The organism is Chelativorans salis (assembly GCF_025336525.1).
Classification (GTDB): Bacteria; Pseudomonadota; Alphaproteobacteria; order Rhizobiales; family Rhizobiaceae; genus Chelativorans; species Chelativorans salis.
Window position 1 is genome coordinate 1 of record NZ_JAOCZP010000013.1, and the last position, 56,408, is coordinate 56,408.

Annotated in this window: 55 protein-coding genes and 3 pseudogenes (1 of these 58 running past the window's edge); 35 read left to right on the forward strand and 23 right to left on the reverse strand. The window is 60.8% G+C overall.

Annotated elements, in window-relative coordinates:
- The 3 genes and pseudogenes from trpA to trpB form a co-directional block, all read right to left on the reverse strand.
- Window positions 1-88: pseudogene (gene trpA / locus N5A92_RS25200) on the reverse strand (tryptophan synthase subunit alpha); the annotation flags it as partial.
- The gene (cutA, locus tag N5A92_RS25205) at window positions 85-414 is read right to left on the reverse strand and encodes a divalent-cation tolerance protein CutA (RefSeq protein ID WP_260907214.1); all 330 of its coding nucleotides are present in this window, start codon (window positions 412-414) and stop codon (window positions 85-87) included. The pseudogene trpA and the gene cutA, both read right to left, overlap by 4 nt.
- 3 nt (window positions 415-417) lie before the next feature.
- Entirely contained in the window at window positions 418-1,638 is a 1,221-nt protein-coding gene (gene trpB / locus N5A92_RS25210; protein WP_260907351.1) for a tryptophan synthase subunit beta, read from the reverse strand.
- Window positions 1,639-1,899: 261 nt separating this feature from the next.
- Between trpB and N5A92_RS25215 the strand changes: the two genes are divergently transcribed.
- The 7 genes from N5A92_RS25215 to N5A92_RS27595 all read left to right on the forward strand — a co-directional run bounded on the left by N5A92_RS25215 (window position 1,900) and on the right by N5A92_RS27595 (window position 9,567).
- Window positions 1,900-2,850, forward strand: a complete 951-nt coding sequence (locus tag N5A92_RS25215; RefSeq protein WP_260907352.1) for an AraC family transcriptional regulator — start codon at window positions 1,900-1,902, stop codon at window positions 2,848-2,850.
- A gap of 227 nt (window positions 2,851-3,077) precedes the next feature.
- A complete protein-coding gene (locus N5A92_RS25220) occupies window positions 3,078-4,523 on the forward strand; it encodes a xylulokinase (RefSeq protein ID WP_260907215.1) in 1,446 nt (481 codons plus the stop codon).
- Window positions 4,524-4,559: 36 nt separating this feature from the next.
- Window positions 4,560-5,474: a sugar ABC transporter substrate-binding protein gene (locus N5A92_RS25225; RefSeq protein WP_260907217.1), complete on the forward strand. Its 915-nt coding sequence runs from the start codon at window positions 4,560-4,562 to the stop codon at window positions 5,472-5,474.
- Window positions 5,475-5,485: 11 nt separating this feature from the next.
- The gene (locus N5A92_RS25230) at window positions 5,486-6,997 is read left to right on the forward strand and encodes a sugar ABC transporter ATP-binding protein (RefSeq protein ID WP_260907219.1); all 1,512 of its coding nucleotides are present in this window, start codon (window positions 5,486-5,488) and stop codon (window positions 6,995-6,997) included.
- Window positions 6,998-7,011: 14 nt separating this feature from the next.
- The gene (locus N5A92_RS25235; RefSeq protein WP_260907221.1) at window positions 7,012-7,941 is read left to right on the forward strand and encodes an ABC transporter permease; all 930 of its coding nucleotides are present in this window, start codon (window positions 7,012-7,014) and stop codon (window positions 7,939-7,941) included.
- On the forward strand, window positions 7,938-8,648 hold the full coding sequence (locus tag N5A92_RS25240) for a GntR family transcriptional regulator (protein WP_260907223.1): 711 nt from the start codon (window positions 7,938-7,940) through the stop codon (window positions 8,646-8,648). Before N5A92_RS25235 ends, N5A92_RS25240 begins: the two co-directional genes overlap by 4 nt.
- 640 nt (window positions 8,649-9,288) lie before the next feature.
- Complete coding sequence (locus N5A92_RS27595) at window positions 9,289-9,567, forward strand: DUF2380 domain-containing protein (protein WP_425248644.1); 279 nt, start codon at window positions 9,289-9,291, stop codon at window positions 9,565-9,567.
- Window positions 9,568-9,766: 199 nt separating this feature from the next.
- Here the strand turns inward: N5A92_RS27595 and N5A92_RS25245 are convergent, their stop codons facing one another.
- The 3 genes from N5A92_RS25245 to N5A92_RS25255 form a co-directional block, all read right to left on the reverse strand.
- Window positions 9,767-10,372, reverse strand: a complete 606-nt coding sequence (locus N5A92_RS25245) for a L,D-transpeptidase (RefSeq protein ID WP_260907225.1) — start codon at window positions 10,370-10,372, stop codon at window positions 9,767-9,769.
- Between the two features lie 49 nt (window positions 10,373-10,421).
- Complete coding sequence (locus N5A92_RS25250; protein WP_260907227.1) at window positions 10,422-10,565, reverse strand: hypothetical protein; 144 nt, start codon at window positions 10,563-10,565, stop codon at window positions 10,422-10,424.
- A 122-nt stretch (window positions 10,566-10,687) separates the two neighbouring features.
- Complete coding sequence (locus tag N5A92_RS25255; protein ID WP_260907229.1) at window positions 10,688-11,803, reverse strand: Gfo/Idh/MocA family protein; 1,116 nt, start codon at window positions 11,801-11,803, stop codon at window positions 10,688-10,690.
- 456 nt (window positions 11,804-12,259) lie between these two features.
- On the opposite strand from N5A92_RS25255, the gene N5A92_RS25260 reads away from it, so the two are divergent.
- From N5A92_RS25260 to N5A92_RS25290, 7 genes and pseudogenes are all read left to right on the forward strand, one after another.
- Complete coding sequence (locus N5A92_RS25260; RefSeq protein ID WP_260907231.1) at window positions 12,260-12,781, forward strand: putative pterin-binding protein; 522 nt, start codon at window positions 12,260-12,262, stop codon at window positions 12,779-12,781.
- Window positions 12,778-15,009, forward strand: coding sequence for an ATP-binding protein (locus tag N5A92_RS25265; protein ID WP_260907232.1), 2,232 nt, complete (start codon window positions 12,778-12,780; stop codon window positions 15,007-15,009). Before N5A92_RS25260 ends, N5A92_RS25265 begins: the two co-directional genes overlap by 4 nt.
- 319 nt (window positions 15,010-15,328) lie before the next feature.
- On the forward strand, window positions 15,329-16,024 hold the full coding sequence (locus N5A92_RS25270) for a response regulator transcription factor (protein WP_260907233.1): 696 nt from the start codon (window positions 15,329-15,331) through the stop codon (window positions 16,022-16,024).
- Window positions 16,025-17,438: 1,414 nt separating this feature from the next.
- A pseudogene (locus N5A92_RS25275) lies at window positions 17,439-17,804 on the forward strand (PH domain-containing protein).
- A gap of 86 nt (window positions 17,805-17,890) precedes the next feature.
- Window positions 17,891-18,178: a thermonuclease family protein gene (locus N5A92_RS25280; protein ID WP_260907234.1), complete on the forward strand. Its 288-nt coding sequence runs from the start codon at window positions 17,891-17,893 to the stop codon at window positions 18,176-18,178.
- Window positions 18,175-18,432 (forward strand): hypothetical protein, encoded by a 258-nt coding sequence (locus N5A92_RS25285; protein ID WP_260907235.1) that lies wholly within the window; start codon window positions 18,175-18,177, stop codon window positions 18,430-18,432. Before N5A92_RS25280 ends, N5A92_RS25285 begins: the two co-directional genes overlap by 4 nt.
- 121 nt (window positions 18,433-18,553) lie before the next feature.
- Entirely contained in the window at window positions 18,554-18,748 is a 195-nt protein-coding gene (locus N5A92_RS25290; protein ID WP_260907236.1) for a hypothetical protein, read from the forward strand.
- Window positions 18,749-19,031: 283 nt separating this feature from the next.
- Here the strand turns inward: N5A92_RS25290 and N5A92_RS25295 are convergent, their stop codons facing one another.
- Complete coding sequence (locus N5A92_RS25295; RefSeq protein ID WP_260907237.1) at window positions 19,032-19,970, reverse strand: MBL fold metallo-hydrolase; 939 nt, start codon at window positions 19,968-19,970, stop codon at window positions 19,032-19,034.
- A 506-nt stretch (window positions 19,971-20,476) separates the two neighbouring features.
- On the opposite strand from N5A92_RS25295, the pseudogene N5A92_RS25300 reads away from it, so the two are divergent.
- The 3 genes and pseudogenes from N5A92_RS25300 (at window position 20,477) to N5A92_RS25310 (ending at window position 22,424) form a co-directional block, all read left to right on the forward strand.
- Window positions 20,477-21,198 (forward strand): annotated as a pseudogene (locus N5A92_RS25300) (SOS response-associated peptidase).
- Between the two features lie 542 nt (window positions 21,199-21,740).
- Window positions 21,741-21,932 (forward strand): hypothetical protein, encoded by a 192-nt coding sequence (locus tag N5A92_RS25305; RefSeq protein ID WP_260907239.1) that lies wholly within the window; start codon window positions 21,741-21,743, stop codon window positions 21,930-21,932.
- Window positions 21,933-22,157: 225 nt separating this feature from the next.
- Window positions 22,158-22,424 carry a DUF982 domain-containing protein gene (locus tag N5A92_RS25310; protein ID WP_260907241.1) on the forward strand — a complete coding sequence of 89 codons (267 nt, stop codon included), beginning with the start codon at window positions 22,158-22,160 and terminating at the stop codon, window positions 22,422-22,424.
- 415 nt (window positions 22,425-22,839) lie between these two features.
- On the opposite strand, the gene N5A92_RS25315 is transcribed toward N5A92_RS25310, so the two are convergent.
- On the reverse strand, window positions 22,840-24,171 hold the full coding sequence (locus tag N5A92_RS25315) for a GGDEF domain-containing protein (RefSeq protein ID WP_260907242.1): 1,332 nt from the start codon (window positions 24,169-24,171) through the stop codon (window positions 22,840-22,842).
- An 811-nt stretch (window positions 24,172-24,982) separates the two neighbouring features.
- On the opposite strand from N5A92_RS25315, the gene N5A92_RS25320 reads away from it, so the two are divergent.
- The 5 genes from N5A92_RS25320 to N5A92_RS25345 all read left to right on the forward strand — a co-directional run bounded on the left by N5A92_RS25320 (window position 24,983) and on the right by N5A92_RS25345 (window position 28,108).
- The gene (locus N5A92_RS25320) at window positions 24,983-25,225 is read left to right on the forward strand and encodes a glycine zipper family protein (protein WP_260907244.1); all 243 of its coding nucleotides are present in this window, start codon (window positions 24,983-24,985) and stop codon (window positions 25,223-25,225) included.
- Between the two features lie 757 nt (window positions 25,226-25,982).
- Entirely contained in the window at window positions 25,983-26,735 is a 753-nt protein-coding gene (gene minC, locus N5A92_RS25330; RefSeq protein ID WP_260907353.1) for a septum site-determining protein MinC, read from the forward strand.
- 32 nt (window positions 26,736-26,767) lie between these two features.
- The gene (gene minD, locus N5A92_RS25335) at window positions 26,768-27,583 is read left to right on the forward strand and encodes a septum site-determining protein MinD (RefSeq protein ID WP_260907246.1); all 816 of its coding nucleotides are present in this window, start codon (window positions 26,768-26,770) and stop codon (window positions 27,581-27,583) included.
- The gene (minE, locus tag N5A92_RS25340; protein ID WP_260907248.1) at window positions 27,580-27,843 is read left to right on the forward strand and encodes a cell division topological specificity factor MinE; all 264 of its coding nucleotides are present in this window, start codon (window positions 27,580-27,582) and stop codon (window positions 27,841-27,843) included. The genes minD and minE overlap by 4 nt, the downstream gene beginning before the upstream one ends.
- A gap of 61 nt (window positions 27,844-27,904) precedes the next feature.
- Complete coding sequence (locus N5A92_RS25345; protein ID WP_260907250.1) at window positions 27,905-28,108, forward strand: hypothetical protein; 204 nt, start codon at window positions 27,905-27,907, stop codon at window positions 28,106-28,108.
- On the opposite strand, the gene N5A92_RS27600 is transcribed toward N5A92_RS25345, so the two are convergent.
- A complete protein-coding gene (locus N5A92_RS27600) occupies window positions 28,044-28,532 on the reverse strand; it encodes a putative quinol monooxygenase (protein ID WP_425248643.1) in 489 nt (162 codons plus the stop codon). The two genes, N5A92_RS25345 and N5A92_RS27600, sit on opposite strands and share 65 nt — an antisense overlap.
- A gap of 1 nt (window position 28,533) precedes the next feature.
- Window positions 28,534-28,791 carry a hypothetical protein gene (locus N5A92_RS25350; protein WP_260907251.1) on the reverse strand — a complete coding sequence of 86 codons (258 nt, stop codon included), beginning with the start codon at window positions 28,789-28,791 and terminating at the stop codon, window positions 28,534-28,536.
- A 1,570-nt stretch (window positions 28,792-30,361) separates the two neighbouring features.
- On the opposite strand from N5A92_RS25350, the gene N5A92_RS25355 reads away from it, so the two are divergent.
- Window positions 30,362-30,820 carry a nuclear transport factor 2 family protein gene (locus N5A92_RS25355; protein ID WP_260907253.1) on the forward strand — a complete coding sequence of 153 codons (459 nt, stop codon included), beginning with the start codon at window positions 30,362-30,364 and terminating at the stop codon, window positions 30,818-30,820.
- Window positions 30,821-31,066: 246 nt separating this feature from the next.
- Here the strand turns inward: N5A92_RS25355 and N5A92_RS25360 are convergent, their stop codons facing one another.
- The 3 genes from N5A92_RS25360 to N5A92_RS25370 form a co-directional block, all read right to left on the reverse strand.
- Window positions 31,067-31,984 (reverse strand): HlyD family secretion protein, encoded by a 918-nt coding sequence (locus N5A92_RS25360; protein ID WP_260907255.1) that lies wholly within the window; start codon window positions 31,982-31,984, stop codon window positions 31,067-31,069.
- Between the two features lie 104 nt (window positions 31,985-32,088).
- Window positions 32,089-33,369, reverse strand: coding sequence for a glycosyltransferase family 2 protein (locus N5A92_RS25365; protein ID WP_260907257.1), 1,281 nt, complete (start codon window positions 33,367-33,369; stop codon window positions 32,089-32,091).
- Window positions 33,362-34,822, reverse strand: coding sequence for a TackOD1 domain-containing metal-binding protein (locus N5A92_RS25370; protein ID WP_260907259.1), 1,461 nt, complete (start codon window positions 34,820-34,822; stop codon window positions 33,362-33,364). The genes N5A92_RS25365 and N5A92_RS25370 overlap by 8 nt, the downstream gene beginning before the upstream one ends.
- Before the next feature lie 446 nt (window positions 34,823-35,268).
- Between N5A92_RS25370 and ytfQ the strand changes: the two genes are divergently transcribed.
- The 5 genes from ytfQ to N5A92_RS25395 all read left to right on the forward strand — a co-directional run bounded on the left by ytfQ (window position 35,269) and on the right by N5A92_RS25395 (window position 40,655).
- Window positions 35,269-36,231, forward strand: a complete 963-nt coding sequence (ytfQ, locus tag N5A92_RS25375; RefSeq protein WP_260907355.1) for a galactofuranose ABC transporter, galactofuranose-binding protein YtfQ — start codon at window positions 35,269-35,271, stop codon at window positions 36,229-36,231.
- 101 nt (window positions 36,232-36,332) lie between these two features.
- Entirely contained in the window at window positions 36,333-37,856 is a 1,524-nt protein-coding gene (gene ytfR / locus N5A92_RS25380) for a galactofuranose ABC transporter, ATP-binding protein YtfR (RefSeq protein ID WP_260907261.1), read from the forward strand.
- Complete coding sequence (locus N5A92_RS25385) at window positions 37,853-38,887, forward strand: ABC transporter permease (protein WP_260907262.1); 1,035 nt, start codon at window positions 37,853-37,855, stop codon at window positions 38,885-38,887. Before ytfR ends, N5A92_RS25385 begins: the two co-directional genes overlap by 4 nt.
- Window positions 38,884-39,870, forward strand: a complete 987-nt coding sequence (gene yjfF / locus N5A92_RS25390; protein WP_260907263.1) for a galactofuranose ABC transporter, permease protein YjfF — start codon at window positions 38,884-38,886, stop codon at window positions 39,868-39,870. Before N5A92_RS25385 ends, yjfF begins: the two co-directional genes overlap by 4 nt.
- Entirely contained in the window at window positions 39,867-40,655 is a 789-nt protein-coding gene (locus N5A92_RS25395; protein ID WP_260907357.1) for a FadR/GntR family transcriptional regulator, read from the forward strand. Before yjfF ends, N5A92_RS25395 begins: the two co-directional genes overlap by 4 nt.
- 498 nt (window positions 40,656-41,153) lie before the next feature.
- Here the strand turns inward: N5A92_RS25395 and N5A92_RS25400 are convergent, their stop codons facing one another.
- The 7 genes from N5A92_RS25400 to N5A92_RS25430 form a co-directional block, all read right to left on the reverse strand.
- Window positions 41,154-41,540, reverse strand: a complete 387-nt coding sequence (locus tag N5A92_RS25400) for a hypothetical protein (RefSeq protein WP_260907265.1) — start codon at window positions 41,538-41,540, stop codon at window positions 41,154-41,156.
- A gap of 144 nt (window positions 41,541-41,684) precedes the next feature.
- Window positions 41,685-42,710 (reverse strand): ABC transporter ATP-binding protein, encoded by a 1,026-nt coding sequence (locus N5A92_RS25405; RefSeq protein WP_260907266.1) that lies wholly within the window; start codon window positions 42,708-42,710, stop codon window positions 41,685-41,687.
- Between the two features lie 31 nt (window positions 42,711-42,741).
- Window positions 42,742-43,584 (reverse strand): carbohydrate ABC transporter permease, encoded by an 843-nt coding sequence (locus tag N5A92_RS25410; protein ID WP_260907267.1) that lies wholly within the window; start codon window positions 43,582-43,584, stop codon window positions 42,742-42,744.
- On the reverse strand, window positions 43,581-44,483 hold the full coding sequence (locus N5A92_RS25415) for a carbohydrate ABC transporter permease (RefSeq protein WP_313958465.1): 903 nt from the start codon (window positions 44,481-44,483) through the stop codon (window positions 43,581-43,583). The genes N5A92_RS25410 and N5A92_RS25415 overlap by 4 nt, the downstream gene beginning before the upstream one ends.
- A gap of 40 nt (window positions 44,484-44,523) precedes the next feature.
- Window positions 44,524-45,771, reverse strand: coding sequence for an ABC transporter substrate-binding protein (locus N5A92_RS25420; RefSeq protein WP_260907269.1), 1,248 nt, complete (start codon window positions 45,769-45,771; stop codon window positions 44,524-44,526).
- Window positions 45,772-45,854: 83 nt separating this feature from the next.
- On the reverse strand, window positions 45,855-46,649 hold the full coding sequence (locus tag N5A92_RS25425; protein ID WP_260907270.1) for an SDR family NAD(P)-dependent oxidoreductase: 795 nt from the start codon (window positions 46,647-46,649) through the stop codon (window positions 45,855-45,857).
- The gene (locus N5A92_RS25430; RefSeq protein ID WP_260907271.1) at window positions 46,646-47,410 is read right to left on the reverse strand and encodes a FadR/GntR family transcriptional regulator; all 765 of its coding nucleotides are present in this window, start codon (window positions 47,408-47,410) and stop codon (window positions 46,646-46,648) included. Before N5A92_RS25430 ends, N5A92_RS25425 begins: the two co-directional genes overlap by 4 nt.
- Before the next feature lie 124 nt (window positions 47,411-47,534).
- Here N5A92_RS25430 and N5A92_RS25435 point away from each other — a divergent pair, with 124 nt between their 5' ends.
- From N5A92_RS25435 to N5A92_RS25445, 3 genes are all read left to right on the forward strand, one after another.
- The gene (locus N5A92_RS25435; RefSeq protein ID WP_260907272.1) at window positions 47,535-48,671 is read left to right on the forward strand and encodes a mandelate racemase/muconate lactonizing enzyme family protein; all 1,137 of its coding nucleotides are present in this window, start codon (window positions 47,535-47,537) and stop codon (window positions 48,669-48,671) included.
- Between the two features lie 62 nt (window positions 48,672-48,733).
- Complete coding sequence (locus N5A92_RS25440; RefSeq protein WP_260907359.1) at window positions 48,734-49,600, forward strand: DUF6772 family protein; 867 nt, start codon at window positions 48,734-48,736, stop codon at window positions 49,598-49,600.
- Entirely contained in the window at window positions 49,600-49,935 is a 336-nt protein-coding gene (locus N5A92_RS25445) for a hypothetical protein (RefSeq protein ID WP_260907273.1), read from the forward strand. Before N5A92_RS25440 ends, N5A92_RS25445 begins: the two co-directional genes overlap by 1 nt.
- A gap of 348 nt (window positions 49,936-50,283) precedes the next feature.
- Here N5A92_RS25445 and N5A92_RS25450 read toward each other — a convergent pair whose 3' ends face one another.
- Together N5A92_RS25450 and N5A92_RS25455 are read right to left on the reverse strand one after the other, a co-directional pair.
- Window positions 50,284-51,621 (reverse strand): MFS transporter, encoded by a 1,338-nt coding sequence (locus tag N5A92_RS25450; protein WP_260907274.1) that lies wholly within the window; start codon window positions 51,619-51,621, stop codon window positions 50,284-50,286.
- A complete protein-coding gene (locus N5A92_RS25455) occupies window positions 51,618-52,349 on the reverse strand; it encodes an MBL fold metallo-hydrolase (protein WP_260907276.1) in 732 nt (243 codons plus the stop codon). Before N5A92_RS25455 ends, N5A92_RS25450 begins: the two co-directional genes overlap by 4 nt.
- A 118-nt stretch (window positions 52,350-52,467) precedes the next feature.
- Here N5A92_RS25455 and N5A92_RS25460 point away from each other — a divergent pair, with 118 nt between their 5' ends.
- The gene (locus N5A92_RS25460; RefSeq protein ID WP_260907278.1) at window positions 52,468-53,133 is read left to right on the forward strand and encodes an ArsR/SmtB family transcription factor; all 666 of its coding nucleotides are present in this window, start codon (window positions 52,468-52,470) and stop codon (window positions 53,131-53,133) included.
- 178 nt (window positions 53,134-53,311) lie between these two features.
- Here N5A92_RS25460 and N5A92_RS25465 read toward each other — a convergent pair whose 3' ends face one another.
- The gene (locus N5A92_RS25465; RefSeq protein ID WP_260907280.1) at window positions 53,312-53,737 is read right to left on the reverse strand and encodes a hypothetical protein; all 426 of its coding nucleotides are present in this window, start codon (window positions 53,735-53,737) and stop codon (window positions 53,312-53,314) included.
- 57 nt (window positions 53,738-53,794) lie between these two features.
- On the opposite strand from N5A92_RS25465, the gene N5A92_RS27325 reads away from it, so the two are divergent.
- From N5A92_RS27325 to N5A92_RS25480, 3 genes are all read left to right on the forward strand, one after another.
- Window positions 53,795-55,120, forward strand: a complete 1,326-nt coding sequence (locus tag N5A92_RS27325; protein WP_313958461.1) for a helix-turn-helix transcriptional regulator — start codon at window positions 53,795-53,797, stop codon at window positions 55,118-55,120.
- Between the two features lie 131 nt (window positions 55,121-55,251).
- Window positions 55,252-56,394 carry a class I SAM-dependent methyltransferase gene (locus tag N5A92_RS25475; protein WP_260907281.1) on the forward strand — a complete coding sequence of 381 codons (1,143 nt, stop codon included), beginning with the start codon at window positions 55,252-55,254 and terminating at the stop codon, window positions 56,392-56,394.
- A 10-nt stretch (window positions 56,395-56,404) separates the two neighbouring features.
- A protein-coding gene (locus N5A92_RS25480) for a hypothetical protein (protein ID WP_260907282.1) crosses the window boundary here: on the forward strand, window positions 56,405-56,408 show its 5' portion. 128 nt of this gene lie beyond the right edge of the window; the window shows 4 of its 132 coding nt (coding positions 1-4); its start codon is at window positions 56,405-56,407; its stop codon lies off the right edge, out of view.

Below are 56,408 nucleotides of genomic sequence, written 5' to 3' on the forward strand. Positions count from 1 at the left end.
GATCACCGCCCATGAAATAGGTCACCAATGCCGGCCGGTTCTCCTGCCTGAGCCTGACAAAAAGCGTATCGATGCGCGTGGCGGTCATGCCGGTTCCCTTGTTTCCTTGCGCAGCCAGTCGGCATACTGCTGGTCGATGTCGCTGATCGCCGTCGCCACGATGGAGGGCGTATCGAAGGGGTGCAGCGGTCGCACGATGTCGCAGACGGCGTCGAAATGCTCCGCACGCGTCTTGAGCAACAATGGCACTTCTTCCGCCGTCTCCACCGCCCCCTGCCAGCGATAGCGGCTGGCGATGGGTGCGAAGATATTGGCGCAGGCGGCGAGCCGCTCGGCGATGCAGGCGTCGGCGATCTTCTCCGCCGTCTCCCGGTCGGGACAATTGACCCATATGTCGACGAAATGCAGCGTCATGGCTCAGATGTTCATGTCGAGATGCTTGGCGACGGAAAAGACGTCTTTGTCGCCGCGCCCGCACAGGTTCATGACGATGATCCGGTCTCCTGCCATCTTCGGCGCGCGCTTGATGACCTCCGCCAGCGCGTGGCTGGGTTCGAGCGCGGGGATGATGCCCTCGAGCCTCGTCAGAAGCTGGAATGCTTCCAGCGCTTCCGTGTCCATGATCGGCACATATTCGACGCGGCCGGACTCCTTCAGCCACGAGTGCTCCGGTCCGATGCCGGGATAATCCAGCCCGGCGGAGATAGAGTGCCCGTCCTTGATCTGCCCGTCCTCGTTCTGCAGGAGATAAGTGCGGTTACCGTGCAGCACGCCCGGCTGGCCCGCCGTCAGCGAGGCGCAGTGCTCCTCGCCCTCAAGCCCCTTGCCGCCCGCCTCCACGCCGACGATGGCCACGCTGCGGTCGTCGAGGAAGGGGTGGAACAGGCCGATGGCGTTCGACCCACCGCCGACGGCGGCCACCAGCATATCCGGCAGCCGGCCTTCGGCCTTCATGAGCTGCTCTTTCACTTCCGTGCCGATCACCGACTGGAAGTCGCGCACCATCTCCGGATAGGGATGCGGGCCGGCGGCGGTGCCGATCAGGTAGTAGGTGTCCTCGACGTTGGTCACCCAGTCGCGCAGCGCCTCGTTCATGGCGTCCTTCAGCGTGCCGTGGCCGGCGCTGACGGGCTTCACCTCCGCACCCAGCAGCTTCATGCGGAAGACATTGGGCGCCTGCCGCTCCACGTCCGTGGCGCCCATATAGACGACGCAGGGCAGGCCGAAGCGAGCGGCTACGGTGGCGGTGGCAACGCCGTGCTGGCCCGCCCCCGTCTCGGCGATGATGCGCGTCTTGCCCATCCGTTTGGCCAGCAGGATCTGGCCCAGGCAGTTGTTGATCTTGTGGCTGCCGGTGTGGTTCAGCTCGTCGCGCTTGAAGTAGATCTTGGCACCGCCGAGATGCTCTGTCAGCCGCTCAGCGAAATAGAGCGGCGAGGGACGGCCAGTATAGTGCGTGCCGAGATGTTCCAGCTCAGCCTTGAAGGCCGGATCCTTCTTCGCCGCCTCCCAGTGTGCCTCCAGGTCGAGGATCAGCGGCATCAGCGTTTCGGCAACGAAACGACCGCCAAAAATGCCGAACATGCCCTGTTCGTCAGGTCCGGTGCGGAAGGAGTTTGGTCGGGTCTGCATGATCATCATTGCCGCCTCCCTCGCGGCGCTTTTCAATCGTGCGCATGTGCGAAGGTGACAAGTCAAACGGGCAGTGGCGTGAGACTAAAAGCTCGAAGGGCCTGAATTGTAGGGATGGGACGTTTCGGGAGTTTGCAATCACCGGGCCAACTTGTTCCAATCCTCTTTTCGTGCCCGATTAGCGCAGTGGACAGAATTTCGGTACCTGCCTAATCTGCCGCAATGATGGTACCTGATCTCACCGAAGCGTCGAACCGGCTCAGTCAGGTGCCGGGATTGCGTACGCTTCATGTCGCCGAGGCCGTAGCCGCGATTTCGGCGCGCTACCGTCCGCACAGCCTGATGATGCCAAAGGGCGAGACGGCACTTGATTTCCGCCACCACGCCATCGTCTGCGAAGGCGCTTCTCTCAACCTTCTGCGCTACGGACCGGATGTGGTGGTGGAAGCCGGCATGTTCGACAGCTTCTACATGCTCGAATTCCCTTTAAGCGGCGGCGCCGATGTCCATTATGGCAATCGGCGTGTCTCCTCACGCAAAGGAAGCGGGCTTATCCTGTCACCTGGCTCCTATGTACGCTCTAATTGGCACGCCGACACAACACAGATTATGCTGCGGCTGGAGCGCAGTTACGTGGAACGCGCCTACCAACGGTTCGTTGGCAGGCCGCTTCGTTCGACGCCGGTCTTTGCGCCGGAGATCGATCTCGCTATGCTTGCTGGACGCCGGATTGCCAGGCTCATCGGCCTGATGGTCGCCGAGCAGTTGGAGATTTCCTCGTCTTCATTTGCCGCCCCCTCACCCGCGCCGCTGGTAAACGCCGTGCTTGAAACGGTGTTCGAGCACATCCCGTGCACCGCCGTCGAAACAGCCAGTGCAATCGCTGGGGGCCCGCTACCGTATTATGTGCATCGGTTCAAAGCGATACTCGACGATACCTCCATGCTTGGAATGAGCATCGGTGCGCTAGCGGCACGGATCGGCGTGTCGCAGCGTACGCTTACCAACGGCATGCGCCGCTTCGTCGGCGTGTCTCCGCATGAGTACCTGACGATGCGCCGCATGGAGCACGCGTGTATGCTTCTGGAGCACAGCGACCTGTCGGTAGGCGATATTGCTCGTCACGTCGGCTACGCCAATGCCGGGCGCTTTGCCGCCACCTTCAGGCGCTATTCCGGCGCCAACCCTGTGCAGTTTGGCAAGTTCTTCCGCGCGTAGCTTGTCGCAACCAGTTGGCGGGTCAGATTGGGAAGATATTGTCCCATTTGGGAAACGTGCGGACTAGCATCACCGGATTGTCGTTGACAAGCGATCGCCGGCCGCATGCTCTCCAGGTTCGAGGCGCTACGTGGTGGTTCCCAAGCATCCAGCATCACCAGAACGTAGGCCGAACGCGAGGAGGGGGTGATAGCGTTCGAATGGGAGCGGGGCTGAATCGGAATCTCTTGGTCGTTGACGTTGGCTCGTCAGCTTTGAAAGCTGTCGTCTTCGGCGAGGACGGGACAATCCGCGCAGTTGCATCGCATCAGATCAAGACGCGATCAGGTGCCGACCGATCGCAGGAGCAGCATCCCGAAGACTGGTGGTCTGCACTGAAGGCAGCGCTTGCGGAGATAGCAGACAGAAAATTCGTCGCGGCTATCGCCTTTACCGGTTCAATGCAGAACCTTATTCCACTTGCCAGCGATGGTCTGCCGCTTGGGCCAGCTGCTCTCTACTCGGACCGGCGGCTCGATGAAGCGGATGTTAGTGCGCTTTGTGAGCAGCTCCCCGAGGACTACGCGCAGCGTACCGGTAACCATTTCGATCCTGCGCACACTATCCTTAAGCTGATGCGGGTCGAACGTTTCCTGCCAGATGCCGCCCGAGGAAAGGACGTGCGTTGGGCCTTCGGAGCCAAAGATGCGGTCACCTTCCGACTGACAGCGCAGAGCGTTACCGACCCGACGACGGCCTCCACGACCGGTCTGATGAACATGGCCACGTGCGGCTGGGACGGCGCGCTTTTGAAATGTGCCGGTCAGGATACCAGGGCCCTGCCGAAGATATTGCCAGCCAACGCAGTCGTCGGGCCACTCTTGCCTGCGCCGGCGAATGAACTTGGGCTGCCTGCAGGAATACCGATTTATAATGGTGCCGGTGATGCCGCGGCTGCCACCTGGGGCGCCTTTGCCGACAGGCCTGGCGCAGCCTATGCCTATCTTGGCACGACCGGATGGGTGGCGGCCACCCTGCCGATGCGCGAAGCGGCCCCGCCGAGGACGATCTACACGCTCGCGGATCCTGTCCGGTCGGATCACGCCATCATCATCTCGCCGTTTCTTACGGCGGGGGCTGCCATGGACTGGCTGGCCGAGCTGGTGGGAAAACCGGTCGATGCGTTGCTTGGCGAGGTGCAGCCGGCGGATCGGACGCCGCCGGCTCCCCTTTTTCTCCCCTATCTGTCGGGCGAGCGTGCGCCGTTCGAGGATCAGCGCGTGCGCGGCGCCTTTCTCGGTCTCGATCGTGTTCACGACGGCGGCGCGCTGGCCTATGCCGTGATGGAAGGTATCGCCTTTGCCGTCCGCCACAATCTGGAACATGCGGGCCTGCCGCCGTCGCCGCTGACGATCATCGGCGGTGCCGCGCGCCACATCTTGCAGCAGCAGATGTTGGCCGATGCGTTGAAGCGTGAGATTTCTATCCCCGACGACAGCCTGGAGATGACGGCGCTGGGTGTATTGCGGATGGTGGCGTCCAAAGCTGGCATCACCGTTGATGACGATGCGCTCAAACATGCCAGCAAATCCATTGCCCCGCACCGCGAGCGGATAGACCGCGCCGACCGACGGTACCAGGCCTATATGGCCGCATCAGATTTCGCGCGCGAGCAGGCCGCACGGCTGGGCTAGGATCGAAAGACAGGGAAACGGACAGTGGAGGAGATGATGAAACGGACACTTTCGATGCTGACCACATTGGCGGGCGTGAGCGCGGCAACCGGGGCGTGGGCTGAGGACGTGGCGGTGCTTACGCCCTACCTCAGCTCTGTTGCCACCAACGAGATGGTGGAGACGTTCACCACCGAATCCGAGGCCAAGGGCTGGACCGTCAACGTGCTCGACACACGTGGCGACTTCCAGCAGCTTGCCAGCCGCATCGAAGACGTGACCAATGCCGGCGTCGATGCCATTGTTCTGGTCAGCGTCGATCCCAATCAGGTGGGCGACCAGGTTGCCGGCGCGGCCGAAAAGGGCATTCCAGTTTTCGCGCTCGACGGGGCACTGGCCGACGGGGTGAGCGCCAACATCACCACCGACAATTTCGCTCTCGGCACGATCCTGTCGGACTACCTGTTCGAGTCGCTCGGCGGCGAGGGCGATATCGTCAAGTTCTTCCATTCGGCGCATCCGGGCGTACGACAGCGCGAGCTCGCGTTAGACAAGGCGCTTGAGGAGAACCCGAACATCAAGGTGATCGCCGAGCACTACGTGCAGGTCCCGGGCCCGATCGACAATGCACGCCAGGCGATGGAGACCTTCATTCGCCAGCACGGCGAGGCGATCGACGGCGTGTGGGCTGCATGGGACGAGCCGGCCATCGGCGCGCTTCTGGCGCTGCAGAGCGACATGCCGGATTCCGACATCGTGATCGCCGGCATCGACGGCAATCCGCAGGCCGTCGACCTGATCGGCCAGTGCACCAACTTGGTCGCCACAGTACGTCAGGACTTCCCCGGCATTGCGCGGGCGGCGGTCGAGGAGATTGAAACTGTGTTGGACGGCGGCGAACCCAGCAGCAAGGAGATTTTCGTCGACGCTATGGTCGTCGACCGCGAAAGCCTCGGTGCTGATTGCAAATAGTCGCCACCGCGATGCTCGAGATCGAGGAGCTCAGGAAACGGTTCGGCGGTGTCACGGCCCTCGACAGTGCACGGATGCGCGTGGCCGCCGGGCGTGTTCATGCGCTTCTCGGCGAAAACGGCGCCGGCAAGTCGACATTGCTGAAGTGCCTGTCGGGTGTTGACCGTCCCGACGGCGGCACGATGCGCATCGGCGGGTACGCCTACGCGCCCGCCGACCCGCATGCGGCGGAGGATGCGGGTCTGCGTTTCGTCCACCAGGAACTCAACCTCGTACCCAGCTTCACCGCATACGAGAACGCTTTCGTCGGCCGCCGCTATCCACGCAGGCTCGGGCTCGTCGGGTGGCGCGAAATGCGCGCGCGCTTCGCAGAGGTGCGCGACCGGCACGGGATGGAGCTCGACATCGACGTGCCAGTGGGACGGCTTTCCACGGCCAAATGCCAGATCGTCGGGATACTGCGCGCGCTCATGGACGAAGCACGGGTCCTGGTGCTCGACGAGCCGACCGCCTCCCTTAGCGAAGGCGAGGCAAAGACCCTGCGCAAGATCGTCCGTGGGCTTGCCGACCACGGCTGCGCGGTCATCTTCGTCTCGCACCGGCTCGACGAGGTCTTTGCCGTCGCCGACGACTACACAGTCTTGCGCAACGGGCGCACGGTGGGCGAAGGCAGCCTGAGCGACGAAACGCGCGACCAGATCATCGCCCTCATGGCGGGCGAGGAGTTCAAGCACGAGCGCGCGGCGCTAACAAGGACCGGTGCACCGCTGCTCAAGCTTTCGGGTTTCACGCCTGCATACTTCCGTCCGCCGCTCGATCTCACGGTAAATGCGGGCGAGATCGTCGGCCTTTATGGCGTGATCGGCAGCGGCCGGTCGAGCCTTCTTGCCTCCATATGGGGCGCCAATTCGCTGGCGCGTGGTGAAATCAGGATCAAGGAAAGGGCACTGCCTGCAGCCGGGATTGCCGAACGCATCGCGGCGGGCGTGGCCTATGTTCCCGAAGATCGGCGCAACCGCGGGCTCGTCATGCACCATTCGGTGCTGGACAACGCAGTGCTCCCGCGCCTGTCGCTCTATCGCGCGGCATCGAAGCTGCCGGTCCCTTCCTGGCGTGCCGCGCGCCGCGGCATCCGCAGGCTTCTTGCAGACGGCAACGTGAAATACGGAAAGCTCTCCGACCGCGTCTCCACGCTCTCGGGCGGCAATCAGCAGAAGGTCATGATCGGCCGCTGGTTCACCGATGAAGCATGGCTTTTCCTGCTCGACGAGCCGACGCGTGGCGTCGATGTGCGCTCGAAGGCGGAAATTCATTCGATGTGCCTGCGCCTGGCCGAAGACGGTGGTGCTGTCCTGTTCGTCACGAGCGACATCGAGGAGTTGTTGATGCTTGCCGGCCGCGTACTGGTGATGGCGCACGGCCGCATCACGCTCGACGCGCCGAACCATGCCGTCACGCGGCAATCGATTCTCGACGCAACATTCCACGCACCCGATCGCGACCCAATTCGCAAAACCGGCTAGCCGGGAGGTATACTGTGAGTTTTTCCGCCCGCTACGGAACCCTGATCGGCCTTACGGCTATTGTCGCTCTCTTTTCGGCTCTGTCGCCGGAGGCGTTCGCCAGGACGTCCAATCTCATCAACATCACCCAGCAGATGTCGCTCCTGGCCATCGTGGCGCTGGGAGCGACCTTCGTCATGTCGCTGTCGGAGTTCGACCTCTCGGTGGGGGCCGTGGTGTCGATGGCGGGCATTGTCTCCGTCAGCCTTTTTGGCGCCGGCTGGGGCATGGTTCCCACGATCGTCGTCACGCTTGTGGCGGGCTTCGCCGTCGGCTGCATTAGCGGCTTTTTGGTGGCAACCTGGCGCATGCCGAGCTTCATCATGACGCTGGCCATGGGCACGATCGTCGGCGGCTTGACCTTCTGGATCAGCGACGGCGCCACCCTCTTCGGCAATATTCCCAACGCGTTCAGGGATATGGGCCGGGGCTATCTGGCGGGCGCGCCGGTGCTGACGCTTTGGGCGCTGGCGGCGACAATCTTTGCCGCATTCATCCTCGACTACACCGAGCTCGGACGGAAGATGCTGGCCATTGGCGGCAATCGCGAGGCGGCACGGCTGACCGGCGTGCCTATCGTGCCCACGAGCGTCTACGCCTTCGGCTTGTGCACGCTGCTTGCCGCTGTCGCCGGCCTCCTGCTCACCGCCCGGCTAGGCAGCGCCCACCCCACCGGCGGTAATGGGTTTCTGCTCCAGGCCTATGCCGCCGTCTTCCTGGGCATGACGGCCTTTCGTGACGGCCAGCCCAACGCGCCGGGCACTTTGCTGGGCGCTGCGATCATCGCGGTTGTCGCCAACGGCCTCACCATCCTTGGCGTCCCCAACTATCTCCAGGACATCTTCACCGGCCTCATCATCATCGCCGCGGTTCTGGTGCGCAATGTCGGGCACAAGACCCAATGACAGCTGGAGATACCGGCCTGGCTTATATGCGGGTCGCGCGGGCGATCGCCGCGGAGCTTTCTAATAGCTTCTGGAAAACGGGCGACGCGATTCCCTCCGAATTCGACCTTGCGGCGCATTTCTCGGTCAGCCGCAATACGATCCGCCAGGCTCTGGCCCTGCTTCAGAGCCAGGGGATCGTATCGAAAGGCCAGGGTCGACGGACCGTTGTTGAACGGCGGGCCATCCGGACGGACAAACAGCATTTGACGGACTTTCCTTCCGCCGCACGCGAAGCGGGCTTCCGGCCGGACACCCGGCTTCTTTCGGTCAGAAAAATGCCTGCCGGACTGACGGAAGCACACGTGCTTAGCCTTTCCGTATCGGAACCGGTTTCGGAGATCTGCCGCGTCCGCATTCTGGAGGGCCGGCCGGCCGTGCGGCAGGTTTCGATCATTCCCGGAACGATCGCCGACGGATTGCCCCTGCACGCGTTGCGCACCCGCTCTCTCTACAAGCTGGTGCGGGCACATCACGTTGACACGCTCGTGCTTGCCTCCCAACATGTGTTCGTCGCCGCCGCCAGCGGCCGCGAGGCATCGGACCTGAAGATCGACGAAGGAGCGCCGTTGCTTCGTATCCAGAGGCTCGTCACCGATGGCGAAGGCGGTCCGGTCGAATATTCCGATTCAGTCGTGCGGGACGACGTGTTTCTCTTCTCTACCTAGATGCGAATGCTGGGCGCACATGCACCAATAGTGTTGGCCACCTTCTGAACACGTTCCAGCAGCGGTTTCGCGCTGGAGAAAAGCCAGATCTCAAAGACCGAAAACGCCGAGCTAGTCGCTCATTACATCAATTCTGGTCTTTCGGGCTTCGAAAGTGCCCATCCAAGCAGCTTTCCGGCGGCATGCGCAAGCGCGTGGCGATTGCCCGATCGCTCGTGATCACGCATCGCATCTGGCGACGGCACAGTGTTCCGCTGGACGCGCCAAGACATCATGCCCGCGGCCGCCCCTGATGCGGGTCAACCTCTGTCAGCGTGCCGCCGTGCTCGTGGCCCGTCAAGGGCAAGTTGCTGCGCGATGGCTTTCGCCACCCTTGACCGGCGACTGCGCGCGGCCGGCAGAGGCGAAGCCAGGTTAGCGGCTTCTCGCCTGCAACTAGCAAGCACGACAAAAGAAGCGTTAGCTACCGCCACCTAGCTGGTATCCGTTCAAAAGTTCAGAGGGATTGATGCCGCAAGCGCGAGGAGCCGATGTGAGAGTCCTCTCTGGTCGTTGAGGTCAAGCTGTTCCTGTCGTTGGTCTCGGACCGATCCGCGGCTCACACGCTTCTCTTCGCGGTCGGCGCTTTTGCCGCCGCATGATGGGGTCAGAGGGCGAGGCGCCTCAATCTGTGCCACGACCTTGGACTGGACGCACTTTCAACGCAGGCGAGAAAAGCGATGCCGGATATTTGCTGATTGGAGAGGTCCACAAGATGAGCACCCTGGTCGGCTGGGTGAAGTTCGCAGTGTTGGATTTGAACAGCAATAGACCTGTGTGCGATCGGTTTTTGAGCTACCGGGGCGATAATGACGAGGCGTGGCGGCAAGCAGCAGCGTTCGCTGTGCGTGACATCGAAAGGCACTGCATTCCGAAGTAGCCGCCGGAAATGCGGTCCCAGCCGTCAGGCAGCTCGTCGAGAACACCCGGCTGGCTGCAGATCTTAGCAAGCCATTTGGCTCTTCTTCTGCGCGTTCCAGTAGTTCTCTATTGAGAGCTCAATGCCCGGCCATCGTGGGCCTGCAGGATAATCGCACCGGTTCACTCCCGCAATTCACCGGATAGCCGCGCAATCACGATCAAGCCTGGACGACGACCACTCTGGCGCCAACCGGCACACGTTCGTACAGGTCGATCACATCATGATTGACCATTCGGATACAGCCGCTCGAAACGGCTCCGCCAATCGTCTCGGGTTGGTTCGTGCCATGAATGCGGAACATGGTGTCACGGCCGTTCCGATAAAGGTAGAGGGCGCGGGCACCAAGGGGATTTCTTGGCCCACCAGGCACCCCACTGGCGTACTGAAGATAACGTGAATCGCGCTGCATCATGTTTTGCGTCGGGGCCCAACTCGGCCATTTGGCCTTTCGGCCAACGACTGCATTGCCGCGCAATGTCAGTCCTTCTCGCCCCGCTCCAATTCCGTACCTGATCGCCCGCCCATTGCCGAGAACGTAGTAGAGCCGACGCTCCGGGGTATTCACGACCACCGTTCCAGGAGAGTAGTCTCCACCGAACGCGACTTCCGTGCGCCGAAGTTCAGGCCTGATCTGCGAAAGCGGGATGGCGTTTACAGGGAACGGCTCATCCGTGAGAGCTGCATAATTTGCGAATTCGGCAGAAACGCAGCCACCAACGAAGAGAGGTAGTCCGACGATAAAGGTCCTTCGCGAGAGTGGCATGAGCGTTCCTCCGCAGCTTCGAATGTCCAAGGTGTTTATGTCGTTATGGTTAATGAACAGTTGGCGTGATTCCCTGCCCCGCTGGCAAGGAAATACTCAAGGCCAGCGACGAGACACAGACCGCATCGAGGCCGATGCCTTCGCCCATCTGTCCGACGGTGACTTTAACGAGCTGAGCCGAATTATCAGTCATCTCCTGTCCTGGCTGAGGACGGCCCGCCGTACGTTGGACGAAGGAGAAGCCACTGAATGACGCCAGAGCGCACTCAGATCATGCGCAGCATTAAAGCATAGCTGTTCAGGTAGATCTACGGATCAAGAGACCCTCGTCCAGCCGCCTTCCACCGACCGATAGATCGCCTCCAGCGTGCGTTGCACCTCCAGCCCTTCTCGGAAATCAGCATGGCCGGTCTCCTCGCCGGCGATCGCCCGCACGAGGTCGCACACTTCAATGGTCTTGAGGTCGTTGAAGCCGAGCTGGTGGCCGGGCGCCACGCAGAACGCACCGTAGGGCTCGTTGGCGGGCCCGGCCAGTATCTTGCGGAAACCGTCGCGCCCGGCCTTATCGGAAGTCACATAGAGGTCGAGCTCATTCATGCGCTCGCCGCAATAGGCAATGGAGCCGCGCGAGCCGGTGATCTCGAGATCCTGCCGCATCTTGCGTCCGCCGGCGATCCAGCTTGCCTCCAGAACACCGTTGCAGCCGTTCTCGAAACGCAGGAAAGCGCGGCCGATATCCTCCACCTCGACGGGCTTTCGCTTGGCCGAGCCGGCGCCATCCGGGCGCGTGGCAACCAGCGTCGCCACCTCCCCGCACACCTCGGCCACAGGCCCTACCAGATAGCGCGCGGCGGCGATCAGGTGGCTGCCGAGGTCTGCCAGCGCCCCGCCGCCGCCGGCCGGGTCCAGCCGCCATGTCCACGGCGCCTCGGTGTCCATCATGAAATCCTCTGTGTGGATGCCGCTGAAGGCGCGGATTTCGCCGATCTCGCCGCTGTCGATGATCTCTTTTGCAAGGCGCATCATCGGGTTCTTCAGGTAGTTGAAGCCGACTGCGGTGACGACGCCCTTTGCCTCGGCCGCCCTCGCCATCTCCTCTGCCTCGCTCGCCTTCGGAGCCAGCGGCTTCTCGCAATAGACGTGCTTGCCCGCCGCAATTGCCGCCAGTGCCATCTCCTTGTGCAGGAGATTGGGTGAGGTGACCGAAACGATGTGGATGCGCGGATCGGCGACGAGGCGGCGCCAGTCAGCCGTCGATTCGGCAAAACCGAAGGCCGCTGCCGCACGCGCGGCCTGCTCCTCGCCGACGTCGGCCAACATGACCGGCTGCACCTTTACCGGTAAATTGAACACGCGGGCGACATTGTTGAACGCGAAGGCGTGCGTCCTGCCCATGAAACCCGAGCCGATCAGCCCCAGTCCCAGCTCCATCCCGCTTCTCCACGCAGATCTGTGATTTTGGCGACCGCCGACGAAACGTGTAGATGGTTACCGCCGGATCGTAAAGCCGCTGTGAGAGCAGACGCCGATCACTCCTACTATAGGTGCCTTCGACATCATGACGTGCGGGCGCCAAGTGGTGAAGACCTAACGCTTGGCGCCCGTGATAGATGTCTGCTTCGCGGACACCGTCCGTCCCCACAGCTGCCGACGTGAGGGTGAGCAGCGGCCTATCGATGACAAACTGGTCGGCGCCGCTGTCCAGACCGATGCCGCGCCCAAACGAGAGTAAAAAGGCGAAAAACCGCTTCAAGTGAGTGGAAATCAGGAAGCCTCCCGCGTAAAAAACCGTCACACGGGGATGTGCTCTCAAACAACGGGCATACGATTTTGACACGCGGCCTGTGTTCTGAAGTGGAACACCAGGTGCGCATTCAGGGGAACGAGATGAAACAAATCCTGACCGTTGTGACAGTCTGGCTGTCGCTTATGGGCGTGCAGTTCTTCGGCGTGTCCGTTTCTGCGCATGCTTTGGAACAAGGAACGGTCTTGACCATCACGGGACAGATAGCACCACAAACGGAAGGAACGCGTGAAGCCAGAGACGTGGATTTCACTATCGCTGACCTTGAGACATTGCCGCAGACCGAGATGAGAACTTACACCGATTGGACAGAGGGTTTGCAGAGCTTTTCGGGGGTCCTCCTGAAGGACCTGATTGACGCTATCGGAGCTTCAGGAAAGGAAATAGTGGCCACTGCCCTCAATGACTATAGCGCAACAATACCCGTTTCGGATGCATACGAACTTTCGGTCCTGCTCGCCATCAAGCACAATGGGCAGTATATGCGAATCCGCGATAAAGGCCCAGTATGGATTATATATCCGTCCACGGAATCTTCATCCACCAAAGTCAATCCCTACAATGACCGTATGATCTGGCAGCTGTACCGGCTGGAGTTTCGATGAAGGTCGTCGCGGGCTGGATCAACACCGCCGCCAAGAACCGCGTCACTTGGGTGTCGGCGGCAGCGTTGGCCCTTATCGCGCTGGTTATTGCATTTATTCTCTGGCAGAACAAAGAACGTGAGATCAACGTCGAACTTTTACGCACAAATGCTTGGGTTGCGTGGCAGGTTGAGAAGGAATATCTTCGGTTCCTATTGGCTCTCGACCATTTTGAGCACCATGGAGGCGACGAAGAGATTCAAGATCTCATACTGCGCTTCGAAATATTTTATAGCCGGCCGAGTGTTGCTCTGCATGGGCCAGAATCTTCTCTTATCCGTTCGGTGCCGGGCGTCTCCGAAACCTTTGAAAGGCTGCTACGCGTTCTGGACGGCATCGAAACAGAGTTGGAGACGCTTTCTCCTGGAGATCACGGGGCAGTCGTACGGATCAGAGAGGCGCTCAAGCCATTCGCAGATGCGTTGACGGAAGTATCTGTGTCCGCATCGCGTGGCGAGGTTGCCCGCCAGCTCAACCAACGGCTGGACAAGCTCCAAGTGACGTCTACTTGGCTCCTCGTGTCCCTCGTCGGAACAGCGGTCGCACTGCTCATTTTCCTTTCGTTCGAGGCGGTGCGAAATCGCCGGCTGGCCGATTGGGAAAGCGAGCAGCGAAGGAAGATCAATGAAGCCAACAGTGCGCTTCGACAGAGTGAAGCCCGATATCGCCATCTGGTCGAAAGTACGGGCGTCGTTCCGTATACGCTGGATCTGTCGCGCGGGGTGCTGGACTATATCGGGCCGCAGGCCGAGAGTATTCTCTCGTATAGTGCCGACGAATGCGCGTCCTGCGGAGATTGGAACGATCGCATTGTTCAGGACGGGGTCACCAACCTGGCTGCCGCCCGAGAGCGCGCTGCACGAGACTTCGTTGATGTCGAGCTTGAATATCGAATTGCCTTGGCTGACAGCAGGACCATCTGGGTTCGTGACACGATGAACACCGTTCGCGAGTCCGACGGGCAAATCATCGGATACGGCCTGATATTTGATATCACCAGCACCAGGCGTCAGGAGCAGGCTCTCGCGACAGCACAGAAGATGGAGGCAGTCGGCCAATTAACGGGTGGCGTTGCGCATGATTTCAACAACCTTCTCACAGTCATCTTGGGCAACGCCGAGACTCTCGCCGAGCAGCTATCGTCCAACGGCCGCCCCCGTGCGCTTGCTCAGTTGATCAAGCTGGCCGCCGAGCGCGGAGCTGAACTGACCAACAGGTTGCTCGCGTTTTCCCGAAAGCAACCGCTCGATCCAAACCCGACTGATGTCAATAAACTGATCTCTGGTATGGACGAACTGTTGCGTAGAACCCTGGGGGAACATGTTGAAATGGCGTTCGCTCCTGGTGATGGCTTGTGGAAGGGTCTTGTAGATGCGACGCAGTTGGAAAGCGCTGTTCTAAACCTCTGCCTTAATGCCCGTGATGCGATGCCTGACGGTGGTTGTCTGACGATCTCGACCACAAATATCTACGTCGACCAGGAGATGGTGACACAGTATGACGATTTCGCTGCAGGTCCCTATATCGTGGTAGCGGTTTCCGACACGGGCACTGGGATGGATGAAAAGACCTTGGCGCATGCCTTCGAGCCCTTCTTCACCACCAAGGAAGTCGGCAAAGGTAGCGGACTGGGCCTGAGCATGGTCTACGGCTTCGTCAAGCAATCCAAGGGCCACGTGAAAATCTACTCCGAGCGTGGGCACGGCACAACTGTCAGGCTCTACCTCCCGCATGCCTGCCACGAGCCGGATGAGTCCGAAACGTTGGATAAATTTAGCCTCGCCGCGCCCGGGGGGTCGGGCAAAGTCTTGTTGGTCGAGGACGACGACATGGTGCGTGACCACGCGCAGGCCCAGCTGCAGAGCCTGGGATATCAAGTTGTCAGCGCCTCCAATGGCCCGGAAGCCCTGGAAGCACTCAAGCAGGGACGCACCTTCGACCTCTTGTTCACCGATGTGATCATGCCAGGGGGTATGAGCGGCCTTCAACTGGCTGAGCAAGCCAAATATATTTGCCCTGACCTACCTGTTCTTTTGACCTCCGGCTATAGCGAGGACATTGCATTCCGCAACGGCAGCTTGGTCCATGGCTTGCAACTGCTTCCGAAACCTTACCGAAAGCGCGACCTTGCTGCCAAAGTCAGAGGCGTCTTGGATGACCGGCAGAAGAGTAAGGTCGCAGAGAGATGAACAAGGCGCTCACGAATCCTGGCGGCAGGCCAAACGAGTCTGATGATTGAAGATGAGAGATCGTCTTGTCGTCCGCGTACGCCGATTCTCATATGGTGCCTGTGCAGCCAAGATTACCGGACAGCGACTTTTTTCAGCCATCGGCCCATCGCGCGGTTCGCCGAGGATAGAAAAAGCCTGTCCTGCGATTGAGCTCATCAACCCATCAATCTTTACTCAAGCGATGGTTGGGAGAACACCGAAACGTCGGAAGGCGGCACATTAATGATAGAAGACGCCTGCCCGGAGGCGGTGTTCCCAAAGTCAAAACTGCGAGCTTATGGATATACTTGTCATTGAAGACGATCCGTTGATGACCGAAACGATCCGCACGGCATGGCCCGTCCCTTCCGATCGCCTGCTGTTTCTCTCGACCTACAAACGGGCTGTGCACTATGTACACAGTTCCGAGATCGACTACTTTGACGGGATAATCTTGGACGTAAATCTCCCTGACGGTAACGGGATCGAAATATTGCGATCCATCCGACGCAACACGAACGTTCCCGTCATACTTATCTCGGGCGCGGGAAGCGGCGACAGTCGCGCCGATGCGATCAACCTTGGTGCGGACGACTACATCATGAAGCCGTTCCATATCAGGGAACTGCAGGCCCGAATGAGGAGGCTTGTTGAGCAGAGACCCAAACAACAGCCGAAAGATAGAAAGGAGCAAGTTTTTTTGGGCAATGTGACTTGCGACCTTCAAAGAAGAATCATGATGTACAATGGGAACGAAATGCGTCTGACAGATGCAGAAGCACGAATTATAGAAGTGCTCCATGGAAATAGGAATCGGAATTGCTCAAAGTCCTTTCTGTACAAGAATGCGTTTTTTCGTGACTATGATCCATACGACAAAACATTGGATGTTTATGTCAGTCGATTGCGAAAGAAGCTCAAACAACTGAACGAAGACAGTGAGCATTGCATTAAAACCGTCCGCGGTTCGGGATACCGTTACAACGAATTGTAATGGTTGGTAGAGCGGAACCGATGCACACGGTCCTGCAGCAGGTGCGGGGCTTTTACATGCCCGGGACGGGCGCCAAGTTCGCTGCGGTCCGTTGAAGGTGCGGTGGTACCGAGCGACATGCCGGCTGGGTTATTTCCTTTGCGGCCGTTGTTTTCGCACGTGGCAGTTCCTGAGTGAGACCACGCCTCGGCAGAGTCAGCGCCCGCGTCTCAATGGGATCGCTACGCCGCCGGTTTCCTCTGAATTCCATCACCGGATGTTTTGCTGTCAAAAGCACTTGCAAGGAAGAAAATGTTCTAAAGTTTACATGGCGCACACAGAGGTATTGTAAAATATATGTGCCTGAAATCATATTTTACCTTTTTTAACTTTTTTGGCGCGGGGAGAAATTGTTAGGTAGCCAGACACGGCGAAGGAGTCAACAGATGCTTCCGCTGCACACTGTACATCCCCCAGCCTCAAATCTCTCCACCAAACGGGAGCCATGTTTGCCTACTGCCGAGCCGGATTGGATCTGTGATGGCTGCAACACTAGGATGAAAGTGCGGAAGATTGATGCTGTCCGATGGGTCGACATCAACGTGTCGAGTCCAAGCGGCGCGCCGCTGGTCCAGGGCAAATTCCAACTCTGCCCGGCATGTATGCTGCGAATAATGACGATCGGCGATCCAACGAAGTGGCCTCGCGATTCTGAGCAGACGTGACGTGCGACGCCCCTGCGTCACTCGCACCATGACGCAATACCTCGGCCGGCATCGGGCGGCGTAGCCTTCGCGCAGCAGTGGAGTTCGGCGCGGTGCCAGCATCGGATCCCGTATTGTCAAGGCTCGCGAACCAATGGATTGGTCTGGAACGCGCGAGCATTAGGTCGCTACCATCATTCTCATGCAGTGGGTGCCTGGACAAAAGCCCGGCACAGGGTTCTTCGCAGGTAGATGAGGATCGGTGCTCTATACCCTCTCGTGAACTGCCGTTACGACGCACGGTGTCCCTCCCCTGCCCTGCCGAGCGGCAACACCTCGCTCGCCGCGCTCAGCCTAGCCGCTGATTCCTATCAGGAGCTTTCGGGCTGCAGGTACTCGCCTGAGCAAAGTGCCCACCAGCGCCTACCTGTGGCCGGATGCGGGTCATGTTCGCGCGCAGATGATCTGCAGGAGGCGGATGCCCAGAAGTGCATACGCCCTGGTGAGCAATGATCAGCACCAGGCCGGTATGCCCCTCACCGCGCTTCGCGATAATCCGGCCGATGATGGCAAGCACCCTGTTGTGCCTGGGGAGCGGGTGAATGTGCTTGGTACGAGCTCGATCGGGCCACCTATCGCTACAGTTGCACCGAGTTAAGCCTGCAGTCGGTGCGATACTTGCGCCCAGCCATATGTTCGGCCACACTCGGCAGGGGTTGGGAGGAACGCAAATGGGACTTCTGGATGGACTCCTGGGCATAGGAGTGAAATCGACGCATCAAAGTTGGCCCAGCGTCTTGATGGAGTAGTGATCGAGTGTCCGGCTCGCCTACAAGATTGTCCGAGACTTTTTCATCTTCACCAGCAAGCGCATGATCATCGTAGACATTCAAGGGATACGGGGAAACAAGGTCGACTATCTCAGCATACCGCATCGAGCAATTACCCAGTTCTCCGTCGAAACCGCAGGTACGGATCTCGATACTGAGTTGACGATTTGGGTCTCTGGTGATGCAAGCCCGATTCAAAAGTCGCTGAAGAAGGGGACGGATGTACGCGGGATTCTGCGAGCCATTGCTGCTGGCGTCATCGGCTAGGCAATGAATGTGCTGGCGGCCCTATTCGCAGCCTGCCTTCCCTCACCGCCGTCGACGGCGACACAATCAAGTGCGACGGGCAGAATATGCGCATCATGGGGCCGGGGGCGCCAAACAGGTCCGGCGTGGATGCGCCAGAAATCCGCAACGCCAAATGCGCCAAAGAGCGCCTTCTGGGCCAGCAGGCGAAACTCCGGCTGGAGGATCTGCTGAAACAAGACGTTCGCGTTGAGGATTCGGGCGTGCGCGACCGCTACGGCCGCCCACTGGTCTGGGTGAGGTTGCCAAATGGCGAGACGGCCGGTGAAGTTCTGCTACGTGACGGCTACGCCGCGCGGTGGAGGCCCGGACAGCAGGTGTCGTGGTGCGAATGACAAATCCGCTCGGCGAACTTCGCAGCTTGGTCACTGCTGACGGCCAGATCAATCACGCCCGTTGTCGTCGGCTCGCCGTGCGAGCAACAAGTGATATCCCCGATTTGGAACGCGCCGCTGCACTTGTCCAAGAGATTACTCTTCTCGTGCCGGCGATTGAGCTTGCCGAGACACTTGGTGGAGAGAGACAGGACCAGATTGATCAGATTCTGGAAATCCTTGATGAGATCGAAGCGCTGAGCCAGCCGGGATGAGGGGATAATTTCTCGGTATCAATGCAATGATCTCAATAGATTATCCGGAATTTCCGCCCATTTTATCCCCGCCGGTGTAGTCAGTCGCATAATGGCTCCAGTCAAGCATGAGGAGCCAATCATGATCCCCTTCCATCTGATCTTCGCAACCGTTCTGGCGCTAACCGTGGTGAGCGGCACGGTAGCTACGATGGTGGCTGTCCTTGACGATACACGCGGCAACAAGGCTCACCGTAGGCTGGTCGAGGCTCTTTCACAGGTGGCGCTTTTGGGAGCGGGTGCCATCATCGCGCTTCTGAGCCGCAGCGCCGGATAGAAGAAGCCTGCTCTCCCAAGCCAGTTCATCACGCCAGACCCGTCGACGCAGGATCTTGGCGGGTAGTATCCCAAATTTCGGCTACAGCTGGGAATCGCGCCATTGTCAGCAGACAAATCAAGGTATCAGAGGGTGACCACCAATACGCCCCATCGATAGTGGGCCGTTGTCATTCCGATCAATGCGACAGGCGCTGTCGTTGGGTTGAGCGCCGCAATCCACGTGCTCGAACGACAGCAAACCAACCCAGGGCCGTGCCAAGAACAGGCTCCCGTAACGCCGCTCACCCCTCCGCCATGAAGGTGTAGCCGTTGCCGCGACGCTTGGCAAAGCCAACGCCCGGATAGTCCCAATGGAAGCCGAGGAGCTTTACTTTATCGGTCGCGGCGCGGTCGAGCAGCGTGCGGCGGGTCTCGGCGGCCACGTCGGGGGCGGCGTCGAAGGCGAACTGCCAGTCCGGGTGGGCGAAATAGATGACCGGGTGGACGATCGCATCAGCCACGACGATGAGACCGTCGCCGCCTTCCACCTCGAAGGAGACGTGACCGGGCGTGTGCCCCGGGGTCGAGAGAACATGGATGCCGGTGACGATGTCGTCGCCGGGTTTGACCATGGTGACGGCATTGCGGACGGCCGCATACTGCCGCTGCGCCTCGCGCGCCAGGTCGTGCATTTCAGAGGGAAAGTGGGTGAAGACCGCCTCGCCGTTCCAGAAATCCCACTCGTCGGCAGCCGAATAATAGGCGGCGTTGGGGAAGCGGAGACCGCCGTCCGGCAGAATCGTCCCCCAGATGTGGTCCGGGTGGCCGTGGGTGAAGACGACCTTGGTGATATCGGCAGGATCAAAACCGGCGGCGGCGAGGCTGTCGTTGATGGCGCCGGCTGTCGGTTGGAAGCCCTTGCCCGAGCCGGTATCAAAGAGGATGAGATCGTCGTCGGCGCGGATCAAGGTGATATTGGCCTCTGAACGGAGCTCATCGAGGCTGATCCCGTGCTCGCTGAAGAAGGCTTCTCTCTCCTCTGGCGGGACATTGGTAGCCTGGAAGAAACTCGGCGCTGTCAGGTAACCGTCACTTATGACCGTCACCTCAAAATCGCCATGCCTGAAGCGGTGCGGTGCGGGCGCGGCGTGCAGCCCTTCCGGCAAGAGGCCGAGCGCACCAAAGCCGGCGGCGCCGGCAAGAAAACGACGCCGGCTGACCGGCGCGAGCGGCTTCAACATCCTTCCCTCCTACGCCGTCGCAAGCGGCCAGTGGGCCGCGCTCCGAATACATGTCGATGGCCCAGGAATACTATGCCTCGGCCGGACTGTCTAACGGCCCAAGTCCGTCAATGCCTCGCTTGACCAAATGTTCTTTTTTTGTTCACTACTCCGGGCTGCAACGGCAATATGAGCACTTCCATGGTCCGAAGGCACAGCGGATCCCCCTCCCCGACGATCATCATGCGCTTCTGTGCAGATCATGGCCTCAACTACCGTACGCGGACGGTGACGGTGGTCTGGCCGGGCGGCTTTAGGCTGAGCTCTATCGCCTGCACTGCTTCGCCGACGTCGACCCCGCGGAGACTTTTCGCACGCATTTCGGCGGGATAAGCTTCGATCCGAAGAAGGATCGAAAGGGGGGCAGAGCCAGGGGTGCGTGGCATCGGACGGTCGAGTACGAGCGCATCTTGGAGAGCGGTCCCCTGAGCGTGCCGGAGATATTGCGTCGGTAGGAGGAGCTTCGCATGGGCGGTCGCGTGTTCGTCAGAACAACCTTGGACGAGCCGATGCGCAATTCGCCTGGGCGCAGGCGGCCGGCGGCATCGAAGGACTGGCCAACGACTATCCGTGCTAGAACGGGGCGCCGGGGAAGGATTACCCGCTCATCATCCAGGAGCCGGATCACGCTGGGCCGGTCTTCATGCGGCCTCTTGGGGCTTCATCCCGTCATGGGCGAATGAGCCCAACTTTGGCGGCCGGCGTCCGCCCATCAATGCCAGAGCCGAAACGGTGGCCACCAGCGGCAATGTTCAAGCACGCCTATAGGAGACGGCTCGCGCTCATGCCGATCGACGGGTTCTTTGAATGGTGGGGCGTGCAGGGCACGGGTAAGAACAAGCAGCCCTATGCCGTGGCAATGAAGACCAACCGGCCCTTCTGTATCGCTGCGATCTGGGAAGAATGGAAGGATCGTCAGACGGATGCGGTCTCGCGCACGTTTGCTGTCGTCACCTGCGAAGCAAACGAGCTTATGGCGCCGATCCATCCTCGCATGCCGGTGATCATCGCGCCTGACGATTATCCGCGCTGGCTCGCGTTCCAGGAGGAAGACCCGCACGATCTGTTGAAGTCATTCCCGTCCGAAAAGATAAAGATATGGCCCATTGGCCGAAAGGTGGGGAATACATGGAACAACGCATCGGATATCCTAGATCCAATTGAAGAAGAAGAGCCGCCGCTCATTTAGACGCGGGGACTGCCATGAACGCGTTGCACGAAACGGATGCCTGTGACGTGGAGGAGACGGCACGCCTGTTCTATGAATTCGCTACCGGCAAGCGGTGGAGAGACGCAAGATCGGCCATTCGGGACACTTGGCTCGAGACAGCACGGCAGCTCCATGACATCGTTGGGGAGCCGATCTCGCCAATTGGATCGCCAAAGCCTACACCCCACTGATCGCCCGGCAAACAAAAAGCCCCGCTGGCCGGAGCCAACGGGGCAGTGACTGAAGGATGCTTGGTGTATTGCGAATCTTAATACCGGCGTGGAGATTCACCAGTCGCCAAAATGGCGTAGTGCCGTAGACGCAAATAATGCCTCACCGGCAGGAACCTTCCATTCTGGCCATCGTTCAGCGTGCGTGGCTCTCCTCCCGGCCACAGGCAGGCCGGCCTACCCTCCGAGGTCCCCCAACCGCTACCGCCGGCCTGCCGCTCTCGAGGAGGCACCGAATCTCTCGACTCCCTCCCGCGCTCATGCCAACATGTCGTTGGTTTATGGAAGGTCATGAACCCGTCACTTACTGTGGAAGGCGCCGGAGGCGTGAAGACGTTGCAGGGTGTCGGCGACGTGGAACTCGCGGCGCGGCTATTCTACGAATTCGAGACACGCAAGCAGTGGGCAGACGCAAAGCCGGCCGTCAAGGAGACGTGGCTGAAGGCTGCCCGACAGTTCCACGACGTGAGGCGCCGCGGCTAAATCGTATTTAGCACGGCTCTACTCCCTGACATCCCTACGTGCGCGCACTCTGCCGAAGGCGTCGGAAGCCACCGATGAAGCGTAAGCCCACGTGGAAGTGGTTATAAAGAAGGTAGTCGCTGAGCAAGATCACGCCGACCTCACGCATTGTGAAACAAGTGTCGGATTCGTTACGCAACGCTTCTCATTTGTCGCTCTTGAGCTTTCAAGTAAGGAGAGACTGCGATGCGCGAGATCGATATTGGTCCGTTCGAAGAGCCGGTCCACGTCGTGACTGAGGCCGGAGAGCGCAATGTCTGTAACGCCAGAGAGGCCGCGGAAATGCTCCTCTACGAATGGCCGACAGGCGAGACGGGAATACGAATTCAGGCGCGGATGACGTGCATGAAGGTGCTTGCGGGAAATGAATCGCCAGTATCTGCGCGGGAGGCATTCGTGCAGGCGGCAAAGGAGGCGAAGATATTTGCTGAGGCGTGCGAAGATGCGCGTTAGGCAACCTCCCGTTCTGCAGCCAGGTGCTGGCAGTTCGCCCGCACCAGAGTGATAGGAGAGCGGAGGGAGTACCAATGGGGCTCCCTCTCTGGATCTCCGAGGCCCCCGCAGGATTCCGATGAAGTGGCGAGGCAACAGATAACCCGCCTCGTGGCGGGTCCTTCTCGAGCACTGCGCCTCAATGACCTTCTTGTAGAGGGTTTCGATCGTGAGCTCAGGAGTATTCCAAGCGCAGAAGCAATCCTAACGGCCTTGGGATGATCAGGTGACAAGGAGGGAGCGAAACTTCAATGTACCGGCGCACTAATTGCTTTGCTGGCGCGGAGCGCTGGTGGGTAGTTGCTTTCGTCGTGGGTGCACGTTGTTGATGCCGACAGACTTCCCGTTGCCCAGGATCTCGGGATTACCTCGTGCCTCACTGCCGATCTTGCTCGGGTGTATCCATGCTTTCGCTCCACAACTGCACCCGGTCTTTTCCCGCCCGCTTCGCGAAATAGAGAGCCATGTCGGCCTGTTGCTGGATCACCTCACAGGAGAAAGATGGAGTCTGCGTATCCCCAGCAGCCACACCAATGCTCAGTGTGACCGTCGGTTTCACGCGCGAACGGGGGTTGGGGAGCGCGGCCACTGCGACCTCCCGGCGGATGCGCTCTCCAATCGCCAGTGCTTCGGCTTCGCCCGCATCGGGCAGCAGGACTAGGAACTCCTCCCCGCCATATCGCGCCACGCAGTCCGTACCCGATCGGGTGCATGCCTTAATGATGCGGGCTACTTCCACGAGGCATCTGTCGCCTTCCATGTGCCCCAGATGGTCGTTCAGCGCTTTGAAGTCGTCGATGTCGCACATGAGGAGCGCAACCTTACCCTTTCGCCCCCACAGCTCCTCGATCCTCTCCCGCAGGTAAAGTCGGTTAGCGGCGCCGGTCAGACCATCGATTTTCGAAAGCCGCTCGAGACTCCGGTTTGTCTCGGCCAACTCCGCCAGGTGCTTCTGGTCGCGTAGCTCGAGCAGGAAGGATTTGTGGGCGAGGATGTTCATGGTCCTTCGCGCCACGACGGTAGCGCCCACACCACTGCCGAAGAGAAAGAAGCCCGTCAGGGCCATGCCGACATCGCTATTAGCGACCCCGAGATGGAAGGCCAGATAGAGCGCCATGGCCGGAGCGGCGATAGCCAGTGTCTGGATGAACGGAACATTGAAAAGGACGACGCCGGTAATGGCGACAAATAGCATGACGTGCAGATATCGTTCGAACACCGCGCCCCCGGTTGCCGCGCCCATCCAGCAGATGGACAACAAAATGATGAGTACGCCGGATATCAGCGTCCAACCCAGAAGTTGCTCTGATCTTGGTTTTTGCCAGACGACGGCGACGGCAAGGGCGGCCGGGATGATCACCGCGCTCGGGACAAGTGTGGCCAGTGCCTTTTCGCGCGGAAGCAGGAACAAGCTCAGGAAAAGCATGAATAGATCGAGAAAGACGACCCATATCATCCAGGACCGTATGACGCTGGCCGTATGTCTCCAGGAGCGCTGCCGGAACGCCGCGGCAATGCGGCCTTTGAGCCGGATGTCGCGCGTGCGCCCGGACAGGAGCCGCTCGACCTCTGCCATGATCTCGGGATCGCAGATGAAGCTGTCGAGAAGGGCGCCGGACGGCTTCGCAGCAGCGGCAGTTGTAGCCGGCCACCGCGGGGAGTCCGGCGGCCTGTCCTCTGACTTCGTCTTCCGGAACAGCCGCATCATCCGTTTTCCTGGCGCAACATCAGTTCCAGACGGAGTTCAGACGGCGCCCTCCTTGCCTTCCCTGTCGAATATAAGGCAAAATTCCAACCGATCGTTTATGGTCACCAGCGCATCCGCTTGAAGCTGAAGCTAAGTGCGACCAGGCCATTCTCGTCTGAAACCTCCATCATCCAATTTGTACCGACGGGAAGGTTGCCCTCCAAATCACGGATCATGTCGCTCTTGAGCGAGGGCGGATCCGAGCGCGGTACGGATCACAACCACTCGTGATCTCTTACGACTTGCCCTGATAGCGCTGCCATCAGCTTTTGTCCTGATGCACGAGAAGGCGGCATTTCAGGCGCTCTACGCCACCTCTCTCGGGCCGAGTAGGAGGAATGCGCGTAGCCTTCCTTGGTGGCGACGATGACGATTTGGGTGCTTTCGCCCTTCTTGCCGCGTCAAGCGTGATACAGCGCTTCGACGCATTCGATGCTTGCGCCGGCTCCGGCACGAGCTTCAGCGCATCAGTCATGACGGGATGCCTCGTCTTGATCAGATCAACCGCGTGGAATGGAGAACGAGCATTTGCGTTTGTGTCGACGCGAACGGATCGACGGCTGTTCGCTTCGGGGCGACCTGGTTTGGGGTAGTCGAACCGCCTGCAGGCCGAAGAAGAAATCCCCAAGCATAAGCCAACAAAGAAGGCCCGCCGCTGGAAATTACCGCGCGGTCGGTAGACATTGCTTTTCTGACATCGAAGGCAATATTTATCATTGATCGAGTTATCAGTTGGCTGGCGTAGGCTGTCCCGAGCCAGGAGGAGTCGAATATGAGCAAATTTGTCATAATCGGGATTGTCGCTGCAGCTCTGGCGGGATGCACCACTACGGAACGCGACGTCGGCCTCGGAGCGGCCGCAGGCGCAGTCATAGGTGGCATCGCGGATGGTGGTGAGGGCGCGCTTATCGGCGCCGGAGCCGGTGCGTTAGGCGGCCTGCTCGTTAGAAATCTCCGCAACGGATACTGCGAGTACCGCGATCGACGTGGGCGTCTCTACACTGCACGGTGTTAATGCTCGGCAGCGCTCGCCGCGCGGCGCGCGCCCCCGCAGGCGGGCCATCTTGGTGGACAGTCTGGCCTCATCGATGAAGACAGCCCGGCAGGATCACGGTCACGTTGGCCTTCGAACCAGTCCTGCCGGCGCTTCAAGACGTCAGGACGCTCCTGCTCCAATGCATGCACGGACTTTTTCGAACGTCCAGCCTCGCCCGCGCAGGGCGCTGCAGCCGATACACACTGACCGCTCGGCTGCGAGCCGTTCGACCATCTCGTTCAGTGTCACGTCCTTGTTCATGGCACAACGAAGGTCCCGCAAGCATCGAGGCGCGAGCACGCGGCTCGCCCTGACGCCGGCTGAGCGTTCCCCGCTCCCATACCGCCCGCCTAATCCAGATAAATCGAAAACGCCGACGCCAAACCGCGCCACGGCAAATCGCGCCGAAGCGTCTGCCGCCGCAGCGCCCAAAACCCGCATCCGAAGATCATCACCATTAGTTCGAGCCATCGCCACCTCCTGCAATGGCGACGGTGAATCATACAACGCAATCCATGTCATCAAGGCTACGACTAGGAGTTCAACAGACGTGATCTAGGGCGTCATGAAGGAAGGTCCGATGTACACAAATCTGCGCGAGAGCCGTTGTCCGCCTTTGCTGGGTTCGAAACGGACTCTCCGTCCAAGCCGCGACGGCGTCCTCAAAAGGCGGCTATACGTTAACCATTCATTAACCATGGCACGCATAGACCTGGGCAACGGAAAATTAATGAAGATGACCAAAGTGCTAACTGACAGCCGACCGATCCGTCTCAAGGGGCGCTCATTCCTTGCGCTCGTGCTTACTCCAGAGCTTCCCTTCGATAGCTGGCTGGCACAGCTTGACGATCTCGCTGATCGCTCGGCGGGATTCTTTTTGCGACGCCCGGTCGTACTGGACGTGGAAGGTCTCGATATAAGCCGGCACCAGTTGGTGGAGCTGATCGGTGAGCTTGGTAAGCGCAGCGTGAGAATTATCGGGATGGAAGGCGCACGTTCGTCGCTGCTTACTTTTGACATGCCCCCAGCTATGTCGGGCGGCAGGCCGGCCCCTGATATCGAGGGGCCGGCGGCAGAACCGGCCGTCGAGGCACCAGACGTAAACCACGGAAACCCAGCAACTCCCGTCGCACAGCCCGAATCGCAGATGGTCAAAGCTAGGCCCTCGATCATCATCAATCAGCCTGTGCGTTCCGGGCAATCGGTAATCTTTCCTGAAGGCGATGTCACCATAGTCGCGTCGGTCGCATCGGGCGCGGAGATCGTCGCCGGCGGTTCTATCCACGTATACGGAACACTTCGTGGACGGGCGATGGCTGGCTCTATGGGCAACGCCGGTGCGCGCATCTTCTGCCGCAAGCTTGAAGCAGAGCTCCTTGCAATCGATGGCCTCTACAAAACGGCAGAAGACATCGAGCCGCAATTTCGCGGACGAGCCGTCCAACTCTGGCTTGAAGGCGAGGCGATCAGGGCAGAGGCACTTATCTGAAGCGGCGGCCAGAACGAAGACAGGAGAGGGAAATGGGAAAAGTAATTGTTGTCACATCCGGTAAAGGGGGTGTCGGAAAAACGACTTCGGCTGCCGCCCTCGGCGCTGCTTTGGCGCAGAGGAACGAAAAGACGGTCGTCGTGGATTTCGACGTCGGTCTGCGCAATCTTGACCTCGTCATGGGCGCTGAGCGGAGGGTGGTCTACGACCTGATCAATGTTATCCAAGGCGACGCCAAGCTGCCGCAGGCCTTGATCCGCGACAAGCGGTTGGAGGCGCTTTACCTGCTGCCGGCGTCGCAAACACGGGACAAGGATAATTTGACTGCACGGGGTGTTGAGGCTGTGGTCGGCGCGTTGAAGAAGAGCTTCGACTGGGTGATTTGTGACAGCCCGGCCGGGATCGAACGTGGAGCGACGCTGGCGATGCGTCACGCCGACATAGCGGTGATTGTAACGAACCCCGAGGTCTCTTCCGTACGTGATTCAGATCGCATCATCGGGCTTCTTGACGCCAAAACCGTCAAAGCCGAACGCGGCGAGTGCATTGAGAAGCATCTGCTTCTCACCCGCTACGATCCCAACCGCGCCGAACGTGGCGATATGCTAAAAGTCGACGACGTCCTGGAGATCCTGTCGATCCCATTGCTCGGCATTATACCGGAGAGCATGGATGTTCTGCGCGCCTCCAATATCGGTTCGCCGGTCACTCTTGCGGACAGCCGTAGTGCACCGGCACAAGCCTACCTCCAAGCCGCACGCCGGCTTACGGGCGAATCCGTGCAGATTGCCGTCCCCGGCGAAAAGCGCGGGTTGTTCGGAAAGATCTTCGGACGGAGGGCAGCATGAACATTTTCCGTTTCTTCGGCAAGCAAGCTTCCGCTCCCACGGCGCGCGAGCGATTGCAGGTCCTACTGGCCCACGAGCGGGCATCCGTAGGTGACTCGGACCTGGTGGCTCTTCTGCGGGAAGAGATCCTCGCCGTCATCGCCAAGCACGTGCAGGTCGACGGCGAGAAGGTCAATGTGAAAATGGAGCGTGGCGACCAAGTCTCGACGTTGCAAATCGACGTCGAGATTCCGCTCAATGCGCATATACGGGCGGCCTGAAGGTACCGCCCTCATGAAACGCGGCGGCATTCCAGCCGCGAGTTGAAGTGAAGGAGAAAGCATGACCCGCGTCGCACTACTTGATCGGCTCAAACAGCTCCAGCACATGCCAAACTTCCAAGGGCGCGATATCACCACCATTAGCGCGCTCTTGTCCAACGAGGCCTTGGCCGATCACGTTAGGGTTTGCGAGGATGCAGTCAGTGCGCCGCCCAACGGAGGTTCAGTCGGTGATGACAGCCGCGCGCTCTTGGGCCGAGCCTGATCCGCCTCGTCGATGACCTTAGGCGAGGTACGCCTACCGCATCAAGATGACCGCTCGAGCAGGATGTCGACATCCGCGTCGTCCAGGTCCTACTCGGGCACAGCAAGCTCGATACCCGAACTGAATGTCGGTCTTGGGGTAGGTTCGATATCTTCCGCCAGGCCTCCAGGACGGCTTCGGACTCCCATAAGTCCATCAGCTTGACACGTGAAGTATCGACAGGATCTTCACTAATGGATAGGTCGAGACAACCTGGATATGCGCAGGCGCGCCTGATCAAATCCACATTTGCTGCAACGACTCCATCTGATTTCCCGTAGACGGGAGAGGGACCGCCCGGCCACCAATGGAAGCCGTAGAAGAATAGGCCCTCGCCGTTCACATGCGGGCTGGTCGCTTTTACCGCCGCGCCGACGTGGCTCATGCTAAGACATTACCTTCTTGATGCCGATGTCGATCTGGGTTCGGAGATGTTCCGACAGGGCGAGTGCCCCGGCCTGGTCGTGTGCAAGATGCCGCAGAATAAATTCGAGAGTAATCTCGACAACGGCTGCCGCTTGGCCAATGTCGGAAAGCTTCTCCATCTCACGACTCATGCGTTTCACAGCCTTTCGCACATGTGGGAGCTGCGGCTGAAGCTCGGCATAAATCTGAGCATCTTGTTTGGGCGAAAATCGCGGCATCGATGATCCTCCTTAGCACGCGCCTCGAATGACATCCCCATCGGCCTTAAGGAGTCGCTTCGATATCGCTCAACGACCCGCCCTCCGCAGGCCGAGTCCTTGCAGATCCTGCCGTTTGGGGTAAAGTTACCCAGCGGTCTACGCTGCCTGAGGCGCGCCTGGAAGAGGGACAACGTCCTCTGGGCGCCTAGGAGGTACGGCTAGTGCGGTGAGCGGGCGCTTGGAATGCCGTTTCATGCCCTCCGAAGGCGCATGGTTGCACGAACTCAAGGCGCAAAATTGGAGCGAGGGGCAGGAGCCCCTTCACCCATCACTTTTCCGGCGGGTCCAGTCGTCTACAGGAGGCGTGCTAACCTCCTCACGCTCGATTTGCTCCAACTTGTCAAGAAGCTTCTCAAGGTTCTCTGGTATCCTGTCGTCTATCGCAAAGAACGGATGGGCGGCAGACAACCGCCTGCCGGTCTCAATATCCGCTGGAATGGCGCGTTGACGTTTTGGCACCTTAGCCATCTTCTAGTCGAGCTTTCAAGATGTGGCGCCCGCTCTGGGTAGCTGCCACACGGTGGGAGCTCCTTCATGGGCGAAGCCTCCTAGGCATGCCCATAGGAAGCCAACTTGGCGTATACAACCTGGCATGAGGGCCGTTGTTCCAACGTTCTCAGAGAATATTGAGGCGATCTTCTGCCGCAAGTAGGATCCTGGAGTGGGCGGTCGTGCGCCGTCCCAGCGCGGACAAACTGGGAAATAGGTCCGGTGTGACGAAAGAGAATGCGCGCAGCAGGCGGCGATAGAGGGAGCTCTTGCCATTGAGCCGCTAGCGCGCACAGCACGCCCTTGGCGGCTACTTGTCTTTCGACCCCCGGCCTGCGTGAGCGGCTTCTCTCCTGAGCGCTAAGCTAATCAAATGAGGTGATCACTTCCAGCCAGCAAAGACGGCGGTTCGGTCTCGCGTTGGCCAACCTGTAGCGAAGCGGCGGGCAAATACTTCGGCAGCGGCTTTTGCTCGCCTCAGTGGCTATCTCGCGATAAGACCAGGGATTCTTAAGCCGGTGGGCCCATACATAGTATAAAGGCGGTCACAGACCTCCTGACTGCCAGATACTTCGAGGCTAACCTGTGCTTCCTGCGCCGCTTCCGCGAACGCGGATTCGTAGGGTTTAGCCTCCAAATCCATCAGGTTCAGGCCTGCATGCACCATTGCAGTATTGAGAACATCCTGGTCCACTGGCATCTCGCACTGTTCATCTGCAATGACCGCGTTGGCCATGTGCGCGATGATGTCTCGCTGATCTGACAGCAGGGCCTGTGATAGAGCGATCGTGGGACCCGCGACGCTTTCGAGATCGAATCCAAGGCAGAGGTGCGACCTGCGGCAGTGATCCGGCCGCATCGGGCGGAGTAAGCGTATCCCGCAGGGGCTTTTTGGGGGCTGCGCCGCCGCTCGGGCCGTGCACCGTACCACTATCTGCCGGTCATTACCCCTGAAGTAATCGATCGCCCTCCCCTCCCCTGGCAGGATCAAGCACATCGACGGCTACCGGTTTTAGGTTACAGCCCCTAGGAGAACGCCATGTCCATCAAGTCCACCGCCACCACGATGAATTCAGCCGCCGCCGCAAGTTCCGTCGCCGAGGCCACGCGGGCCGTCGTGCAGGAGTTCCTTGCCGCCCGGCTGGCCGGAGACACCGCGCGGCTCGTCGCACTCTTCGCCGACGAGGTCGACTGGGTGCTCGCCGAGAACCCCGCCGTTCCGTGGATCCGCCCGCGGACCACCGCCGCCGATTGCGCTGCCCAGTTCACGGAATTGATGGAGCACACCGTGCCCGAAGATGCGCGCGCCTCCGTCGACACCTTCCTCGTCGACGGCACCGACGCAGTCCTGATGGGGCATGTGTCGGGAACCGTCCGCGCGACGGGAAAGTCCTTCGAAGGCCCGTTCGCGTTGCGCCTGACCGTCGAGGATCATCGGATCACTCGGCACCATCTCTACGAGAACAGCCTATCGATCGCCGAGGCTTGCGCTCGGTGAGAGCGCGAGCAGAGCTCCAGGTGGCTGTCGTGCGGGGAGTGGGAACGCACACGTCGAATGGCCGCAGAGTGTGGGAACACGCCCTAGAGCTTGGCTACGACCGCGGTTTCCGCCACGTCGGAGATCGTACCATCGACGCTGGTTCGTACATGTCGTCAGACGCAGTTTGGCGCGCTGTGGTCTCCAGCATCCGCCGAATGACTCGCAGGCGGTACACGGTCAAACGGCTTTCGTTGCACCAGGCTGTCAACGCACCCAGCACCAGCCGGCGGCGCAGCCTCGGACGCTCACCTTCTGAGTCATGGCAAAAGGATGCTTCTCGGGCAGCGCAATGCGTATCAGGCGGGACCGATCACGTGGCCGCAACATGTTCTGGAATTCCGCGGGCAGGGCTTCAGCAATCGGCAAGACTTTCTCGACCGTTCCGGTCGAGCGTGCGTTCCCGGCGCGAACATCAACCTTCATGCCCTCGGTGATCGCAAACAGGTAGTTGTCCGGCAGATAGGCGAACAAGTAGGATTTGCCTCCATTGATTTGCAACAACTCGTCACCCAGCCGTACGACCTGTCCGGGTACGGGAAGTTTGGAGCCCACGACGCCTGCTGCGGCGGCGCTTATTCTGCCTTCATTGTAGATCGCCTCCATCTTGCTGATGGCGTCGGAGGCAATACGCCTGGTTTTTTCGACAACTCGGAGCTCGCTTTCAGCTAGACGAGCTTGAGCGGCCAACTCGGCGAAGCGCTCTGTAGCCTGGAAGTTGGATGTTAGCGCCTCATCCCTCCTTTCGGCCAGAATGAGCCCTCGGATAGAAGCCTGGTCGAGCCGCGCGACGGTGTCATTGAATTCACGCGCCGTGCGCTCCGCCAAAGGCAGGAGCTCGGCGATCGTTTCCGCCTTGCCGCGCAACTCGCCCTCGCGCACCGCAAGCTCGCTCGCACGCACGGAAAGTTCGGCGATCTCCCTCACCATCTCAAAAGATTCCAGTTGCAGAAGCGGCGTCCCTCCTGTGACGACGTCGCCTTCGCGCACCAGCACCTTCACGATTGTCGCGGGATAGCTTGCTGAGACGATGTGGCGCTGGTTGAGGACGATTCCGTCGGCCGACAATACGAACATCCCGCCGATAAAGTAGTAGGCGATCGAGAAAGCAAACGTTGTCAGCATCGCCAAATATATCGATCGGGCCAGTCGGCCCGACGCTGATCGTTGTTGTGCGCCGAGATTATCAATGCGGGGACGCTTGCGGATATATCTCATTAGAGAAGACCTCACCATGCGCGCTCGTAACGGACCTTGGCGGGCGTGTAGTTGTCGCGATGCGATCCCGATAAGAACCACTCGTCGATATAGGCGATCAAACGCACAGACCGCATCAGATAGGCCATGAATATCGAATAACCGGGGAGAAATGGCAGGTTACGCCAGAAGGCCGCGCGGCCAGTCGTCCAGCTGGCAAACGCCAGCATCAGGGCATCGAGAACGAACAGAGCGGTATGGAGCGCCATGAGGATCGGAATGGCAAGCGCGCCCAGATTGAAGACCAGCCAGACGAGATAGATTGGAAATATGGCGGCGCCGACAACGTTGAATAATAAGAAATCCCACTGGTGTAGCGCTTCCAAAGGCCGAAACTGCGGGTCGAGAGGATTAAGCAGCCGGCGGTGCTTGCGGAAACGGATCCATACCGCATCGCGCTCCCAACGTAGGCGTTGTCGGATATAGTTGTAGACGGAGGACGGGACATCGGTATAGCAGATCGCATCCGGAACGTAGGCGATGCGCCAACCTGCGCGACGCAGCCGCAGGGTAACGTCGAGGTCCTCTCCGCCGCCAACGTCTAGCCCGCCAACCCGGGCAAGCGCCTTTCTGCGGAACGCACTGAACGCGCCGGAGGCACACGTTACTTGCTCAATCGCCGCACTGAACCGTTTTCCGACGGAGATCGCCTCGAGGTACTCGATCTCCTGGAACTGGGCGACAATGCTCGCGTGGGCGTTGCGCGGAGCAATATCGCCGCAAGCCGCGCCAATTGCCTCGTCCTCGAACGGCTTTACGAGACGCTCGATGGCATACCGGTCGAACGAGCAATCGCAGTCGATGTTGATGATGATGTCTCCTCGCGCGATTTCGCAGGCGAGATTCGTTCCGCTCGCTTTCCCTCCACGGACTCCCGTGGAAAGGATGCAAGTGGCATGGCCATTCCGCACCATCTCCCGCGCGACTTTGCTCATCCCGTCCGTCGAACCGTCACTGACGATGATGATCTCAAAACCCGAAATTGATTGTTCCCTCAGCGAGCGCACGCACGCGCTGATCGAATCCGCCTCATTATGGCCGATGAGAACGATGCTTATGCTGGGCAATGTGGTGCTCGGCGATGCAGGCGCCGGTCGGTCGTGCGACGAGGCCGAACGCAAGGTCAGGGCGGCGACCGCGAAGGGCAAGATATACCGCGGGACGTCAAAGAGGAGTAGATACCAAAAAATCGCAGCTAAACTTGTACTCGTTTGAGCGAAAAGAAAGGAGAATCCAATATCGAGTTCACTCACCGCCCACCTCCTTGGATCCGCTCCACAAGGTGAGCAATCTCGGATGCAATCGCTCGGAAAGGATTGCATCGCAATGATCCAGTATTGTCTGCGGAGGGGCTCCGAGGGTGGAATCGTGGAGATCCAAGAAGAGCACATAGTCACTGTCATGTGATTTGTGCACCGTGGCTCTTTCTCCCAAAAAACCTTGAAGATTGTCCAGAAAGAGCTTTCGCATGGACGCGAAGGCCGCTTCACCTTTGCTGCACAAAAGTTGGTCGCGTGCCTCGTACTGCACCTCTGCCACGACAAAGTCTGAAAGGACATTCGTACCAACTGACAGCTGCAGAACTTCGCGTTGCAGTTTCTCCGGAAGATGTCGCAACAGCCGGCTTGGAATGTGATTGTTTTCGGCGTGATCGGTCGCAAGCAAAGCCACGGCTTGATCGGATAGTGTGTAGGTGAACACGTCCGCCGTGTTGACCACATCTCCATCGACATGCACCCGGCAATCCTGGCACACGAAGCCGACGGCAGGCTCCGAGGTCGTGCTCTTGCAGTGACCACAGATCTGCACAATTCCAGGCTTGTCGTAGTCCTTGCCATAATGACGCAGTTGCTTGCTGCATTTCGGGCAAACCAGCGCACTTCCCTGGCGGAATTGGCCTTCGGGGCTTAGTTGCGCACAACCATAGTGATGAATCAGGCTCGTTTCCGATAGATTGGGCGATCGGCAGACAGGACATTCCTCCCTAACGGCCAACCGGTGTGAGCGGCATCCGGCGCATTCGTGATACCGGTCGAAGAAGCTTCGCTCAAGCCAACCTCTATCGGCGAGGGCCTCTGCAACCGCTACCGTTGTACGGGTATTCGCAAATCCCTTATAGGCAAAGTAAAGTGGAGAGGCCGGATGCGGAACCGGAGTAAGATCGCTGCCGGAAACGAATAGGTAAGCCAGCATCCGGATGGCGGGCGACGTAGGTGAGTGGAAGCGGGATGGCAAGCGACGTCTTCGGTCTGCGAATCTACTGATGCAATCAGCCGTGTCGGTCCACGACTGAGGCTTTGTCAGGTCGAAATCCACGTCCGCAGCAGGACTGAGCTTTCCACTCACGTTTACGGCGGGAACGAGAAACATGTTTCTCGTACAGCGGAACCTCTCCAGCGCGAACAGCTGTCGTTCGTTTGTGAGCAGGATTGCATCGACATCGTGTTCGTCGACAACGTCAAACACTTCACGAAGATCGCGCGAGTGCGGAACGACGGTATCGGGGAATAGCACGACACGGGGAATCCGCAGCCCGAATTGACGCCATATCGCGCGACATTGACCTACGACCGAGAGCTCGTCTGTGAGCGGATTGCTCTCGGGCGGGATCGCGGAATTAACCAACAAGATATTATTGTTCGACACAACGACACCTTTGCCGAATACCTCGCAGAACCGACGCTCACAGTTGGAAACGAGTTCCACATCCCACCCCAAAGAAAGCGCCTCGCCAAATTTAGTGTCAAGTAGTTTGAGAAGAGTTTTATATTCTCGGTCACGGTACCATGGATATATACACCATATTATGTATATATATGGTGAGCTTCTCTCCGTGACCGCAGGATAGCAATGTCTCTCTGGGACAAGACGATGCGAGAATCTTGTTAGACTGCACGCACAGACTAATACATTGGAAGTATTCGCACCTTCTTTTAGGGCGCAGGCTGCCCAACCGGTGGAACGCGCACCGGAGCAGTCGCCAAGACGACCACACCGTCCGCGGAAAAGGCAGCGAGGGTGCAGATCATTTAACGCCGCATCCAGGTTGTGGAAGGAGGCGTGGCGGAGCACCACCGACACCCGCTTTACAAAAGTCATACTATATGATTTTTTCTCCTTCGCTGCTTTGCAGCCTAGCAACCGGGAGGAACATAATGCTCAAGTCAGCTCTTGCTGGCGCGACCGTGCTCGCGTCGGTGGTTCTTAGTACGTCCGTCGCTTCCGCCGTGACGGTGGGCTTTTCGCAGATCGGCTCCGAATCCGGCTGGCGCGCCGCCGAAACGACAGTCACCAAACAGGAAGCCGAGAAGCGCGGCATCGACCTGAAGTTTGCCGACGCCCAGCAGAAGCAGGAAAACCAGATCAAGGCGCTGCGCTCCTTCATCGCCCAGGGTGTGGACGCGATCCTGCTCGCACCGGTGGTGGAGACGGGTTGGGACTCCGTGTTGGAAGAAGCCAAGGATGCGGAAATCCCCGTTATCCTTCTCGACCGCACCGTCGCCGCCTCGGATGACCTCTACCTCACCGCTGTCACCTCCGACCTGGTGCACGAGGGGCGGGTGGCCGGCGAGTGGCTGGTCGAGAATGTTGGCGACGAGGACTGCTCTATCGTCGAGCTCCAAGGCACAACGGGCTCCTCGCCCGCCATCGCCCGTAAGAAAGGCTTTGAAGAGGCGATTGCCGGCCACGAGAATTTCGAGATCATCCGCAGCCAGACCGGCGACTTCACCCGCACCAAGGGCAAGGAGGTGATGGAAAGCTTCCTCAAAGCCGAAAACGGCGGCGCCAATATCTGCGCGCTTTACGCACACAATGACGATATGGCGCTGGGCGCCATTCAGGCCATCAAGGAGGCCGGACTAAAGCCGGGCGAGGATATCCTCGTCGTCTCCATCGACGCCGTGCCGGACATCTTCCAGGCGCTCGCCGCCGGCGAGGCCAACGCCACGGTCGAGCTGACACCGAATATGGCCGGTCCTGCCTTCGACGTGCTGGAGGCCTACCTTTCCGACGGCACCGTGCCGCCGAAGTGGATCCAGACCGAGTCCAAGCTCTATACGCAGGCGGACGACCCGAAGGCAGTCTACGAGGAAAAGAAGAACCTCGGCTACTAAAGGGGGCGGGGACAGGCGGGCCTTCACTGGCCCGCCTTCTCTTCCGACTGCAGCAACCGGTGTCCCCGAGAGGGCGCTCGGTTCCATTTCGGGGAAATGTCGTGGAAAAGCCTCAGGAACCGCTGCTGAGCGTGGCAAGCCTTACCAAGAGCTTCCCTGGTGCGCTGGCGCTCGATGGCGTCGACTTCACCTTGAGGGCGGGGGAAGTGCACGCTCTTCTGGGCGAGAATGGTGCGGGCAAGTCCACCCTCATCAAGTGCCTCACCGGCGCCTACCGGCGCGACAGCGGCGATATCCGGCTTTCCGGAAACCTGGTCGACCCGCGCGATACGTTCGAGGCGCAGGCGCTGGGCATCGGCACCGTCTATCAGGAGGTCAATCTCCTGCCCAACCTGACGGTGGCGCAAAATCTCTATCTCGGCCGCCAGCCGACCCGTTTCGGCATGGTGGGCACACGGCGGATGAATGCCGGGGCACAGGCGCTGCTTTCCAGATACGGCCTCGATATCGACGTGACACGGGAGCTTTCCTCCTATTCCGTCGCCGTCCAGCAGATCATCGCCATTGCGCGCGCGGTCGATCTGTCCGGCAAGATCCTTATCCTCGACGAGCCGACCGCCAGCCTCGATGCGCAGGAGGTGCGAATGGTGTTCGACATCGTGCGGGCGCTGCGCGAGCGGGGATTAGGCATCATCTTCATCACCCATTTCCTCAACCAGGTGTTCGAGATCTCCGATCGCATCACCGTTTTACGCAACGGCCGGCTGGTCGGCACGCGCGATGCCGCCGATATCGAGCGCATCGATCTCGTCACCATGATGCTGGGCCACGAGCTTTCTCAGGAGACCGTCGCGCATAAGGCGGCACGCAAGAGCGAGGGGGAGGTTGCCTACTGCTTCCGCGATTTCGGCCGTGCCGGCACGATAGAGCCGTTCAACCTGGAAATTCGCCGCGGCGAAGCAGTCGGCGTTGCCGGTCTCCTCGGCTCCGGGCGCACGGAGACCGCCGAGGTGATCTTCGGCGTGCGCCCGCATGACAGCGGCAATGCGGAGAAGGATGGCAGCCAGCTCGAACTCAATGGTCCGCGCAAGGCGATCGCTGCAGGCCTCGGTTTCTGCCCAGAGGACCGCAAGACCGACGGCATCGTCGGCGACCTCTCCGTGCGCGAGAACATCGTGCTGGCGCTGCAGGCGCGGCGCGGCTGGTCCCGGCCGCTGCCCAGGCAGGAGCAGATCGAGATCGCCGACCGCTTCATCGACGCTCTCGACATCCGCACGACAGACCGGGAGAAGCCGCTCAGGCTTCTGTCTGGCGGCAACCAGCAAAAGGCCATCCTCGCCCGCTGGCTGGCGACCAACCCGGAGTTCCTCATCCTCGACGAGCCGACACGCGGCATCGATGTCGGCGCCCATGCCGAGATCATCCGCCTGATCGAGCGCCTCTGCGAGGACGGCGTGTCGCTGCTCGTCATCTCCTCGGAGCTGGAAGAGCTGGTCGCTTATTCGCATCGCGTGATCGTGGTGCGCGACCGGCAGCATGTGTCGGAACTGACGGGCGAGGAGATCAATACGGACAACATCGTCCGCGCCATCGCCGCCGACAGCCAGCCGGAGCAAGCCCGATGAACGGCGAAAGTGCGAGCAGTCTTCGGCGCTTCCTGCCCCAGCTCCTGACGCTTCTCGTCATCCTGGCGCTGATCACGGCGGTTTTCCCGAATTTCCTAAACCTGACGTGGCAGAACGGCCGTCTCTACGGCAGCCTGATCGACATCCTCAATCGTGGCGCTCCCGTGGCTCTTCTGTCGATCGGCATGACGCTGGTTATCGCCACCAGGGGCATCGACCTTTCTGTCGGCGCTGTGATGGCGATCTGCGGGGCCGTAGCGGCATCCACCGTCGCAGGCGGCGGCAGCGCGGCAACCGCCCTCCTCTTCGCGCTTGCCGTGGGTGTGGCCTGCGGCGCCTGGAACGGTTTCCTTGTGGCCGTACTCGGCATTCAGCCAATCGTCGCCACGCTGATCTTGATGGTGGCCGGGCGCGGCATCGCCCAGCTCATCACCGAAGGCATCATCGTCACCTTCAACAATGCGGCGTTCGCCTTCTTCGGCAGCGGCGCGCTTCTCGGTCTGCCGGTGCCCATCCTGCTGTGGGTCGCCACCGGCATTGCTGCAGCCTTCATCGTGCGCAGGAGCGCACTCGGGCTTCTGATCGAGGCGACCGGCATCAATCGCCGCGCCAGCACGCTTTCCGGCGTCAACAGCGGCGTGCTCCTGGTGACGGTCTACATGGTCTCGGGTCTGTGCGCGGCGATCGCCGGGATCATCGTCACCGCCGACATCCGCGGCGCGGACGCCAACAATGCCGGCCTGTGGCTGGAGCTCGACGCCATCCTCGCCGTCGTTTTGGGCGGGACGTCGCTGCTCGGCGGCCGCTTCACCATCCTCGGTTCGTTGATCGGCGCCATGATCATCCAGTCGATCAACACCGGCATCCTGCTCTCCGGTTTCCCGCCCGAGTTCAACCTGATCATCAAGGCCGTCATCATCATGCTGATACTGGTCATCCAGTCGCCGGCCCTGCGCATGGCCACGATCTTCTGGCGTGGCCGCCCGGCGGAGCCGATGGCCGCAGAACGGAAGGAGCGGTCGGCACCATGAAGTCCCGCTATCTGCCGCTGGCGGCAACCATCCTCATCTTCGTCCTCGCCTATGCACTTTGCTATGCGCAGTTCCCGTCGATGCTGTCGACCCGCGTCATCGGCAATCTCCTGACCGACAACGCCTTTCTCGGCATCGTCGCCGTCGGCATGACCTTCGTCATCCTCTCCGGCGGCATCGATCTTTCCGTCGGCTCGGTCATCGCCTTTACCAGTGTCTTCATCGCCGTGGTTCTGGCCAACACCGGTCTGCACCCGCTTATCGTCTTCGCCGTCGCGCTCCTCATCACCACGGCCTTCGGCGCGGCGATGGGAGCAGCGATCCACTATCTGGAGATGCCGCCCTTCATCGTCACGCTGGCCGGCATGTTTTTAGCACGCGGCATGGCTTTCGTGCTGTCGATCGATTCCATCCCCGTCATGCATCCCTTCTACGATACTCTGCAGTCGTTCTACTGGCGCATGCCCGGGGGTGGGCGCCTGACGCTGATCGGCGGTCTTCTGCTGCTTGTCTTCGCAATCGGCATCCTGATCGCCCACCGCACGCGCTTCGGTGCCAACGTCTACGCCTTGGGCGGCGATGCTGCAACGGCGCGGTTGATGGGCGTTTCCGTCGGCCGCACCACCGTCGGTATCTACGCGCTGTCCGGCCTTTTAGCGGGCCTCTCCGGCATCGTCTTCTCACTCTACACCACGGCCGGCTATTCCCTTTCCGCGGTCGGTGTCGAGCTCGACGCCATTGCGGCGGTCGTCATCGGCGGGACGCTGCTTACCGGCGGCAGTGGCTTCGTCGCAGGTACCTTCGTTGGTATTCTGATCATGGGTCTGATACAGACCTACATCATCTTCGACGGTACACTATCGAGTTGGTGGACGAAGATTGTGGTCGGAGTGCTCTTGTTCGTCTTCATCTTCTTGCAGAAGGGGATTCTCTGGCTCTCGGCCAGGAAGACGGCGGCGCTGCACCACGCACATGGAAGCTGATGGGACTGCTTGAAACCGCCATATCCGGCCGAGCCCGGCGCACGAGCCATTCTCATGTGGTGAACGAACTCGGCAAGGCCATCATCGGCGGTGTCTATCCCGTGGGCAGCATTCTACCCGGCGACAGCGAGTTGGTCGCGCGCTTCCATGTCTCGCGCACCGTTCTGCGCGAGGCGATGAAGACGCTTTCGGCCAAGGGGCTCATCGTGCCGCGGGCGCGCATCGGTACGCGCGTGACGGAGCGCAGGGAGTGGAACCTATTCGACGCCGACGTGCTCACCTGGCACCTGGAGCGCGGCGTCGACCGCACGTTTCTTATCCACTTATGCGATATGCGTCTTTCTTTTGAGCCCTATGCGGCGGGGTTGGCGGCAGGACGCGCCGGGCCGGAGACTGCGCGTCACCTTCTAGCACTGGCGGAGGACATGGCCTCGGCCCCCTCGCATGAAGATCTTATCATGGCCGACCTGCGCTTCCACCTTGCTGTCTTGCAGGCTTCCGAGAACCCTTTCATGTACGGCGTCGGCACGCTGATCGAAGCAGCCCTGGTCGCCGCCTTCGGCCTCAGCTCGCCCGACGTCCCATCACGGGAGACGGAAAGGATCGGCCTCTCCCATAGGACAATCGCCGAGGCCATTGCCCGCGGCGACACGGAAGCGGCATCCGAGGCCATGAGGAAGGTTATCCTGACCGGCCGCGACCAGGCACTCGACCGGATCAAGGAGGCGGCGCTTAGGAGCCGCCCGCCGGACGACATGAACCTGTCGCGCAGGAGAGGACGATAACATGGCCAATCCCCTGCCCTGCCCAGTCAAATTCACGAAAGGTAGTGTCTCAGTTTGAACTTAGACTGGTGGCGGCCCGTCATAGATCATTCATGCTGCGGAACAAGAGTTCCCACTAGGTGCAGCAAGTTTTCGTGCTGCGGCGAGCCCCTATCCCTGTTCAAGAAAGCACCAAGTTCCATATGCATTGATTTGCCGCTCGATTGGGGATTAGGAACATGTCGAACGAACGCCTTGCCTGCATCGTCCCGGCAGAGAAACCACTCGTCCCCGTTTGCACTCTCATAGATAAGCAATCCCGGATTCGCCACGCTTTCAACTCCCATGCCTTCCGGGAAGCATATAGGAGTTCGGGCGCGATGCGACAGGGCGGTCAAGCGGACCAAATCTCAAACTGAGACACTACCTCACGAAAGCCTGTCTTATCCGGTCGACGAGAATCTCGAATAGTCGGCCCCGGCTATCCTGCGCGAGGGAACTGCCATACTCGGCCCGCGGCTATACCTTATACATCGTCGATCGCAACACGGCTTGCATGTGCTCGCTGAGGTCAAGCTCGCGGCGTGCCTCGATCCTTAGAAGATACTTCGCTTTTGCCCGGCGATCGCCTTTGCTGACCGCTGGGTGGGAACAGACTGCCAGCAGCGCCTTTTCCTCGGCTCGGTTGGCTTTGGCATGTTGATGGCTATGGCTGCCCCACTTGCGGATGGATTTGCTGAACTCCGCGTATGCTGTCTTGTGGGCCTCGATCAGTTCCCGCAGTTGGCCAGACGAACTTCGGTTCCGGCGTGGCCGTACTCTGGCGATGGCTTTTTCGACCACGGTCGAGGCGACGAGGGCGCTCGTGGAGCTGACGAGCAAGACGCGGCGGTTGATCCTCGACATATGGACCTCCTCTTGGCGTGTGATGGCTGCGGGATCGGACATGCCGTCGACCGCCGGCCTATCGGCTCATCAGCCGCAATCCCGAAGTTAACATGTGGAGCAAGCTCGATGCCGCGCTTGATGCAGTGGTTTCTTTCGGGAATCCTAGCTGGAGGATCGCTGCCCTGCCCGGTCGAAGAAATGCATGTTTTTCGGATCTATCGTGAGGCCGACGCGGTCACCGGCCGCCGGACCATCGCCGTTGTTGACAACCAGCACCGTCTCGCCCTCATCTAGCCTGATGTGCAGCATCGAGGCCGCGCCGGTATATTCGCTGATAGCCACGGTCCCTGCCAACAGTCCCGCCTCGGGCGCTACGAGGCTTAGGTTCTCCGGCCTCATGCCGATCTGCCTTGCGCATGTCGGTACGCTTTCCGGAATGCCCTCCGAAACGTGCTCCACCGGCAGGATGTTCATCCTCGGACTGCCGATGAACTGTGCGACGAAGAGATTGTCTGGCTTCGAATAGAGCTCACGGGGCGTGCCGACCTGCTCGATGAGTCCGTCGCGCAGCACGACGATCCGATCCGCTAGCGTCATCGCCTCGATCTGGTCGTGGGTGACGTAGACCATGGTGTTGCCGAGACGCGCATGGAGCGCGGCGATCTCGGAGCGCATGTGGACGCGCAGTTCCGCGTCGAGATTGGACAGCGGCTCATCGAAGAGGAAGATCTTGGGGTCGGCGACGATGGCCCGCCCGATGGCGACGCGCTGCCGCTGGCCGCCGGAAAGCTCGCGCGGATAGCGGTCGAGCAGCCCGTCGAGCTTGAGCGTGTCCGAAGCTTCCTTGACGCGCCTTTCCCTCTCGGCCAGGGGCACTTTCCGCACCTTCAGACCGAAGGCCATGTTCTCGCGTACCGTGAGGTGCGGATAGAGCGCGTAGCTCTGGAACACCATAGCGACGCCGCGGCGAGAGGCCTGGACCTCATTCATCTTCATATCGCCGATGAAGAGATTCCCGGAGGTGATGTATTCGAGGCCGGAAATCATCCGCAGCAAAGTGGACTTGCCGCAGCCGGACGGCCCCACGAAGACGACGAACTCGCCGTCCTGGACGTCGAGATCGATGCCCTTGATGATCTCGACAGAGCCGAAGGATTTGCGGAGATTCCTGAGGCTGAGGCTTGTCATGTACTGCCCAGTTTCTGGCCGGTCCGGGAGGTCATCCTTTCACTCCCGACATGGCGAAGCTTTCGATGATCTGCCGCTGCGCGATCAGGTACACGATCAGGATCGGCACCACTGCGAGCGACGTGGCGGCGAGCTGCAGGTGCCAGAGCGGCAACCCGTATGCGTCGGTGAAGTTCGCAAGCGCCAGCGGCAGGGTGAATTTCTTGAGGCTGGAAAGGAAGACCAGCGGTTCGAGGAACAGGTTCCAGGAAAACAGGAACGTTATGATGGCGACGGCCGCAAGCGCCGGCCTGGACATGGGAAGCGCGATCTTCCACCAGATGCCGAGCCTGGACAGGCCGTCCATCCTGCCCGCCTCCTCCAGTTCCTTCGGCAGCGCCACAAAATACTGGCGCATCAGGAAGGTGGCCATGACGCCATGGGGGCCGAAGACCGGCAGGAGAACCAGCGGGCCATGCGTGTCCATCAGGCCGAGCCATCGCATCAGGAAGAAGTTGGGGATGATCGTCACCTCCTCGGGAACCATCAGGGCGGAAACGAGAAAGAGCATGAGCAGCCCTGCCCCGGCAAAGCGCATCCGGGCGAGCGCATAGCCGGCCAGCGAAGAGAGGATCAGCGTCAGGACCGTGACCAGCCCCGCAATATAGAGCGAGTTGAAATATTGCCGCGCGAAGGGCTGGTATTCGAAAACCTCGACGAAGTTGGTCCATCGCCAGACGCGCGGGATGAGGCTCGGCTGGCCGAAGATCTCGGTGGCGCTCTTGAAACCGGACGATACCATCCACAGGAACGGAAAGACGAAGGGAATCGCGAGGATGGACAGCGATAGCACCCACATCACCCGCTTGAGCCTGTCGAGCTGTCCCTGGGTCATGTCGCCCCCTTTTGGCGCAGCAGCAACTGCACGATGGTCAGCACCAGAACGATGACGAACATGATCATCGCCAGAGCCGATGCGTAACCGACATTGAAGAATTCGAAGGCCTGCTCGTAGACGTAGAAGGCAAGCACGAGCGTGCCGTTCTCGGGTCCGCCCCCGGTCATCAGGTAGATGTGGTCGAAGACCTTGAAGGATCCGATCGTCGTGATGACCATGATGATGAGGGTTGTCGGCGCAAGCAGGGGCCAGGTCACCATGCGAAAGACCTGCCAGCCCGTGGCGCCTTCGAGACGGGCCGCCTCCTCATAATCGCGGGGAATTGCCTGCAGCGCTGCGATGTAGAGGATCATGTTGAGGCCGACCATCTTGATGACGCGTGTGACGATGACGGCCGCCATGGCCCAGTCCGGCTCGCGCAGCCAGTTCGGCCCGTCGATGCCCACCAGGGCAAGCAGCTGATTGACCGTTCCGCCCTCCCCTTGCAGGAGGAACTTCCAGACGATCGCCCAGGCGACCGCGGAGGTGACGACCGGCGCGAAGAAGACGGTGCGGAAGAAGACGACACCGCGCCTGGGACGCGACAGCGAGATGGCCAGGGTCAGGGCGAGCGCCATGTTCATTGGAACGAGGCCGATCGCAAAGATCACCGAGTTGCGGATGACGTGCCAGAAATCCGGATTCTCCGTCAGGGCGTCGCGGTAGTTCGCCACGCCGACGAAGATTTGTTCGCCCGACAGCAAATTCCATTCCGACATCGAATAGATCACGACGGCGATCAGCGGCCCCAGGAAGAATATGAGGAAGCCGATGAGCGTCGGGCTGACGAAGAGCCACGCTTCGATCGCCTCGCGCCGTTTCAATGTCAGCCATGGCACGCGTGCGCGGCGTGCCATGGCCTCTATGTCGTCTGCTGCGGCCACATCGGTCCCCCGCCTAGAGCTGCGGCCGGATAGCTTCGCAGACCGCCTTCAGCGATGCCTCGACATCGGAGTCAGCGCGCCACAACGCGTCGAATCTCGGCTTCATGGCCGCGAGGATCTGCGGCGCGCGCTCATGGCTCGGCAGCACCTCGCCTTCTTTGATCGCGGCGGCGACGTGTTTCATCTGCTCGGGCGGAATGAGGGCGTTCGCCTCGGTGAAGGTGTCGCTTTCCAGTACCGAGACCCGCGCCGGCGGGAAGAACTGCGCCATCACCTCGACATTTTCCTGGTTGGTCATCCAGGCGATGAACTGCTTGGCGAGTTCCTTGTTGTCGGACTTGGCGAAGACCACGAGGCCGGCCTGACCAATGACCGGAGCCTCGCCGGCCGGGCCTGTCGGCAGCGGTGCGATGCCCCATTCGAAACCGGCCTCGGGCATCTTCGAAGCTCGCGATATCTGGTTGATCGTCATCGCTGAGGAGCCGGAGAAATAGTCACCCTGCTCGCCGGGCGGCACGATCGACTTGTCCTCAAAGACCATCTCGTGAAGCATCCGGACCGCCTCGACCGCCTCCGGATCGTCGAAGCCGCATTCACCGTTCGACCATGCATCACCGCCATAGGCACGGATCGGCGGCATGACTGCGTGCATGATGCGCGTGTCATAGCCCTGGCCGTCCTTGAACTCGAAGCCCCAGATGCGATCCTCCGGCTTGGTGAGCGCCTTCACCACTTCACGGAACTTGTCGAGCGTCCACTCGCCCTTCTCGGCGAGCGTCAGCGGGTCCTCCAGTCCGGCTGCGTCGAACATGTCCTTGTTGTAGAAGATCATGAAGGGCGAGGTGGAGAAGGGCACACCATAGATCTCGCCATCCTCCCTCCAGAGGCCCATGGCGGGATCAGAGAAATCAGCAAGGTCGTAGCCCTCGGCGTTCTCCAGCGTGTCGGTCAGCGACTCCACGGCTCCTGCTGCGACGAATGCCGGCATGGAGTCCTCAAACATCCAGCCGAGATCCGGAGGGTTTCCTCCGGCGAGCTGGAAAGTCAACTTCTGGACGTAGTCACCGGCAGGGATCGTTTCGAAGGTGACCGTGGTGCCGGGATTTTCGGCTTCGAACCCGTCGGCGATGCCGTTCAGCATGTTCAGATGGGCCTCGTTACCGGTCCACACGGTGAAGCGCAGATCCTCCGCCATTGCGTGGCCGGCGGCGAGGCTCAACGCCAGTGCCGATACGGTAAGACTTGTCAGTGCATTTCTCATGGCTTTCCTCCCTGTGATGACTGTCTATGCGCTCTTTGAAGCCTGCCCGCTTTTGCGGGCGAAACCAAAATTCAACGCTGCGCTCATGTCGTGACCTCAGGCAGCCCGCCCATCGCGTCGCCGACCGTCCAGCCGCCGTCGACGGGAATGCTTGCTCCGGTAACGTAAGCGCCCGCATTGCTGCACAGCATCAGCACTGGCCCGACGCAGTCGTCCGGCCTTCCCTGCCGGCCGGCCGGGATTTTCGCCACGACCGCCTGCCGGAACTTCGGGTCTGCATATCTGGCAGCATTCGCCTCGGTCTCGATCGCACCCGGTGCGATCACATTCATCGTCACGCCGCTTGCGGCGACCTCGCGGGCAATGGCCCTCACCGCGGTGAGCTGTGCGGATTTCAACGACGCATAGAGCACTGTCTCCGCACGCGGACGAGCTGCCATCACGCTGCCCGTCGCGACGACCCTGCCCCAGCCCCGCTCGGCCATCGGCGGAACAAGCTTCTGCATGAGCAATATCAGCGATGTGAAATTGACAGCGACGTGGGCATCGAGGAGGTCGGTCGTCGCCTCCAACCAAGCCGCCCGTATCTCGATTGCTGCATTGGCAATCAGAATGTCGATCGGCCCCATCTGCAATGCGTCGCGGGCAAGCCCATCAACCGCCGCGGCGCTTGAGAAATCGGCTTCGATGACTGAAGCATTCCGACCCATTGAGCGAACCGCCTCCTGAACGCTGGCCGCTCCCTCGGCATCGCCTAGATGATGGAGCGTGAGGTCGGCCCCCTGCCCCGCCAGACCAAGCGCAATCGCTCGCCCGATGCCGGTACTGGCGCCGGTGACGAGCGCTCTGCGACCATCGAGGCTGAACAGACTACTCACGCTCCCTTTCCCCTTGAACCGAGTTCGTCAGCAACCTCCAAGGAGGCGATGTCGGCAGCCTCGAAATGGATGATGATCTTCTGCTCCGCGAGGTCTGCATCGCCCGCGGCTATCGCCTCGTACAAGGCCTGGTGGCGGTCGATCGTCGCGCTCCAGTCAGATCGTGTCCTGTTGGACCGCCTCGAGAACAGTTCCGACACCTCCCGCTGAACAGACCGCATCCCCTCCATCTGCACGCGGATCATCGAATTGCCGGTCGCCATGGCCATTCCCAGGTGGAACAATATGTCGGCCTCGGTGAAGGCGGCAGGATCGCCCAGCCCCTCGCGCATGTCGGCGAGCGCCCGTTCCATGGCCGCAAGACCAGCCTTGCCACGGCGCTGCGCGGCCAGTCTTGCGATCCCCGTCTCTATGACGCGGCGCATTTCGTTGGCTTCCTGGAGCCGCTTTACGCTGGAGCGGACGGCGTAGCCATAGATCTTCTCCAGGGGCTCACCGTTGAGCTCCTTGGCACGAGCCACTTTTCCCTGCTGGGTTGAAATGAGGCCTGCGGAGGTGAGCTGGCGCAATGCCTCGCGTGCAATCGGCCTGCTGACGCCGAACTCCCGAGCGATCTCGCCTTCCGGTGGCAGCGGCTCACCCGGAACGATCCGCCCGTCGAAAAGCGCGGCGGCAATGGCATCCGAGACGGCGTCGGCAAGCCGCGAGGGCATCGCGGGCTTTGCCGAAAACAGCGGCTTCTTCGTCGGCAGTTCGGTCATCGTCACTCCCTTTGCAGCCCCTCCTATCACACAGCTCATCAACTTAGCAACTAAGTTTATCAGTTGCCAAGAAATCTTGTTCCGGTCTATTAGGGGAGCAAGAAGCAGCAAGGGAGGCCATTCCGTGCCGGATACAAACGCCGCCGATGTGAAGATCGTGGACGTCATCGCCCATCCGCTAACGCAGACTCTGCCACGGCCAACGGTCACGTCGTGGGGCAGGTATACGGAAGTCTCGATCGTTCTCGTCGAGATCCGCACGGATGCAGGACTTGTCGGCGTCGGCGAAGCCCTCGCCCGTTTCTCGCCGAAGGCTTATGCCGAGCTGATTGAGACGTCGCTGAAGCCGCGTCTCATCGGGCAGAACCCGACGGACATCACGCAGCACTGGCGTACGATGCGCCGCGCCCTGTCGGGACGCGCGGGCGGCATGCTGATTGAGGCGATCGCCGGCGTTGACATTGCCTTGTGGGACATCACGGGCAAGATGGCCAACCTTCCAATCTTCCGCCTGCTGGGCGGCGTCGGCCGCACGCAGGTTCCGGTCTATGCCGCCTCAGTCAATTGGGGCAGCGACGAGTTCATGGACGGCGAGCTCGACCGCTATCTGGAAAAGGGATTTCCGCGGGTGAAGGTGAAAATCGCCAATCCCGTCCGCGACGCATGCCGCCGCATCGAGCGGCTGCGCAAGCGCGCCGGCGATAATATTGAGCTGTGCGTCGACGCCAACTGGGCCTACGCGCTCGAAGAGGCGGTCGAGGTGGGGCGTGCGCTGACAGCCAATGGCTATGTCTGGTTCGAGGAACCGCTCAGACCCGAAGATGAACAGGGCTATGAACAGCTCCACCGCCAGTGCGTGACACCGCTCGCCGCGGGCGAGAGCAACTACACGCTCGACCAGGCCATGCGTCTCGTCTCCAATCGCACCCTTTCCTATCTGCAGCCCGACGTTGCGCGCTCGGGCGGCATCACCGAGACGCGCCGGATGGCGGAGTTCGCGGCAGCCTACGATGTTTCCTACGCGCCGCATATCGGCATGTCAGGCATCGTCTGCGAGACCGCCAGCCTTCACCTGGCCGCCGCCATGCCCAATCTGCGCGCCATGGAATGCGAGACCGACTCCAGCCCATTCAAGACTGCGATCACGGGGGCTGCGCCGGGGGCCGACCGTCAGAAGAACGGCTACCTGCCGGTTCCCACCGGCCCTGGGCTCGGCATCGAAGTCGATTGGGACGCGGTGGCACGCCTCCGGACCAGCTAAAGCAAATGGGCGAGGATAGGAAATTGACCGATAGCTCCGTCAGAAGCGATATGGCCGAGGCGATGCGCATCGCCATGCTGCGGGCGAACCCGAAGCTAAGTCGCTTCGACCCGCTGCCGCGCATCATCTGCCACGACGAGTTCTCACGTGGCCATTGCGGCTGGTCGCAGCTCGTGGGCAACTACGAGAACGACATCGGCACTATGCTGCCCGGCTATGCCCAACATACCAGCGCTATGCTGTCCACGCTCGCGCACTGGGATGCCGGTTCCCACGGGGGGCACGACAGTTCCTATGCCCTCAAGATCGCCACGCGTCCGAAGAAGGGCGCTCAGAACGTCGCGATCAAACGCCTGACCTTCCGCAAGCGGTGCCCGATCCGCCTGGAATTCTACTTCACGTTCAAGCCCGAAGCGACGGAACTGAAGCTGAGCGAGAGCGACGTGCGCTCCGTCGGCTTTCTCTTCGACCTGCAGGGCGGCGATAGGGACGATGACAGCCAACGCGTCATGCCCCACATCCGCTTCCTCAACGCGCTTGAAGGAGAGCACGTTCAGAAGTGGCAATTTAAGCGACATAACGCCGAGTTCACGCCGATCGGCACCTCGCGTAAAACCTTGAGCCACTATCATCTGTCGCCGGAAGGGTGGGAGGACATTCCTGGCGGCGCACAGCGCCTTTGTTACAACGAAATCCCGACCAAGGTGAACTGGACCTACCTGCGCTTCGATTTTGATCTTGCCTCCATGCAGGCCCTGTCCTTCCAGTGCAACGACCGCGCATTCGATATGTCCGGCTTCGATTCCATCAGGATTCCGGCGATGAAGAACCTGTGGTGCATGCTCAATATCGCCCTTTTCGCCGAGACAGACACAGACAAGCGCGTCTTCCTCTACGTCGATTCCGTTTGCATATCGGGGGACTTCTGATGCTGCCGGAAAACATCACCGCCGTTGTCGCGCGCAACGAACGTTGGACGGGACAAGCTGCGAGCGAACCTCACGAAGCGGGCTGGGCGCGCGAGGCGATCATATTTGTGCGCGCCATGAAGGAGCCGATCGGCGAACAGCCGAAGGCACGAATAGAGATTTCGCCGGACGGGATATACTGGATCGGCGAGGGAAGCGAGTTTGCCCTACCGGCAGAGAAAGACAGCATCGCCACGGCGCGCATCTCTCATTTCGGAAACTGGCTGAGAGTGCGGGCCGATTTCGGCGACGGCGCGGAATCGACCGTTCTGGTCACGATTCACCTGAAAGCCTAACCGGGCCGTGCGCGATATATCCGCTCTTACGCTCCTCTCGGAGACAATTCTCTGAGCTTCGCCCGCCTCAGCTGCTAGATCGCACCGACCGGTTCCCATACGATCTTTGCTCCCTTCAGGGTTCGTTGGCGCTCGTTCCCACGACGCGTTGGCGATCACACTTCCACCATGGTTCCGGTTCTCGGGCAGGTAGCGCCGCTGTCAGCCAGAAGCTGCTTGCCTGACGCGGCTATCCAGCACGATGAAGATGGCTTCACCCGCGATACCTGCGCGGAAAGGGTGCAAATGCTTTTTAGGATTTTCATCTGCGCTCCCCCAAACATAACCGTCCACCGCACTCGGCCGATCTTAGATTTCTGACTGAGGGTGTGCGGCGCTGGAGCGGGCGCGCGCGCCATTGTCTTCAACCTCGCTTGCCCCTTTGGTCGCGTCCGCCCCCGCGAGGTCAACGGAGGCTGTCGGATGCTCGCGCATCAAGGCCGCAACGATGACGCCGGAGAGGAAGGTCAGCCCGCCGATCGATCCGATCGCCCAGGCGAACCCCAAGGCGTCTGCGATGAGGCCTGCCGAAAGCGCGCCGAGCGCATAGCCGAGGTCGCGCCAGAAGCGGTAGACGCTGAGCGAGCGCGCCCGCCAGGACGGATGCGAAGCATCGGAGACGGCCGCGATCAGGCTCGGATAGACCATCGCGGTGCCGAGCCCCATAAGCAGACTCGCCGTTAGCCACCAGCGGAAGTCGCGGGTGAGCGCGGTAAGAAGCAGGGCGCCGGCCTGCACCCACATGCCGCCGACGATCAGGCCCTTGCGCCCCCAGCGGTCGCTCAGCGGCCCGGTGGCGATCTGGAGCGCGCCCCAGACCGTCGGATAAACGGCCTTGAGGATGCCGATCCGCTCCACGCCGAGTCCGTTGGCGGCGAAGAACAGGGGAAAGATGCCCCAGCTCATGCCGTCGTTTAGGTTGTTGACCAGCCCCGCCTGTGAGGCGGCGAAGAGATTGCGGTCGCCCCAGGAGGTTAGCGCGAAGACCTCTTGGAACGTGATCGGCGAGGCTTGCTGCGCGTGGTTCGTCGTTTCCAACCGCACGTGATCGCGCGTATCGCGCACGAGCAGGATGGAGAGGGCCGCGCCGAGGACTGCGTATCCGACACCCAAATAGAGAGGCGCCGGACGCAATCCGTATCGGGCTGCAAGCCAGCCGGTCAGGAAGGCGGTCACGCCAACGGCGAGATAGCCCGCGAACTCGTTGAGTCCGACGGCCAGGCCCCGCCCTCTCGGCCCGACAAGGTCGACCTTCATGATAACCGTCATCGACCAGGCGAGCCCCTGGCTAACGCCGAGGAGTGCGTTGGCGGCTATCACCCAGTTCCAGTCCGGTGCCCACAGAAGCATGAACGGGACAGGCAAGCCGAACAGCCAGCCCAGCACCAGCACGCGTTTGCGTCCCCACCGGTCGGCGAGTTGGCCGGAGGCGAGGTTGGCCAGGGCCTTCACCACGCCGAACGAGACGATGAAGGAGACGATCAGCGTGGTCGAGGCAATGCCGAACTCTTCCGCGCCGATCAGCGGCACGACGGTGCGCTCGATGCCGACCATGCCGCCGACGAAAGCGTTGATCAACACGAGCAGCGAAAACTGCCGCCAGTTCTCCCAAAGGCCCAGCTTGATAGCCGGGGAACCGTTGTTCACCCTCCGCCTCCGGCATTCGCGGTGCGGGTGCGGGCCGCATCGGGCGGTGGGGCCGGTATGTCAGCGACCATCAGATCGATGAACTCGCCTTCGTCCTCGATCCGGAACGCCTTGTTGAAGCGCTTCTCGAAGCCGATGGTCGAGGTCGGCTTGCCACTCAGGGAACGACCGCAGACAGAGCCGGAATAGGCGCCCGGCAGCACTTCGACATGATCGGGCAGTTCCTTGAGACGACGGACGGAAGCGAACAGGTTCTTCGCACCGTCTTCGGCGCTGGAGGCAAGTTCGGTACGACCGAGATCGCCGACCATGAGCGTGTGGCCCGTCACCACGAACCACGGCTCGGGCGAGCGGGTGCGGTCGGCGACGAGCAGCGAGATATGCTCGGGCGTGTGGCCGGGCGTGTGCATCACGGTCACGGAGACGTTGCCGAGCTCGAGCACGTCGCCGTCCTTGACGCGCCGGAACGGAAACCGCGCCTCGGCGCCTTCGAAGAGCATATACTCGGCGCCGACGGCTTTGGCGAGTGCCCGTCCGACGGAGAGGTGATCGGCGTGGATGTGCGTGTCGATCACATAGAGTATGCGCATGCCAGTCGCCTCGGCGGCTTCAAGATAGGGCGCGATTTCGCCGACCGGGTCGACGACGGCGGCGGATGCTTTGCCGCCACAGCCGAAGAGATAGGAGGCGGCGACGGGATCGGCGTGCAGGAACTGTCTGAGGATCATTTTCTGTCTCCTGGACGAGCGACATGCATCACGCTCCAGCCGTGGGAGCGCTTGACAAATCGCGTGGAAACTGTCATTCAATAATTACGTTGAATGAAATAACGTAGGCACCAGGCCGATGTCAATCCAGAAACCGAAACAAGCCCTCTACGAACAGTTTGCCGCTGTGGCTAAGGCGCTCGGCAACCCGCAGCGGCTGGAGCTGATCGAACATCTCGCGCAGGGCCCACGCAGCGTTGAGATACTGGCGAGGAAGCTCGGCCTGCCGATCGCCAACGTCTCACAGCATCTTCAGAACCTTCGCCGGGCAGGACTTGTGGCTGCGGAGCGCGACGGCAAGTTCGTGCGATATCGCCTTGCCGACGAAAGCGTTCTTTCCGCTTTTACGGCCATTCGCGCCGTTGCAGAGCAGCAGCTCGCCGAGGTGGAGCGTATTGTGCGCGGCTATTTCGATGAGCGCGATTCTATGGAGCCGGTCAGCCGCGAAGAGTTGATCGACCGCATGCGCGACGGGCTCGTCACGCTCATCGACGTGCGCCCGGCGGACGAGTTCGTGCTCGGCCATGTACCCGGCGCCGTCAATGTCCCGCTCGGCGAACTGGAAGAGCGCATCGGGGAGTTGGATCCTGCACGGGAGGTCGTTGCCTACTGCCGGGGGCCATGGTGTATCCTGTCCTTCGAGGCGGTGGCTGCGTTGCGCGGCAGGGGCTACCGGGTGCGGCGGCTGGAGGACGGCCTGCCGGAATGGAAAGCTGCAGGATTGCCGATGGAATCCAGCACTTGACCTTGCCCACGGTCCGACCCTGCAAACTGGACCTTCCTGACCATCAGGGAGGGCCGGGCGGAGGACGTTACACCGAGGCTTGCCGAGGAATATAAGCGGCGTTTCGAGTCGATCGAGGGCCGTTTTGCCGCACTGTTCCACGGCCTGCGCGTCGATCCTGTCAATATGGTCCTGTTTATCAACGGACAGGCGAACAACGTGAGCCCGGATGGGAACCCGGTTTCTGGCAACGCGTGAAGGAATAGTTCTGACGACGCCCGGCGGCCGTGTACGATCCACCCGATGCGCCGGGCGTGGAGCGAAACCAATGAGCAAAGCCCGTCAAGGCATCGCGAAACACGACCTGACCGACATGCGCTCCGAGATCGAGCAAGGCCGCAAGGCCTATGAAGCAGGCGCCTGGGCTGAGGCATACGGATGGCTCAACCGTGCCGATGAAGCGGCTCGGCTTGTTGCCGGCGATCTCGAACTGTTGGCCATGTCGGCGTATCTGATCGGCCGTCAGGCGGAGTATCTGAGCGCGGTTGAACGCGCCCACCATACCCATCTGGAGGCGGGTGAGAGCCGCCGCGCGATCCGTTGCGCGTTCTGGCTCGGGCTGCATCTCTCCTTGCAAGGCGTGAAGGGACCTGGAAGGGGGTGGCTTGCCCGTGCGCAACGATTGCTCGAAGGCGAGACCGAGGAGTGCGTCGAGCAGGGATATCTGCTCCTGCCGGTCGTGCAGCAACACATTGAAACCGCGGACTGGGATGCCGCACAGGCGGCAGCGGTCAACGCAGGCGAGATCGGCGACCGCTTCCAGGAAGCGGACCTAATCGCGGCCGCCCGACACCTGCAGGGCCGGGTACTCATCCATCGGGGTGCAGTCGAGAAGGGGCTTGTGCTGATGGACGAGGCGATGGTCGCCGTCACCACGGAAAAACTCTCTCCCCTCACCACCGGCACGATCTATTGCAGCGTGATCGACAGCTGCCAGCAAGTCTACGCCTTCGGTCGCGCGCGAGAATGGACCGCCGCGCTGGCGGAATGGTGCAGCAAGCAGCCCGACCTGGTCGCCTTCACAGGCAAGTGCCTCGTTCACCGGGCACAGATCATGCAGATGAGCGGCGCCTGGCGAGACGCCATCAAGGAAGCGCGGCGTATCAGCGAGCGGCTTTCGGACGGATATGATCGGCAAGCCGCTGCGGCCGCGTTTTACCAGCAGGCCGAAGTGCACCGCCTTCGGGGCGAGTTCGCGGATGCCGAACGCGGCTATCAACAAGCGAGCCGGCGAGGGTGGGAACCACAGCCGGGATTGTCCCTGCTTCGCATGGTGCAGGGCAAGCTACAAGCTGCGGCCTCTGCAATCGAACGGGCAATGAATATGTCGGCGGATCGCCTGCAGCGCACCCGCCTTCTGCCCGCGTATGTCGAGATCATGGCTCAATCTGGCGACATCGAGGCTGCGCGGCGTGGCGCTGGCGAGTTGACTGCGACCGCCGAGATTTTCAAGACCGAGGTCCTTTTGGCGATGGCCGCGCATGCCCAAGGCACCGTCGAACTCGTTGAGGGCAATGCCAAAGCCGCCCTCGGGCAATTGCGCGAGGCCTTCGACGTCTGGCAGCGCGTGGAGGCGCCTTATCTCGCCGCGCGTGTCCGGGTGCAAATCGGACAGGCCTGTCGCGTCCTTGGCGATATCGAAGGCGCACTGCTGGAATTGGAAGCCGCCCGTGCCGTCTTCGAAGAGCTCGGCGCTGCTCCGGACATCGCGCGCCTTGAGAGGCTGGAGGCGGAACCGGCCTCGCCAGCGCCTGCCTGCATGCTGACCCGGCGGGAGTTGCAGGTCCTGCGATTGATTGCTTCGGGAAAAACCAACAAGGCGATCGCCGCGGAACTACTCGTGAGCGAAAAGACGGTGGACCGGCATGTGAGCAACATCTTCGACAAGCTCGACGTCCCCTCACGCACAGCGGCAACCTCATTCGGTTACCGACATCAGCTGATCTGAAGGGCACTGAGGCTACTCCTGCTGAGGGAAATTACCCATCGGGCAAATTGGGGGATTCGCCCGAAGCTTCGCCATGTCCAAAGCGGTAGGGTCCTCTGTCGAGTGGAACGACGGAACCAGCGGAGCTAGCGATGAATAAAGAACGCGCAGGATCAGGTAGCCGCACGGTAGCGATGGGCCACATTGAGGAAGGCAGCGCTTTTCTGGAACTGTCTGCCGCTCAGAAGGGTTCGACCGGGCCAGAGACAAGACCCCGATCCCCGGCATTGCCCTCGCCTGCACGGCTGACCGAGCAAGCTTTTGCCTTCCAGCGTACTGCAGCACTGAAGGCGGCGGTCGGTCTGGATGTCTTCACGGCGATCGGGGAAGGCCACGATACGCTAGTCGCACTTGCTAAGCGTTGCAGAGCCGCGAAGCGAGGGGTTCGGATCTTGTGCGACTACCTCGTCGTGCTCGGCCTTCTTGAACGGGAGGGAGAACGTTATCGGGCGGTGCCCGATGCCAATGCCTATCTCAACCGCCAGTCGCCCGCCTTCATCGGCGACGCACTCGATTTCATCGCTTCGGAGACAGCGTTGAAGGCGGCTTTGGACGATCCCGCGGCCGTCGCGCGCAAGGGCGGGACCGTACTCGACAACCGCGAGCATTTCGTCGCGCCGAACCATCCGAACTGGAGGGTCTACGCACGCGCCCTCGCACCCATGATGGCACGCTCGGCAGCATTCCTCGCGGAATTGCACGCCAGCCACGGAGATGAGTTCGACAGCATCCTCGATATTGCGGCCGGGCCGGGCCAGAACGGCATCGCGCTCGCCAGGCGTATACCAAACGCACGGGTGACGGCCGTCGACTGGCCAAGCGTGCTCGAGATTGCCTCCGAGAATGCGCAGGCCGCCGGCCTCGGCGAGCGTTGGCAGGCACTGCCGGGGAACGCCCTGAATACAGATTTTGGCGGCACCTATGATGCCGTGCTTATTGCACGATTTCTCCATCTGCTGGCGCCCGACGCGTGTGAAGCGCTGCTGTGTCGGGCGCATACAGCACTGGCACCGGGCGGGCGGATTGTCGTCTTGCAGCTCATTCTCAACGACGACCGCGTCTCTCCGCCCTTCGCCGCCATGATGAACTTCAGCGCGATCGCGACCACGCCGGCGGGGCAGATACCCACTGCCAGCGAAAGATGCTGCTCCGCAAGGCGGGTTTCGATTGTCTCGAATGGTGCGAGATTATGGACTCCGACGAACGGATCATCATTGGGCATAAAGCGGACGTGAGGGAGGTTTGATGA

Coding starts and splice junctions, on each gene's coding strand:
- N5A92_RS25385 (WP_260907262.1), top strand. CDS start 37,853: ATGAACGGCGAAAGTGCGAGCAGTCTTCGGCGCTTCCTGCCCCAGCTC.
- N5A92_RS25430 (WP_260907271.1), bottom strand. CDS start 47,410: ATGACCGAACTGCCGACGAAGAAGCCGCTGTTTTCGGCAAAGCCCGCG.
- minC (WP_260907353.1), top strand. CDS start 25,983: ATGACCAAAGTGCTAACTGACAGCCGACCGATCCGTCTCAAGGGGCGC.
- N5A92_RS25320 (WP_260907244.1), top strand. CDS start 24,983: ATGAGCAAATTTGTCATAATCGGGATTGTCGCTGCAGCTCTGGCGGGA.
- N5A92_RS25345 (WP_260907250.1), top strand. CDS start 27,905: ATGACCCGCGTCGCACTACTTGATCGGCTCAAACAGCTCCAGCACATG.
- N5A92_RS27600 (WP_425248643.1), bottom strand. CDS start 28,532: ATGAGCCACGTCGGCGCGGCGGTAAAAGCGACCAGCCCGCATGTGAAC.
- yjfF (WP_260907263.1), top strand. CDS start 38,884: ATGAAGTCCCGCTATCTGCCGCTGGCGGCAACCATCCTCATCTTCGTC.
- N5A92_RS25460 (WP_260907278.1), top strand. CDS start 52,468: ATGTCAATCCAGAAACCGAAACAAGCCCTCTACGAACAGTTTGCCGCT.
- N5A92_RS25410 (WP_260907267.1), bottom strand. CDS start 43,584: ATGACCCAGGGACAGCTCGACAGGCTCAAGCGGGTGATGTGGGTGCTA.
- cutA (WP_260907214.1), bottom strand. CDS start 414: ATGACGCTGCATTTCGTCGACATATGGGTCAATTGTCCCGACCGGGAG.
- minD (WP_260907246.1), top strand. CDS start 26,768: ATGGGAAAAGTAATTGTTGTCACATCCGGTAAAGGGGGTGTCGGAAAA.
- N5A92_RS25260 (WP_260907231.1), top strand. CDS start 12,260: ATGAAACAAATCCTGACCGTTGTGACAGTCTGGCTGTCGCTTATGGGC.
- N5A92_RS25270 (WP_260907233.1), top strand. CDS start 15,329: ATGGATATACTTGTCATTGAAGACGATCCGTTGATGACCGAAACGATC.
- N5A92_RS25420 (WP_260907269.1), bottom strand. CDS start 45,771: ATGAGAAATGCACTGACAAGTCTTACCGTATCGGCACTGGCGTTGAGC.
- N5A92_RS25310 (WP_260907241.1), top strand. CDS start 22,158: ATGCGCGAGATCGATATTGGTCCGTTCGAAGAGCCGGTCCACGTCGTG.
- N5A92_RS25290 (WP_260907236.1), top strand. CDS start 18,554: ATGATCCCCTTCCATCTGATCTTCGCAACCGTTCTGGCGCTAACCGTG.
- N5A92_RS25465 (WP_260907280.1), bottom strand. CDS start 53,737: ATGCAGCCCGAGCCAGAACGCGCAACGGATCGCGCGGCGGCTCTCACC.
- N5A92_RS25400 (WP_260907265.1), bottom strand. CDS start 41,540: ATGTCGAGGATCAACCGCCGCGTCTTGCTCGTCAGCTCCACGAGCGCC.
- N5A92_RS25440 (WP_260907359.1), top strand. CDS start 48,734: ATGCGCATCGCCATGCTGCGGGCGAACCCGAAGCTAAGTCGCTTCGAC.
- N5A92_RS25225 (WP_260907217.1), top strand. CDS start 4,560: ATGAAACGGACACTTTCGATGCTGACCACATTGGCGGGCGTGAGCGCG.
- N5A92_RS25475 (WP_260907281.1), top strand. CDS start 55,252: ATGAATAAAGAACGCGCAGGATCAGGTAGCCGCACGGTAGCGATGGGC.
- trpB (WP_260907351.1), bottom strand. CDS start 1,638: ATGATCATGCAGACCCGACCAAACTCCTTCCGCACCGGACCTGACGAA.
- N5A92_RS25455 (WP_260907276.1), bottom strand. CDS start 52,349: ATGATCCTCAGACAGTTCCTGCACGCCGATCCCGTCGCCGCCTCCTAT.
- minE (WP_260907248.1), top strand. CDS start 27,580: ATGAACATTTTCCGTTTCTTCGGCAAGCAAGCTTCCGCTCCCACGGCG.
- N5A92_RS25405 (WP_260907266.1), bottom strand. CDS start 42,710: ATGACAAGCCTCAGCCTCAGGAATCTCCGCAAATCCTTCGGCTCTGTC.
- N5A92_RS25280 (WP_260907234.1), top strand. CDS start 17,891: ATGCGCATCATGGGGCCGGGGGCGCCAAACAGGTCCGGCGTGGATGCG.
- N5A92_RS25255 (WP_260907229.1), bottom strand. CDS start 11,803: ATGGAGCTGGGACTGGGGCTGATCGGCTCGGGTTTCATGGGCAGGACG.
- N5A92_RS25355 (WP_260907253.1), top strand. CDS start 30,362: ATGTCCATCAAGTCCACCGCCACCACGATGAATTCAGCCGCCGCCGCA.
- N5A92_RS25245 (WP_260907225.1), bottom strand. CDS start 10,372: ATGCCACTCTCGCGAAGGACCTTTATCGTCGGACTACCTCTCTTCGTT.
- N5A92_RS25445 (WP_260907273.1), top strand. CDS start 49,600: ATGCTGCCGGAAAACATCACCGCCGTTGTCGCGCGCAACGAACGTTGG.
- N5A92_RS25240 (WP_260907223.1), top strand. CDS start 7,938: ATGACAGCTGGAGATACCGGCCTGGCTTATATGCGGGTCGCGCGGGCG.
- N5A92_RS25360 (WP_260907255.1), bottom strand. CDS start 31,984: ATGCTGACAACGTTTGCTTTCTCGATCGCCTACTACTTTATCGGCGGG.
- N5A92_RS25295 (WP_260907237.1), bottom strand. CDS start 19,970: ATGTTGAAGCCGCTCGCGCCGGTCAGCCGGCGTCGTTTTCTTGCCGGC.
- N5A92_RS25415 (WP_313958465.1), bottom strand. CDS start 44,483: ATGGCACGCCGCGCACGCGTGCCATGGCTGACATTGAAACGGCGCGAG.
- N5A92_RS25265 (WP_260907232.1), top strand. CDS start 12,778: ATGAAGGTCGTCGCGGGCTGGATCAACACCGCCGCCAAGAACCGCGTC.
- N5A92_RS27595 (WP_425248644.1), top strand. CDS start 9,289: ATGGGGTCAGAGGGCGAGGCGCCTCAATCTGTGCCACGACCTTGGACT.
- N5A92_RS25305 (WP_260907239.1), top strand. CDS start 21,741: ATGAACCCGTCACTTACTGTGGAAGGCGCCGGAGGCGTGAAGACGTTG.
- N5A92_RS25250 (WP_260907227.1), bottom strand. CDS start 10,565: ATGACTGATAATTCGGCTCAGCTCGTTAAAGTCACCGTCGGACAGATG.
- N5A92_RS25285 (WP_260907235.1), top strand. CDS start 18,175: ATGACAAATCCGCTCGGCGAACTTCGCAGCTTGGTCACTGCTGACGGC.
- N5A92_RS25230 (WP_260907219.1), top strand. CDS start 5,486: ATGCTCGAGATCGAGGAGCTCAGGAAACGGTTCGGCGGTGTCACGGCC.
- N5A92_RS25315 (WP_260907242.1), bottom strand. CDS start 24,171: ATGATGCGGCTGTTCCGGAAGACGAAGTCAGAGGACAGGCCGCCGGAC.
- N5A92_RS25350 (WP_260907251.1), bottom strand. CDS start 28,791: ATGCCGCGATTTTCGCCCAAACAAGATGCTCAGATTTATGCCGAGCTT.